Raw genomic sequence first — 56,958 nt, forward strand, 5'->3', positions numbered from 1 at the left:
CCTGACATTGATACAGAACATGCACGCACAAAAGCTGCCTCTGTTCGGTGCCTGCTTTGGCCATCAGGCCATCGCGCTGGCGCTTGGCGGCCAGGTGGCGCAAAACCCCGATGGCTGGGTACATGGGCTCATCCGGAATCATATGCAGACCCGCCCCGCCTGGGCACGAAAGCTTCCCGCAGATTTTGCCCTCTACGGCTCTCACAGCGAATATGTCGCCCGGCTGCCCGACGATGCAATTGAAACCGCAAAAAGCAGAGGGCTGAATGCAGGGTTTTGCATAGGCAACCATATCTGGACCAGCCAACACCACCCCGAGATGAGCCATGATTTCATCACCGCCCTGACCGAAGAAATGCGCCCCAGCCTTGGCACCGCCGCCTACGCCCAGGCCAAGGACAGCCTGCGCCAACAGGCAGATCAGGGGCTCTTCGCACAGAGCCTGGCCCAGTTTTTTGACGAAGCTGTTTGACCAGATCGGCCGCGCGGCGACCCACGCCACGGCCCCGGCAGATTTCATCTTACCCTAAATACCTCCGCCGGAGGCCTAGAAACGGCGCAACGCGCCTACGTGACTGCCGCCTAGCCAAGCGCCGCCAATAGATCCATCACCGTGACCTGATCAAACTGCACATGCTCTGCCATCTTGGCCCGCGCCGCACTGCGGTCATGGGCAAATATCAGCTCGGCAATCTCGCGATGTTCGCGGGCAGATTGCGCAATCGACCCCGGATACTGATAGCGCGCCCGATAATAGGCCATCAGCTTGCGCGCATTGGTCTTGATCATCTCCAACAGAAACGGATTGCCCGCCCCCATGGCCACTGCCGCATGAAACTGCAGGTTCAGCTGGTAATAGCCATTGGGATCGCCATCGCCCTTTCTGTCCGCATGGGTTTCACAGGCCCGCACTGCCTGTTCCAGCGCCCGGGCCTGATCGGGGGGCATGCGCCGCGCAGCCAGCCCTGCCGCCTGGCCCTCCAGGCTTGCGTGCACTTCAAGGATCGCCAGAAACTCTTCCAGTGTCGGCTTGAACAGCACCGCCCCCTTGCGCGGCTGGCGCCGGATCAGACCCGCCGCTTCCAGCTGGATCAGGGCTTCGCGGATTGGGGTACGAGACACGTTATGACGCGCGGCCAGCCCCGCCTCATCCAGCAGGTCGCCAGGATTAAGCGCCCCTGCATCGATATCCTCAAGGATCGCGTTCAATAGCCCTTCGGTCTGCCCTGCCACTGCCCAGCATCCTGTCTTGTCTGTTGCCAAATTCGCCCGCACATTAAGGCCCCGCACCGACCATGGCAACAAAGCACCCGGAGGGGCAACGTTGCCTGTCATATCGGGCGTCTTTAGCTGCTGCGATGCGGAACCGGGCCACGAATGTTCCGGGTCAACTCGGGCGCGACCTCGTCGGCCTCATACACCCCAAGCAAGATCCCCTTTGCCGCAGACTGTCCGCGCCCGGCTTCGATCTGATCATCGGAAATGGTGGTGCGCTGCGACATACGCAGTCCCCAATGCCGCAAGCGATCATACATCAGTGAGATGACATCATCGTGCTGCGGGCTTTGCCCCAAATCGACCAGTTCATCGGGGTCTTCCTGCAGATCAAACAACATCGGCGGCAGCCCGCCTTCGGCATGCATGAATTTCCAGCGCGCATCGGTCACCATGAACAGCCGGGCATCTTTCGGCTGCAACCCAAGCTTGGCACAGAGCGGCATGGTGGAATAGTCGAACTCTGCCACCGCATGGTCACGCCAGTCCGGCTCGGCCCCATGCAGCCAGGGCACCAGCGAATGCCCCTCCAGGATATGCCCCAACGGTGCCCCACCGGCAAAATCGAGAAAGGTTGGCGCAAGATCAATGGCTTCAACCAGGGCGTCACAGGTACTGCCCCGCGTCACATCGGCGGCGGCACGCGGATCATAGACAATCAGCGGCACCTTGATCGAAGGCTCGTGGAAAAGGTTCTTTTCGCCCAGCCAGTGATCGCCCAGATAATCGCCGTGATCCGACGTAATCACCACCATGGTGTCACGCATCCGTCCGGTTTCTTCCAGATAGGCAAACAGCCTGCCCATTTGATCATCCGCCTGTTTGATCAGCCCCATATAGGCTGGGATCACCTTCCGGCGCACCTCTTCGCGGCTGAAACTTTTGCCGATCGGATTGTTCATCATACCAGAAAAAACCGGATGTGCCCCCTCGCGCTCGGCCTCAGAGCGCACGGCCGGCAGCACATCCTCGGGGCCATACATGTCATGATAGGGGGCGGGAACAATATAGGGCCAATGCGGTTTGATATAGCTCAGATGCGCGCACCAGGGCCCGGTCCCGTTGGCGCGCTGGTCTTCCATGAACTCTATCGCCTTGCTGGTCAGCCAGGGCGTTTCGCTATCCTCTTCGGCAATATTTGCCGGCTTGTCGGCATTGACCATGAACCACCCCGAGGCAAGCTCATCCCCCGCCGCGCCCGGCGTGATGCCGGCATTGGCAAAATCATTCCAGGGGTTGTCGCCGGGATAGCCCCGCTGTTTCAGATATTCGTTATAGGGGCTGCGCTTGGGGTCATAAAATCCCGCCACCCCCTCTGCCCAGAGCCCATCATCGCGCACATAGGGGTCAAACCCGCATTCGCTTTGCCGTACCCCGATCACGCTGTCCGGTGCCAGGCCCAGCCGTTCCATTCCCACGGCATCCGCCACCATATGGGTCTTGCCGATCAGGCTGCAGCTCATGCCGATGTTGCGCAGATGGTCCCCCATGGTCCATTCGCCAACCTTCAGGGGGTAGGAATTGAACTGCACTCCGTGGCTGGACGGATAGCGCCCGGTATAGCTCGACATGCGCGAAGACCCGCAGGTGGGCGATTGCACATAGGCGCGGGTAAAGCGCACGCCCTTGGCCGCCATGGCGTCAATATGCGGGGTCTGCAGATGCGGATGGCCTGCGCAGCTCAGGTAGTCAAACCGCAGCTGGTCAAACATAATATAGAGAATGTTCATCGCGGGCCTCCTCTTGCCTATGTCACAACTATTGAACAGGTGAAGCAAAAAGGCGAGGCCAAAACAAAAATCATATGCCCCTATTCCGCCGCCGGATTGCCCGCGCGATTGTCTCAGTTCTGTGTGATGTCCCGCGCGGGTTTACGGCCCCTCGCCGGTGATATCCGGCTGGATTTCAACCAAGAGATCCCCGGCCTTGACCTGACCGCCAACCGCACAGGCAATCTGGGTCACGGTGCCCGCGACATCCGCCAGAATTTCGTGCTGCATCTTCATTGCCTCCAGCACCGCCAAGGATTGCCCTAAGACGACCACATCCCCCGCCGCGACATGCAGCGCGCGCAGATTGCCCGGCATTGGCGCCTGATGCGCCCCGCCGCCTGCCGCCGCTTGGGCCGACCTGCCCGCGCGCAGCCGCGTCACCTGCAACAGGCGATCCCCCGTGGCCAGAAACAAATCCTGCCCGATCAGCTGGTGGCATCGAAGATCAACCAAATTGCCATCCACGCGCAGGGGCGCGTTGTGCCCGGTATCGCCCTGCACAAAATGCCCGGTGCCGCCCAGATTGATTTCAATGCCCGTGCCGCTTTGGCGCAGCAAAGCCAGCACCGGGGCGCTGCCAGTCCCTGCCACCTCTAGCAGCATGCGCATCTGCAAGCCGCCCAGATCGCGCCCCTGGCTGGACCAGCCTATCAGCTCGGTCGGCGTCTGGGTCTGCTCGGCCCGTCGCGCCCGTTCGGTCTGATAGATAAGCGCAGCCGCCAGCGCCAGATCCGCACTGAGGTTTTGCACTGGCGGCAGCGGGTCGAAATGATCCACAATAAAGCCCGTTGTCGCCCTGCCGCCGACGAAGGCCTCATGCGACAGCACCGCAAGCAGGAAATCACGATTGCAGGCAGGCCCGAACAGCACCGTCTGGCGCAGGGCAGCCACCAACCGCTGCAACGCCTGATCCCGCGTCGCACCATGGGCGACCACCTTGGCCAGCATAGGGTCATAAAAGGCGCTGACCTCTTGCCCCGCGCGGATCCCGGAATCCACCCGGATCCCCGGCCCCACCGGCGGTTGCCAGTCACGAACCCGCCCGGATTGCGGCAAGAACCCCTGCGCCGGATCTTCAGCATAAAGCCGCACCTCGATGGCATGGCCGTTCAGGGTAATCTCGTCTTGCTGCAAGCCCAGAGCCTGCCCCCTGGCCACGCTGACCTGCAGCGCCACCAGATCCAGCCCGGTGATCATTTCCGTAACCGGATGTTCCACCTGCAGGCGAGTGTTCATTTCAAGAAAGTAGAAATCACCACTGTCATCCAGCAAGAATTCAACCGTCCCCGCCCCCAGATAGCCAATGGCCCGTGCCGCCGCGACGGCGGCTGCCCCCATCTTTGCACGCAGTGCAGGTGTCACCACCGGACAGGGGGCCTCTTCGACTACCTTCTGGTGGCGGCGCTGCACGGAACAGTCCCGCTCTGCCAGGTGGATGGTATGGCCGGTGGCATCGGCAAAGATCTGCACCTCTACATGGCGCGGCCGCAGCAGGGCCTTTTCCAGGATCATCTCATCCGAGCCAAATCCAGACAGGGCCTCGCTTTTGGCCAGTTCCAGCGCTGCGGCAAACTCAGCGGGGTCTCGCACCAGACGCATGCCCCGACCGCCGCCCCCGGCTGCTGCCTTGATCATCACCGGATAGCCAATCGCCACCGCCTCTGCCTGCAGCCGACCCAGCGACTGGTCCGCCCCCTCATAGCCCGGCAGGCAGGGGACCTCGGCCTTGGCCATCTGCCGCTTGGCTTCTGCCTTGTTGCCCATCAGTGCAATGGCAGTGGCGCTGGGGCCAATAAAGACCAACCCGGCCTTGCAGCAGGCGGCGGCGAAATCGGCATTTTCCGACAGGAACCCATAACCGGGATGCAGCGCCTCTGCACCGCTGTCCTGCGCAGCCTGCAGGATTTTGCCCATATCGAGATAGCTATCCGCCACCGGCCCAGCGCCAATGCAGATCGCCCGATCGGCAAACGCCACATGCGGGGCATCGGCATCGGCCTCGGTATAGATTGCAATGCAGGTCAGCCCCAGCTGGCGCGCGGTCCGCATGATGCGCAGGGCAATTTCCCCCCGGTTGGCCACCAGGATTGATGTGAAATCTGTCATAACTGCGCCCCCCTCAGGCCCGCCCAACGCCAAAGGCATTGGGGTTCAGATCACGGCGGCGCGCCTCTTGGCAGGTGGCCAGACAAAAGCCGATGACCGCCCGACTGTCGCGTGGGTCGATCATCCCCATATCCAGCATCCGCCCCGAAGTGAAAAACGCATCCGACTGGCCATCAAAATGGGCGGTGATACCCGCGCGCTGCTTGGCCAGGCGGGCTTCATCCACCGCGACGCCTTTGCGCTCGGCGGTGCGGCGCGCCACCTGTTCCATGGTCAGCGCCGCCTGCGCCCCCCCCATCACGCCCGTCATGGCATTGGGCCAGGTAAACAGAAAATCGGCACCAAAGGCATGGCCGCACATACCGTAGTTGCCCGCGCCAAAGCTGGCCCCGGTATAGAGCGAAATCTTGGGCACTCGCAGGTTGGTCACCGCCTGGATCATCTTGGCGCCATGTTTAATCATGCCCCCGCGCTCATAGGCGCTGCCCACCATATAGCCGGTGGTATTGCCCAGGAAAATTACTGGCGTGCCCGCCTGATCCATCAGTTGCAGAAAATGCGTTGCCTTGGTGGCACCATCCGGGTCAATCGGGCCATTGTTGCCCAGAATGCCCACTGGCTGCCCCATTATATGCGCCTGCAGGCAGACCAGCGCCGCGCCGTAGCCGGGCTTGAAATCCCGCAACACAGACCCATCCACCAGCCGCGCCGCCAGTTCACGCATGTCATAGGGTTTGCGGTAGTCCGCCGGGATGGCCCCGGCCAGCTCTTCGCTGTCATATTGGGGCGGATCATAGGCGACGGCGGGCGCAGCGCAGTTTTGCCAGCCCAGACCCGCCACCACATCGCGGGCAATTTCCAGCCCATGGGCATCATCTTCGGCCAGGTATTCCACCAGGCCCGTGACCTCTGCATGCATCTCGGCACCGCCCAGTTCGACGTCACTGGCCACTTCACCCGTTGCCGCCTGTACCAGGGCCGCCCCTGCCAGCATCGCCATGCCGTTGCCCTTCACCCCGATCACATAGTCCGATAGCCCCGGCTGATAGGCACCACCAGCGGTTGAGGCACCATGCAGCACCGTGATAACCGGATTGCCCGCCGCCGACAGCCGCGCCAGACCGGCAAACATGCCCCCGCCATGCGCCCAGAGTTCAACCGTGTAGCGCATCAGATCGGCCCCGGCGCTTTCGACCAGATGCACAAAGGGCAGCTTTTGCTTCAGCGCGATATCTATCGCCCCCAGCGCCTTGTCCACCGACTTTCCCGTCATCGCCCCGGCATTGATGCCCGCATCATCAACAAAAACCAGACAGCGCACCCCAGAGACATAGCCTATCCCCAGTATGATAGAGGCACCGGGGATCGAGCTCTCTGGATCGGGGTCATCCACCAGATAAGAGGCCATATTGTAGAGTTCGACAAAGGGCAGACCCGGATCCAGCAGCGCCGCCAGGCGTTCACGCGGCGACAGCTGGCCGCGTTTGTCAAAGACCGGGCGGCGTTCCTCTGATTTGGCAGCGGCGCGGGCCTCAAGGGCGCGCATCCGGTCAACCAGTGCCAGCATCTCGGCGCGGTTGCGGGTAAAGCTGTCACTGGAGGGGTTGATCTTGCTGTGAAACGCCGTCATCGAAGGGTCCTTATTGCATAAGCCAGAGCAGAGCGGCGAGCCGCAGGCAGGGCCTGTTGCACCAGGCGATAGTCAAACACCATCAGCCCTGCCCCCGCAGTCGTTCCAGAAGATCAGCATCCACCAAAACCGGGGCAGCAAGCAAGAGCTGGGCATAGCCCTTGGCCTGCGGGTCATTGCGCAGCGACGAGGTCCCGCCACCACCCAGCGCCCCATGCAGCACTATGTTCATCGCAAAGCACTCCGGCAGGTAGAAGCGTTCAATCGCGGCCTGCTCTGCCGCGTCGCTCTCTTGTAAAAAGTGGCCAAAAACCCGCCGCAGATGCGCAGGCGTCAGCGCCGCCCAGATCCAGGGCATCAGGCCGGGGTCGCGGGCCAGCACACCGATATTGGCGATATCGCCCTTGTCGCCACTGCGCGCCCAGGCCAGATCAATCAGTGGCACCTCGCACAGCCGGTCGGCCTGTGGGGTCACAGGGGGGGATGGTCGAGCCGGGGCAACAACCGCCGGGCCGGGCTGGGCAACATAGTCAATTGCGCCAAAGTCATCCGACACCCGCACAGCGACCTGATCCTTGGGCGTCAGGTAGGAAAACAATGCCAGCACCGGCGTCGGTTTTGGCCGCGCCCCGGCAAAGCCGCTCAGCCCCGGAGGCGTCGCCAGGCCCAGCCCGGTGGCCTCTTTCAGGAACAGGGCAACGGCGCGGGCATCTGGGTGGCGCACGGCGATCTTGGCCACGACCTCGCGCTGCGGGCCTGCCTGACGCATCGCGCCAAACTGGCTCTCCGCGCCCAGCAGCTCGACGCTGACATCGGTGAAATCCGGCGCTTGCATCCGGCGCAGCGCCGCGCGACAGCGCCGAAGCACGGTGTCGGCAAAGTGGCGCGCCTTCTCCTCGGCCTCCAACCCGTAGAAGCTGAAGACATGCCCCGTACGAAAGCCATCCGCATAGGTCAGACAGGTCTTGTAGCTCGCCGGAACGCCAGTGCCGCGCGCCCCTGCCACCCGCAAGCGGTCCGGCGCAATCTGCGTCAGGCGCACCTGCGAAAAATCGCAGGCCACATCCGGCAAGAGATAGGCCTGCGGATCGCCGATCTCATATAGCAGCTGCTCTCCCACCGTGGCGCGCGACACCAGACCGCCGGTGCCTGCAGGTTTGGTCACATCAAAACTGCCATCGGGGCCTATCTCGGCAATCGGATAGCCAATGTTCTCCAGATCCTGCGCCACCGCGCGCCAATCGGTGAAATTGCCGCCAGTGGCCTGGGGGCCACATTCCAGAATATGGCCCGCCAGACTGCCGCCCGCCAGGGCATCCAGATCCTGCGGCCCCCAGCCAAAGTGGTGTATCGCCGCGCCCAACGTCACAGCGCTGTCAACGCAGCGGCCCGTGATGACGATATCCGCCCCCCGGTCCAGCGCCTGCGCAATGGGAAAGCCCCCCAGATAGGCATTGATACTGGCAATCTGCCCCAAAGGCGGCATCGGAGCGCCAGAAAACATATCGCCCGGAGCGCGGGCGGCGACCTTGTCGCGCTGCGCCATCAGGTCATCGCCGGTGATCACCGCTACCCGCAGGGCCTGCCCCTGCGTCTTGATCTCAGCCCGCAGCGCTGCCGCGCAGGCCTCTGGGTTCACGCCGCCCGCGTTAGAAATGATCCGTAGTCCCTGCCGGGCGATCTCGGTCAGGTTTGGCGCCATGGCCGACGTGATGAAATCCGTGGCATAGCCCGCCGTCGCATCCCGCGACCGGGCCCGCGCCAAGATCGCCATGGTGATCTCGGCCAGGTAATCATAGACGATAAAGTCCAGCCCGCCAGCCGCCAGCAATTGCGGTGTCGCCAGGCTGGCATCACCCCAGAAACCACTGGCTCCGCCAATGCGCAATTGCTGTGACATCTGCGCCTCTCTCCCATCCTGTCTCGCTCCGGCCAAAAACAGACCGATCGTTCTGTTTACCGTGGTGCAGACAGCGCCCAACGCGCAAGGAAAAATCCAAAAGTCTGCTCAGGACGTTAAGTCACAAGCCCAGACATGTTACAGAGTTATCAAATATAGCATCTTAATGTTACGTTTTACTTGCCTCGAATCGGCGATAGGCTTAACACCGACCCAACGGTCGGCTTATTCAGCCAACAGATCAGGAGACGCGCTCACCATGGATGCATTCATCTGCGATGCCACCCGCACCCCCATTGGCCGCTACGGCGGCGCCCTATCCCAGGTTCGCACCGATGATTTGGCGGCCGCGCCAATCGCCGCGCTGGCCGCCCGCAATCCGCAGGTCGATTGGGCCAGCATCGATGATGTGATCTTTGGCGATGCCAACCAGGCTGGCGAAAGCAATCGCAATGTGGCCCGTATGGCCGCCCTGCTGGCCGGCCTGCCCGTGGATGTGCCCGGCACCACAATCAACCGGCTCTGCGCCTCTGGCATGGATGCGGTTGGCATGGCCTCCCGTGGGATCCGCGCAGGCGATTATGACATGGCCATCGCAGGCGGGGTCGAAAGCATGAGCCGGGCGCCCTTTGTCATGCCCAAGGCCACATCCGCCTTTACCCGCGCCAATGCCGTTTATGACACCACTATCGGCTGGCGCTTTGTGAACAAGAAAATGCAGGCGCTGTATGGCACCGACTCGATGCCACAGACCGCAGATAATGTCGCCGCCGATTATGGCATCAACCGCGCCGACCAGGATGCCTTTGCCGCCCGCAGCCAGGCCCGTTGGGCCGCCGCGCATGCCGCAGGTGTCTTTGGCGATGAGATCACGCCTGTATCTGTGCCCCAGCGCAAGGGCGAGGCGCTGATCGTCGACACCGATGAACACCCCCGCCCCGGCACAGACGCTGACAAACTCGCCAAGCTGAAGGGCGTCAATGGCCCTGATCTGACAGTGACTGCCGGCAATGCCTCGGGCGTCAATGATGGTGCCGCCGCTATCTTGATGGCGAACGAGGCCGCCGCCGCCAAGAACGGGCTGAAGCCCATGGCCCGCATCGTCGGCATGGCCGCCGCCGGGGTTGAACCCCGTATCATGGGCATCGGCCCGGTGCCCGCCACCCGCAAGGTCCTGGCCCGCACTGGCCTGACCATCGAACAGATGGATGTGATAGAATTGAACGAGGCCTTTGCGAGTCAAGGCCTGGCGACCCTTCGGGAACTTGGAATTGCCGATGACGCCCCCCATGTTAACCCCAATGGTGGCGCCATCGCCCTTGGCCATCCGCTCGGCATGTCCGGTGCCCGTCTGGTGCTGACCGCCGCCTATCAGTTGCAACGCACCGGCGGGCGCTACGCGCTCTGCACCATGTGCGTTGGTGTCGGTCAGGGCACCGCCCTGATCCTGGAACGCGTCTAAGCCAGTAACCCCAACCGGGAGGAGCAAGTCATGTATGCACAGATGGTCAAATCCGAAGCCTCAACGGATGATCCGGAAAAGCTGGCCGCCTTTCAGGCCCGCATTGATGCCGGCGAAAAGATCGAGCCCAAGGACTGGATGCCTGCGGGCTATCGCAAGACCCTGATCCGCCAGATCGGTCAGCACGCCCATTCGGAAATTGTCGGCCAGCTGCCCGAAGGCAACTGGATCACCCGCGCGCCGACACTGGAACGCAAGGCGATCCTGCTGGCCAAGGTGCAGGACGAGGCTGGCCACGGTCTCTATCTCTATTGTGCCGCAGAAACGCTGGGCGTATCGCGCGATGAGCTGACCGAGATGCTGCTGGATGGGCGGATGAAATACTCCTCCATCTTCAACTATCCAACCCTGAACTGGGCCGATATGGGCGCGGTGGGCTGGTTGGTGGATGGCGCGGCCATTTTGAACCAGGTGCCGCTGCAACGGACCTCCTTTGGTCCCTATTCGCGCGCCATGATCCGGGTCTGCAAAGAAGAGAGCTTCCATGCGCGCCAGGGCTTTGATGTGATCCGCAAGATGGCCAATGGCACACCCGCGCAAAAGAAAATGGCACAGGACGCGCTCAACCGGCTGTGGTTCCCGGCTCTGATGATGTTTGGGCCGTCAGATGCCGATTCCGTGCACTCGACCCAGTCGATGGCCTGGAAGATCAAGATGAACACCAATGACGAGCTGCGCCAGAAATTCGTCGACCAGACAGTGCCGCAGATCGAATTCTTGGGGCTCGATCTGCCAGACGCTGGCATCAAATGGAACGAAGAGCGCGGTCACTATGACTATTCCGATCCCGATTGGGACGAATTCTTTGATGTGATCCAGGGCAATGGCCCCTGCAACACCGACCGGCTCGCAGCGCGCAACAAAGCCTGGCAAGACGGCCAGTGGGTGCGCGATGGCTTGCTGGCCCATGCCCGCAAGACGGCCGCCCGCAAGGTCGCCGCCGAGTAAACAACCGCCTCCCTGCCCCTCGCGCAGGACCGCACAGCCAGGAGAACTGAGCTATGAAAAACGAATGGCCCCTCTGGGAAGTCTTCATCCGTGGCCAGCATGGTCTAAGCCACCGTCACGTCGGCAGCCTGCATGCGCCGGATGCGGAAATGGCGATCAAGAATGCCCGCGATGTCTATACCCGCCGCAATGAGGGCGTGTCGATCTGGGTGGTCGAAGCCAACCATATCGCCGCCTCTTCGCCCAGCGACAAGGGTCCGCTGTATGAACCTTCCGAGAGCAAGGTCTACCGTCACCCCACGTTCTTTGACATCCCCGATGAAGTGGGGGCAATGTAATGGCCGCGACGCTTACGCAAGATGAGGCCCTGTTCCAGTTCCTGCTGCGCATGGGCGACAACACCCTGATCCTGGGGCACCGGGTCAGCGAATGGTGCGGCCATGCGCCGGTGCTGGAAGAAGATATTGCCCTGGCCAATACCGCACTGGATCTGATTGGTCAGACCCAGATGTGGCTGGGCCTCGCCGGAGAGGTGCAGGGCGCAGGCAAATCCGCTGACGATCTGGCGTTTCTGCGTGATGTCTGGGATTTTCGCAATGTGCTGCTGGTCGAGGTTCCAAACGAGGATTTTGGCCGCACCCTGATGCGCCAGTTCCTGTTTGATGCCTGGCATTCGATCCAGCTGGGCCATCTGATGAAATCTTCAGATCCGCGCATCGCCGCCATTGCCGCAAAGACCTCGAAAGAGGTGGCCTACCACCTGGAGCGCTCTGCCGATACGGTTGTGGGACTGGGCGACGGTACCGAGGAAAGCCATGGTTTCATGCAGGCGGCTCTGGACTACCTCTGGCCCTATGTCGGCGAAATGTTCACATCAGACGCTGTCGATGCGGCCATGGTCGACGCGGGCATCGCACCGGATCCGGCCGCCTTGCGCAGCGATTATGACGCGCTGATCCTGCGGGTTCTGGGGGATGCAACGCTGACCGTTCCCGACAGCCGCTTCGCCCATAAGGGGGGGCGCACCGGCGCCATGCATACCGAACACCTGGGGCATCTGTTGACCCATATGCAATGGCTGCAACGCGCCTATCCCGGCGCCAGCTGGTAGATCGAAAGTGAACGCATAGGGCAGCGCATGTCCGCGGGCGGAAGCAAATCGCCCGCCGTTTTGCCGGGGGCAAACCTCCGGCTTGGCAGGGGTGGACGGGTGCTGCCCGACCTATCGGTCGGGTGGGCATATCCAAGGATGGATCGCATGAATCAAGTCTTCGAAAAACCAAGCACAGACCAGATCTGGGAATGGCTCGACGCGGTGCCAGACCCGGAAATCCCGGTGATCAGCCTGGTCGATCTGGGCATCATTCGCGGCGTTGAATGGCAAGACGACACGCTTGTGGTCTCTGTCACGCCGACCTATTCCGGCTGCCCGGCAACGGCGATCATCAATCTTGATATCGAAACCGCGCTGCGGGACCGAGGGATCGACAAGATCCAGCTGAAAACCCAGATTTCACCCGCCTGGACCACCGACTGGATGTCCCAGAAGGGCCGCGCCAAGCTGGAAGACTATGGCATTGCGCCGCCCCAGGCGGCGGGTGGCCCGGAACGCTGCCCCAATTGCCAAAGCAAGAATGTCACCCGTGTGAGCCAGTTCGGCTCTACCCCCTGTAAGGCACACTGGCGTTGCCAGGACTGTCTTGAACCCTTTGATTATTTCAAGTGCATCTGAGGAGAGCTCCATGGCGCGCTTCCACCAACTCGACGTTACCGATGTCCGCAAAACTATCCGCGATGCGGTTGTCGTCTCGCTGAAACCCAGCGCAGACGCCGAAGGCGACTTTGATTTCACCCAAGGCCAGTACCTGACCTTTCGTCGCGATTTTGACGGCGAAGAACTGCGACGCAGCTATTCGATCTGTGCAGGCAAAGACGACGGCATCCTGCAGGTTGGCATCAAACGGGTGGATGGCGGAGCCTTTTCGACCTGGGCCAATACCGAACTGAAGCCAGGCGACAAGATCGAAGCCATGCCGCCCATGGGCAGTTTCTTTACGCCGCTGGATGCGGCAAGCCATAAAAACTATCTTGGCTTTGCTGGTGGGTCTGGTGTCACCCCGGTGCTGTCGATCCTGAAAACCACCCTCGCAGCCGAGCCAAACGCATCCTTCACGCTGGTCTACGCCAACCGGGGCGTCAATACGATCATGTTCCGCGAAGAGCTGGAAGATCTGAAAAACCTGTATATGGGGCGGTTCAACGTCATCCATATTCTGGAATCCGACGCCCAGGACATTGATCTGTTCACCGGCTTGGTCACGCAGGAAAAATGCGCGCAGCTGTTTGAGAACTGGATTGACATCAAATCGGTCGACACCGCCTTCATTTGTGGCCCCGAGCCCATGATGCTCGGCATCGCCGCTGCCCTGCGCGACGCCGGGCTGGAGGAAGCGCAGATCAAGTTTGAGCTGTTTGCCAGCGCCCAGCCAGGGCGGGCCAAACGCAAGGCCAACGGCGGCACTGCAGCCAGCCGCGACAATCAGACAAGCGCCGCCATCACCCTGGATGGCGCCACCCAGACCGTGCAGATGGGCAAGGACACAACGCTGCTGGATGCGGCGCTGGAAAACGCCATGGACGCGCCCTACGCCTGCAAGGCCGGGGTCTGCTCCACCTGTCGCTGCAAGGTGATCGAGGGCGAGGTAGAGATGGTCGCCAACCATGCGCTTGAAGATTACGAGGTCGAGAAGGGCTATGTCCTGTCCTGCCAGGCCTTTCCAGTGACCGATAAGGTTGTTGTCGATTACGATCAATAACGCGTTCAATAGGGAGGGAGACCCAATGGCCGAAGACATGAGCATCGAAAGCTACCTGGCCCAGGGCGGCATGCTGAGCAATCCTGCCAATGTGCCGCCGCGCTACCGTGCGGCGCTGTTGAAACTGATGGCAACCTTCGTGGACAGCGAACTGGCCGGCGCGGCGGGTTTCGCCGAGGTGATAAACCAGGGCCCCGGCATCAAGGCGCGCATTGCAGCCGCCAAAATCGTGATGGAAAAGAGCGGTAATGCCGACCGGGTGCTGGCCATCATGGGAACCTTTGGCGCCGATACCAAACGCTATGCCGATCATCACCCCTGGACCGCCCGGCTGGCGCGCAGCGCCGATATCGGCCAGCGTCGCTCGGATCATGATATGCGGCTGGCGGTCTTCAACTACCCGCTGCAGGGCTGGGACGATGCGGTGGTGATGAACCTGTTGATGGGGCGCGCCGTCACACTGCAACTGGCTGAGTTTTCGCTGATCTCCTATCAGCCCCTGGCCGAAGCCTTTCGCGCTGTAGCCCCGGTCGAAGCCCATCATGCCGATCTCGCCGAAAAGGGGCTGGCCTGGCGGATCAAGACCAACGGCCCAGCCGGGCTACAAGACAGTATCGACTATTGGTGGCCACGGGTCGCCGCCAGTTTTGGCACCGAAGACTCTGCCGCCTTTGAAGGCCTGCAAGCCCTTGGCCTGCGCCGCACCCCCAATGAGGTGCTCAAGACCCGCTGGCAGGCAGAAGCCGGTGCTCTGGTGACACAGCTGGGCCTCACACCGCCCGCCGCATAGCGGTGCCATAGCTCTGGCCCGCCTGCCCCTTGATGGCCCCTTCAACGGGGCAGAGATATGGCAGGCGGGGCGGAAAAAAGGTCTGGCCCTCTGACCTTCTAATGCCTAGTTTTGCAGCACATACTGACGGGGGAAAGACCATGGCCATAAGCAAAACCATTCGCACCTATTTTCAGGGAAGCTGGCATGACGGCGATCTGGCGGTGCTCAAGGCGGCGGATCACGCCATGTGGCTGGGCTCCTCCGTGTTTGACGGGGCGCGCCTTTTTGAGGGCATGACCCCGGATCTGGATCTGCACTGCGCCCGGACCAATGCCTCGGCCGAGGCCCTGATGATGACACCCACCATTCAGACCAGCGATATGGTCGAAATCGCGCTGGAAGGCCTGAAAGGGTTTGCCCCCGGCGCGGCGGTCTATATTCGCCCGATGTACTGGGCCACAAATGGCGATGCCACGCTGATCGCTCCGGCAGCAGACAGCACCGAATTTGCGCTCTGCCTGGAAGAAATCCCCATGGCCCCGGCAGAGGCGAGCGCAACCCTGACCCGCACCCAGTTCCGCAGACCGCTGCTGGAAAACGCCGTGGTCAACGCCAAGGCCGGCTGCCTCTATCCCAACAATGCCCGGATGTTGCGCGAAGCCCGCAACAAGGGTTTCAGCAATGCGCTGGCCCTGGATACCATGGGCAATGTGGCGGAAACAGCCACTGCCAACATCTTTATGGTGCGCGATGGTGAGGTCTTTACCCCGATCGCAAATGGCACTTTTCTGGCCGGGATCACCCGCGCACGCCATATCGCCAACCTGCGGGCAGACGGCGTCACCGTGCATGAAACCGTGCTTGGCTATCAGGATTTTGAAGACGCGGATGAAGTCTTCATGTCTGGCAATATGAGCAAGGTAACCCCCGTGACCGCCTTTGACAGCTGCAGCTATCCGGTGGGGCCAGTGGCAAAACGCACCCGTGCGCTGTACTGGGACTGGGCCGCCAGCAATAGCTGACAGGGGGCGCGACAGGCTTCTGTGTCATGGCTATTGTTGCGCAGCCCCGATTGCGGCATGATCCCTGCCAGATCAACCAGAGGCTAAACATGCGCAAATTCCTTGTTGTACTTGATGACAGCCGTGAATGTCTGAATGCCATGCGCTTTGCCGCCATGCGCGCAGCAAAGACCGGCGGAGGTGTCGCCATCCTGTCCGTCATCCCACCGGATGAGTTCAATCACTGGATTGGCGTCGGAGAAGTCATGCGTGAAGAGGCGCGGGAACGCATTCACGCCCATTTTGAAGTCTTCGCCAAATGGATGCGGGATCGGCAGGGGGTAGACCCTGAACTGATCATCCGCGAAGGCGAAGCCGTGCCTGAAATCATGGCCCAGATCGAAGCCGATACCGAAATTGGCGTGCTGGTTCTGGGGGCGGGGAACGACCGCAAAGGCCCCGGCCCGCTGGTTACCCAGCTCAGCAAATCCTCGGGCAGCCTACAGGTGCCAATCACCATCGTGCCCGGCGATCTGTCGAAAGACCGCCTGGATGCCATCACCTAAGCGCCGCAACCACTGGTCGCGGCCTTGGCCTGGGCGGGCTGTGACATGCTGGCGGGCGTAGGGGAAAAAGCACTTGCCAGGCGGCGCCTACAAACTTAGAATAATTCTAAACCTTGACTTGATGCCCCTCGGGGCGCATATCGACCAGATAATTCTTGGAGGCCCCAATGTTTATTCAGACCGAATCCACGCCCAATCCGGCGACGCTGAAATTCCTGCCGGGTCAGACCGTTCTGGACGCAGGAACCGCTGATTTCCCCAGCGCCGACACCGCCGGCAGCTCGCCGCTGGCGACGCGCATCTTTGCTGTCTCGGGCGTGAACGGCGTCTTCTTTGGCAATGATTTTGTCACTGTAACCAAAGCGGATACCGTGGAGTGGGACCATATCAAACCCGCCATCCTGGGCGCCATCATGGAGCACTATCAATCCGGCCAACCCATTGTGGATGCAGGCGGCGAACAGGCCTCTGGCCATGCAGAACACAGCGGTGAGAACGGCGAAATCGTCGACCAGATCAAAGAATTGCTGGACAGCCGCGTGCGCCCTGCCGTGGCCCAGGATGGCGGGGATATCACCTTCCACGGCTTTGATCGCGGTGTTGTTTACCTGCATATGCAGGGGGCCTGCGCGGGCTGCCCTTCGTCGACCTTGACGCTGAAAATGGGCATCGAAAACCTGTTGCGCCACTATATTCCCGAAGTCACCGAAGTGCGCCCCGTCGCCGTTTGACCTGTCGCCGTTTGACCTGGTGTCGCCTGATCGGGCCATCGGGAGATCAGGCACTGCCGAACAGCTGCGGACCACTGGCGCGCAACCTGAAAGGAAAATCGGATGGGCCCCAAGCCCCTGATTCTTGGCTTTGACACCTCGGCCGCGCATTGCGCGGCCGCTTTGCTGCAAGGTGATGTGGTGCTGGCAGAACGTTTTGAAGCCCACACACGCGGCCAGGCAGAACGGTTGATGCCGCTGATCGAAGAGATCCTAACCGAGACGGGCCAGAGCTGGTCCGACCTGGATGCCATCGGGGTTGGGGTCGGACCTGGAAACTTCACTGGCATCCGCATTGCAGTTTCTGCCGCCCGTGGTCTTGCTCTGGGGCTGGAGGTGCCTGCAATTGGCGTCTCGGGGTTTGACGCCCGTGCGCGTAGCGGCAGCCTGGCAGCGGTGCCCGCGCCCCGTGGCCAGGTCTACGCCCAACTGCCCGGCGAGAATGCGCCGCGTCTGATGCCCGAGACAGAGGCCGAAGACGCCGCCCGCAGCGCCGGGCTGAGCTTCGCGCCTGAGGCTTCTCCCGCAGGCTTGGCGCAGCAGATCGCAAAACAGGCCTGCCGCCGCTATCTGGCACATCTAGAGACCGATACCCTGACCGAGATCGCCCCCCCTGCACCGCTGTATCTGCGCGCCGCCGATGCGGCCCCGGCCCGCGATGTGCCACCGCAATTGATTGATGGCTGATCCGCTGACCCCACAGCAGATGGCGCAGATCCATGCTGCCGCCTTCACCCAATCGCGCCCTTGGTCGCAAGCGGAATTCACCGCCCTGCTGGACAGCCCGCTGGTGCTGGCCTGTGGTGATGCCCGCGCCTTTGCCCTGGTGCGGCTTGTCGCGGATGAAGCCGAGCTGCTGACCCTTGCCACCCACCCGGCGCATCAACGCCAGGGGCTGGGCCGCGCCGTGATGCAAACCTGGCAGGCCCAGGCCAAGCTGCGCGGCGCAACAGAGAGCTTCCTGGAAGTGGCCGCCGACAATGCCCCGGCGCTCTCGCTGTACGAAAGCGAGGGATTCGCCGTCTGCGGCCGACGCCGGGGTTATTATCCGCGCAGAAATGGCACTTCGGTCGACGCGATCGTGATGCAAAGAGGGTTACGTTAGGCAAGCCGCACGGATTTCGCACCGATTGGTCAAAAAGCGGTTGACCCCCTACCTGCGCAAAGGGCTAAATTGCCACACCTTTTTATAACACACCCTGTGGGGCCAATCAGGTCTGCTCTGGCGGACCGCAACGGGCCACCGTGCGGAATAACAAACCGGGAGTACCTTTATGACGCTGATGAAATCCCTGATGGGCGCAGCTGCGACGCTGGCTCTGACTGCGGGCGCTGCCCTGGCCGAACCTGCGCTGATCTTTGATCTGGGCGGCAAGTTCGACAAGAGCTTTAACGAAGCGGCCTTTGGCGGTGCTCAGCGGTGGGCCGAGGAAACCGGCGGCTCGTTCCGCGAAATTGAACTCCAGTCCGAAGCCCAGCGGGAACAAGCGCTGCGCCGCTTTGCAGAGGCTGGTGCCAACCCCATCGTCACCATGGGCTTTGGCATGGCCGATCCGCTCAGCTCGGTTGCGCCGGACTATCCTGACACCAAATTCGTCGTGATCGACGTAACCTGGCTGGATGTCCCCAATATCCGTCAGGTTGGCTTTGCCGAACACGAAGGCTCTTATCTGGTTGGCATGATGGCGGCGATGGCCTCCAAGACCGACACGGTTGGCTTTGTTGGCGGCATGGATGTGCCCCTGATCCGCCACTTTGGCTGTGGCTACGCCCAGGGCGTCAAGGCGGTGAACCCCGATGCAAAGATCATTGCCAACATGACCGGCACCACACCTGCCGCCTGGAATGACCCGGTCAAAGGCTCTGAACTGACCAAGGCGCAGATCAGCCAGGGCGCTGATGTGATCTATGCCGCCGCTGGCGGGACTGGCGTTGGCGTGCTGCAAACTGCTGCGGACGAAAACATCCTGTCGATCGGCGTCGACAGCAACCAGAACCACCTGCACCCAGGCAAGGTCCTGACTTCGATGCTGAAACGCGTCGACGTCGCCGTCTATGATGCGATGATCGCAGGCGAAGCCGTCGAGACTGGTGTCTTCTCCATGGGTCTGGCCGACGATGGCGTCGGCTATGCGCTGGATGAATATAACGCAGACCTGATCACCGATGAAATGAAGGCCGCCGTTGACGCCGCGCGCCAGAAGATCATCGACGGCGAGATTGAAGTTGTCTCTTACTATGCCGACAACAGCTGCCCTGCGCTGAAGTTCTAAGCAAAGACCCCAGGCCATGACAATGTGTCTTCATACCTTGTTTTCGGCCTGGGGTCCCCCATCGCCTGATGCGCCTGCCATCCAGTGGCAGGCGGCAATTGGGTTCAACATCAATTCCTCTGATCGAAACGCGCCGATGCCCAAGCCGGGGCAGCTGGCTGTGTCTTTGGCCATGGATCCCGCCAATGCGGCGCGACATCCTGCATCCAAACGATGCCCCATGATCGGATTTTCACGCATGGGAGAGCCCGATTGACTGCCCCCGCCATCGAACTCAAAGGGATTTCAAAATCCTTTGGCCCGGTTCAAGCAAACAAAGATATCTCCATCCGCGTCGCCCCCGGTACCATCCACGGTATAATCGGGGAGAATGGCGCTGGAAAATCCACCCTGATGAGCATCCTCTACGGCTTTTACAAAGCCGATAAGGGGGAGATCTGGATCAACGGCAACCGCACCGAAATCCCCGACAGCCAGGCCGCTATCGCAGCGGGCATCGGCATGGTATTTCAGCACTTCAAGCTGGTGGAAAACTTCACCGTGCTGGAAAACATTGTGCTAGGTGCCGAAGACGGCGGCTTGTTGATGCCATCGCTGTCCAAGGCCCGCAAGATCCTCAAAGAGCTTGCCGCCGAATATGAACTGCATGTCGACCCGGACAAGCGCATTGATGAAATCGGCGTGGGCATGCAGCAGCGGGTAGAGATCCTCAAGGCGCTGTATCGTCAGGCCGACATCCTGATCCTGGATGAGCCAACCGGGGTGCTGACCCCGCCCGAGGCCGACCAGCTGTTTCGCATTCTGGACCGGCTGCGGGCCGAGGGCAAAACCATCATCCTGATCACCCACAAGCTGCGCGAAATCATGGATGCCACCGACACCGTTTCCGTCATGCGGCGTGGTCAGATGACTGCCACGGTTAAAACAGCCGAGACCAGCCCAGAACATCTGGCCGAGCTGATGGTAGGCCGCAAGGTGTTGCTGCGGGTTGATAAAGTACCTGCCAAACCCGGCAAACCGATCCTGGAAATCGAACAGCTACGCGTGGTGGACGAGGCTGGCGTCGAGCGCCTCAAGGGGATCGACCTGACCCTGCGCGCCGGGGAAATCATGGGCATCGCAGGGGTCGCAGGCAATGGCCAGTCGGAACTGCTAGAGGTGCTGGGCGGTATGCGCAGCGGCGAAGGTGCGATCCGGCTCAACGGGGTGGATCTGCCGCTGCAGGGGGCCGGATCTGATGCCCGTGCCCGCCGCGCCGCGCATGTGGCACATGTGCCGGAAGATCGGCAAAGCGAGGGGCTGATCATGGGCTTTCATGCCTGGGAAAACGTCGCCTTTGGCTACCACCACGCGCCGGAATACCAAAAAGGGCTATTGATGAACAACGCCGCCCTGCGCGCCGATACCGAGGCGAAGATGGCCAAGTTTGACGTCCGCCCCCCGGATCCCTGGCTTGACGCCAAGAGCTTTTCTGGCGGCAACCAGCAGAAAATCGTGGTCGCCCGCGAGATTGAGCGCAACCCGGATCTGCTGCTGATTGGTCAGCCCACCCGTGGCGTCGACATTGGTGCCATTGAATTCATTCACAAACAAATCGTCGCGCTGCGCGATCAGGGCAAGGCGATCCTGCTGGTCTCGGTCGAGCTGGAAGAGATCCTGTCGCTGGCCGACCGCGTTGCGGTGATGTTTGATGGCAGGATCATGGGCGAACGTGCCGTCGACCAAACCGATGAGAAAGAGCTGGGCCTGATGATGGCCGGTGTCGCGGGGGAGGCGGCGTAAATGGAAAAAATGCCTAAATGGGCCGATGTCGTGCTTATCCCCTTGATCAGCCTGCTGCTGGCTGCCGGCCTTTCGGCGCTGGTGATCCTTGCGATTGGCGAAGACCCTGCTGCGGCGGTCAAGCTCATGGTTGATGGGGCGCTTGGCTCCAGCTATGGCTGGGGCTACACGCTGTATTACGCCACCAACTTCATGTTCACGGGCTTGGCGGTTGCAGTTGCAGCCCATGCCGGATTGTTCAATATCGGCGGCGAAGGTCAGGCCATGCTTGGTGGGTTGGGCGTCGCGCTGATCTGCCTGTTCATTCCCTGGCCGCACTGGACGCTGGCGCTGCTGTTTGCCACCCTGGGTGCAGGCCTGTTTGGTGCTGCCTGGGCGGCCATCCCGGCCTATCTGCAAGCCAAACGCGGCAGTCACATCGTCATCACCACCATCATGTTCAACTTCATCGCCGCTGCGGTACTGAACTATGTGCTGGTAAACGTGCTGAAGCCCCCCAGTTCGATGGATCCGGCCTCGGCCCGGTTCAGTGATACGATACATCTGCCCACGCTGCATGAATTGCTGACGCCGCTTGGCATTGCCTTTTCAAAATCGGCCCCTGCCAATGTCAGCCTGCTGGTGGCCATTGCCGCCTGCCTGGCGGTCTGGCTGCTGATCTGGCGCACCCCGCTGGGGTTTGAAATCCGCGCCTTTGGCAAATCCGAGGCAGGCGCCCGCTACGCCGGGATTTCACCAGTGAAAATCACCATCATCACCATGATGATCTCGGGCGCATTGGCCGGAATGATGGCAATCAATAACGTCATGGGCGAGGCCGAGCGCCTGGTGCTCAACGCGACAGAAGGCGCCGGCTTCATCGGCATCGCCGTCGCCTTGATGGGGCGCAACCACCCCTTTGGCGTCTTTCTGGCCGCGATCCTGTTTGGCTTTCTCTATCAGGGCGGCGCTGAACTGGCACTCTGGACCAATATCCCGCGCGAACTGATCGTGGTGATCCAGGCGCTTGTCATCCTGTTCACCGGGGCGTTGGACAATATGGTGCGCATCCCGCTTGAACGGATCTTCCTGGCCCTGCGCAAGGAGAGCAACTGATGGATTTCATCACTCTGATTCAGGTGCTGGACAGCACCGTCCGCCTGGCCACGCCGCTGTTGCTGGCCTGTCTTGCCGGGCTCTATTCGGAACGGGCCGGTATTTTTGATATTGGCCTGGAAGGCAAGATGTTGATGGCGGCGTTCTTCTCTGCGGCTGTTGCTGCGGTGACTGGCAATGTCTGGCTGGGCCTTCTGGCCGGGATCGCCGCATCAATGCTGCTTTCGGCGCTGCATGGGCTTGCCTCGATCACCTTTCGTGGAAATCAGCTGATTTCCGGCGTGGCCATCAACTTTCTTGCCGCAGGTTTGACCGTGTTGATCGCGCAGGATTGGTTCAAACAGGGCGGGCGCACGCCCTCGCTGCTGACCGAGGGTCGCTTTGGCCCCCTCACCTTTCCCTTTGCCGACAGTCTGCGCGATGTGCCGATATTTGGCCCGATCTATTCCGAACTGCTCTCGGGGCATTCCATCCTGGTCTATCTGGCATTTCTGGCAGTGCCCGCAACTTGGTGGATCCTCTACCGGACCCGCTTTGGCCTGCGCCTGCGCGCGGTGGGGGAAAACCCGGCTGCGGTGGATACCGCTGGCGTTTCCGTCATTGGACTGCGCTTTGCCGCCGTTGCCATCTGTGGCCTGCTCTGCGGTATTGCCGGCGCCTATCTGGCCACCGCGCTGCAGGCGGGCTTTGTCAAAGATATGACTGCCGGGCGCGGTTTTATCGCCCTGGCGGCGCTGATCTTTGCCAAATGGCGGCCCTGGCAGGCGATGGGGGCCTGTCTGCTGTTTGGTCTGCTGCAGGCCGTGGCCCTACGGTTCCAGAATATCGAACTGGGCTCTGTGACCATCCCGGTGCAGGTGATGGACGCCCTGCCCTATATCCTGACCGTGGTGATTCTGGCGGGGTTTGTCGGCAAGGCAATCCCACCGCGATCTGGTGGCGAACCCTATGTGAAAGAGCGCTAAGCCGCCCTGTCTGATACAATTTGCAAGGCCCGCACCACCCCTGGTTGCGGGCCTTTTATTTACCCTGCCGATCGCCCCTTCCCCAATGCGTGCAGAGTCGGGGATAGGTCCAGTTTCCTTTTTAAAATCAGTCCTGCCTGCTGCAAAGCGGCATCCTCAGTTGATTTTTTTGTGGCCCTGCGCTCTAACCTATGTATGCAAGTCTATCTTCCCATCGCCGAAGTTTCGGGCAACGCCTTCCTCCTGCTCAGCGCTGGCGGCATCGTGGGCATTCTTTCCGGCATGTTTGGCGTGGGTGGCGGCTTTTTGTTGACCCCCATATTGTTTTTCATCGGCATCCCGCCTGCGGTTGCCGTCGCTACGGGTGCCAACCAGATCGTTGCGTCTTCTTTTTCTGGTGTGCTGGCGCATTTCCGAAGGCGAACGGTTGATGTCAAGATGGGCATGGTTCTGCAGGCGGGCGGCCTGGTCGGCGCCGCTGTCGGGGTATTGGTGTTCAACTATCTCAAGAGCCTCGGCCAGGTCGACCTATTGGTCACCCTCTTCTATGTCGTCTTCCTTGGGATTGTTGGCAGCCTCATGTTCATTGAGAGCCTCAATGCCATTTTCAAATCCCGACGTGCCGGCGGTGCCAAGACCCTGCGGCGTCAACGCGGCTGGGTACATGCCCTGCCCTTCAAGATGCGGTTTCGCACCTCCGGCCTCTATATTTCAGTTATTCCGCCAATTCTGGTTGGTCTTCTGGTTGGCATCCTGACCGCCATCATGGGGGTGGGCGGTGGCTTCATCATGGTGCCCGCCATGATCTACATTCTGGGGATGCCAACAAAGGTGGTTGTCGGCACCTCGCTGTTTCAGATCATTCTTGTCACTGCCTTCACCACAATGCTGCACGCCACGACCAATCAGACCGTCGATATCGTGCTGGCAGTACTGCTGCTGATCGGCGGCGTCGTCGGGGCACAGATTGGCACCCGCATTGGCGTCTATCTCAAGGCCGAACAGCTGCGCATTCTCTTGGCGCTGATGGTCATCTTCGTCTGCGTCAAACTGGGGCTCGACCTATTGCTCATGCCGGATGAACTCTACACGCTTGGCGCCGCCGGGGAGCATTGACCATGATTTCCCGCACTCTCTTGCCTGCGCTGTTTGCCCTGCTCACCCTGGCCACAGCCGGCTATGCCACCCAGGAAGAGGTGGTTCTTGGCCTCAGCCAGGACCGGGTTGCCATCACTGCCAATTTTGACGGCTCTGAAATCTTGATCTTTGGTGCCATCAAACGCGAAACCAAAATCCCCGACGGCCCGCCCCTGCAGGTTATCGTGGCGGTCTCTGGCCCGACCTCGCCGGTCACTGTGCGCCGCAAGGCCAAACGCATGGGGATCTGGGTCAATACCGACAGCGTCCTCGTCGATTCAGCTCCGAGCTTCTATGCCATCGCCACCAGCGCCCCCTTCCGTGAAACGATCACAGATACCGAAGATCTGCGCTATAGGGTCTCTATTGCCCGCGCCATCCGGTCTGTGGGGGCCGCGATGAATATCCGCGACGCCCAGAATTTTGCCAGGGCTGTGGTGCGCATCCGCGAAAAAGAGGGGCTGTATTCCCTGCGTGAAAACACTGTGGCGGTGGATCAGCAAACCCTGTTTCGCACCGCCATTGAAATGCCCGCCGATGTGACCGAGGGACTCTATAGCGCCCGCATCCTCCTGACCCGCGCCGGAGAGGTGATCTCCAGCTTTGAGACCGACATCGATGTGCGCAAGGTCGGACTGGAGCGGTTTCTCTACGGCATGTCGCGCGAACAGCCCTTCCTCTATGGGCTGATGTCGCTGGCCATTGCCATTGTGGCAGGCTGGGGCGCCTCTGCCGCCTTCCGGCTTCTGCGCAACAGCTAGGGGCTGGGGCTCTGGCCCAGTTGCTGGCCTCACTTGTTTGCCGCCGGGTCAAGGGCCGCCTCTGGCGGCCGCGCCTTGGCGCGGTTCACCCTTGAGGCGGCGGCAAATCCACAGATCCTGAAGATGGTCGTGATGCGGCAGACTGCCGCGTCACGACCTCTCAGCAGCACCTGTCTTTTGCGCCGCGCAAGCGCGGCGCCCGGCCCAACGGGCTGACATGCCCGACAGGGCTTTGCAGCTGGGCGGGAGAGCCCTCGGGCCCAAGGCAGGTGCCTAAGGGCGCGTGGCTCAGCCGCGACCGATATAGGGCATTTTGGTGGCCATCACTGTCATGAACTGCACATTGGCCTCTGGTGGCAGCTCTGCCATGTGCAGCACCGAACGGGCGGCGTCTTCCACCGCAAAGCTCTGCATCGGGCTACCTTGCGGATCGGTCACCGCCTGGCGGGCGCTTAGATCTTCAACCATGGGGGTGCGGGCATTGCCGATGTCAATCTGGCCACAGGCAATATCAAAGGCGCGCCCATCCAGGGACAGGCTCCGGGTGAGGCCGGTAATGGCGGATTTTGTCGCCGCATAGGGCGCCGAATTGGGCCGGGGCACCTGGGCGGCAATGGATCCATTGTTGATGATCCGCCCGCCCTGGGGCGACTGCCGCCGCATCTGGCGAAAGGCCGCCCGGGCTGCCAGAAACATGCCGTTAAGGTTCACATTGACGCTGGCATACCAATCTTCCAGCGCGATTTCATCAATGGTGCCAGCCGGGGTAAAGATCCCGGCATTGTTGAACAAGACATCCAGACGCCCGGTCTGCATGACAAAGTGATTGACCGCATGATCCACCGCCGTGGCATCGGTTACATCCGCCGAGAGCACCGTCGCGTTGATATGCCCCAAGGCCACCTCTTCCAGCGCTGATTGACGGCGCGCCAATAACCCCACATGCCAGCCCTTGCTCAGGCATAGCTCTGCCACCGCCCGCCCAATGCCAGAACTGGCCCCAGTGATCAGAATGGACTTTGCCGATATCTCTTGGCTCATAGTGGTGCCTCTTCTTGCATTTCCAGGGTCAAGGCAGCAGCCGGGGCGGCCTTCAGATCATCGACCCGCAGCGGGCCTGTTGGCTTGGACAGGCGGTTGCGCACCACCCAGATCAGGCGTTCCTGCGCTCGCGTGATCGCCACATAGGCCAGACGTTTCCACAGCGGCTGCCCCGCCTCAACCCGGCCCATGCGCGCTGCGGCGTAGATATCCGGTGCAAAGACCTGGGTGGTATCCCACTGAGAACCCTGGGCCTTGTGGATGGTCACCGCCGCCCCATGCAAAAAGGTGGCGCCCATACGGGCCGCATAGGGAATAAAGGGCTCTTCCTCGTCCGGCATTTCAATCTTGACGATCGAAGCGGCGGAAACCTGCGGATCCTCGGCCCCCATCACATGCAGGCGTGAAAACCCCGGCTTGCGCCCCGGCCCAAGATAGACCACCTGCGCCCCCTTGATCAGGCCGCGCGCCTCCAGGTCAAGCCGCTTTTTGCGATGCTTCAGGGGCAATTCAAGACCATCACAGATCAAGGGTTCCCCTTCGGCCAGGGCATCGGCGGGGGCACCATGCACGGCGCGAAAGGCATTGATCAGGCGAATACGGGTGGCATTGCGCCAAACCAGCACCGGGCTGCGCGCCATCAGGTCCACCTCGACCCGGCTGCCCCAGACCACCCGGTCATCACGGGCTGCGGTCTCTTCGATCATGCGCTCGAAATCTTCAAAGCTCAGCGCCGGGTCCGCCAGAGCATGGGCCAGATCCAGAATCGGGTTATCCGCCTCTTGGCGGTGCACCCGATGCAACACCAACTGGCGGGCGGGTGGCAGGGTTTCAAACACCATAGAGCCAGATTGATTGACCGGTGCCAGCTGCGCCGGATCCCCAAAGAGCACCAGATTTGGAAAGATCTCTTTCAGATCTTCAAACTGGCGATCATCCAGCATCGAGGCCTCATCGACAAAACCGATATCAAGCGGATCTTCGCGGCGCTTCCAGCCAGTGATGAAATCAGACCCACGCAGCCCCGCCACTGCCAGGGCACCGGGAATGGATTTATTGGTTGCATAAAAGGCCGCGGCGCGGGCCAGGGCCTCTTCGCTCAGCCCTTCGATTTCTGGCTTTTCGCCATTGCCCGCCAGCCATTCGGCAACCCGTTCATATTCGGGATCATAGACCGGCGTATAAAGGATGCGGTGAATGGTGGTGGCTGGCACCCCGCGCAGGCGCAGCACGCTTGCCGCCTTGTTGGTGGGGGCCAGAATCGCCAGACTGCGGCGACCTGTCTTTTTACGACTTTCGTATTCGCCAGAGACCACCTCGACCCCTGCGCCTTCCAGCGTTTTATACAATTCCGCCAGCAAAAGCGTCTTGCCCGACCCGGCCTTGCCAATCACCGCCATGACCCCTGCCTCGCCCATGGGGGGCTGCAGCAAACCATCCTCAAGATCGACCCCCGCCTGACGCAACAGGGCGGCGACACTGTCAAAGGCAGAGGCCTGATCATCGGAGAATTTTACGGTCAAATCTGTCATGGCGCGACCCTATAACGCCGGGGTCGGCTGCGCCAGCGCAACCGACCCGCAGGCCCCCGATCTTCGCAGCTTGTCAGCCGGCGTGGCGCAGCTGCAAGGGGTTGACCGTAGAACCAAGGGACAGATCAAACCACCGCTGCGAGAGCTGCGGCGAGACCCCTGCCCGCTGCGCCACCCGGTGATAGGCCTGCACATTGTATTCCCACAACCCCAGGCTGATACGGTCGCGCCCGGCCCCCATAGAGTTGATGATTTCCGGACTGAAACCAAGACTGCGATAGATCCGTACCATGCGGCGATCGAACACCCCGGCAAAATGCGGAATGGCCAGGTTGCGCATGATTTCCAACCCCGCCAGCGTCAGCGCCCCAGCAACCGAGCCACTGGCGTCGCGCGACAGGCAAAATCGGGTACATTCCCAGATCAGCGGGCTTGAAATCGGATTGCCGCCGGTAAGTTCTGGAAAGACGTCATTGACCATGACCGGCCCGGTTGTCGGCAAAAACCGCATAGAGCCACCATGGCTGCCATCCGGCATTTCCCAGATAACATAAAGCGGGTTGAGCGCATCGTACTGGTCACGTTCTTCGCCATTGTAATCGACCTGAACGTCCCAGCCCAGCCGGGTTTGAAACTGATCTGCCCGGTCAACAAACATCGCATGTGCCAGTTTGGCATGGGCGTTCAAGTCATCGGCATAGATATAACGAAGCATAGCATTTGTCCCCTTTTGCTAGAAATGCAAGGGGAGTCTACGCGCGCCAAGCGAGTCCCCCCAAGCCACAAGAGAGGTCCGACAGGGCTTCAAGCGCGCAAGCGGTTGAAATCAGGCGTTAGATAATGACCATGCCACAGCTCACCGCGCGCGCAATTGCATGGGTTGTGTTCAATGCCCCCAGCTTAAAGCGCGCACTTTCGATATAGACCCGCAGCGTATGCTCGGAAATCGACAGGGTCTGGGCCACCTGCGCCCGGCTATAACCAATTCCCAGCAGGGTCAGCGCGTCCAATTCGCGCGGCGACAGCGGCTGGGCTTTCTCCGGTGCACGGTCCGGTTCAAACTCCAGCGCCTTGCGGTTCAGGAAATGCCCGATCAATATCAGATCTCGGCTGTGCTGTTCGGTAAACTTATCCCAATGAGCACCATCGCTGTGGTGACTAACCGAGAACAGCGCAAACTGGCCATTGGGGCCACGAATGGGAATCGAATAGCCCTGATTGCCCACCCCGTGTTCCATTGCATCCTTGAAAAATTCGCGGACCGGTTTGGGCGACCAGTCAAGACGACGCCAATCCACCGGGTGAAACCGCTGGTAGCAACCCGTCACAACCGGATCTATGCGCGTGTAGTTCTTCTCCTGATACAGCTGCGTCCACTCTGGCGGGTAGGTGCCAAAATAATAATGGTCCCCGGCGCTGTCGACCCAGTGATACATGGCATGGTCAATCGCAAAAACGGAACAGATTCTATCGATGATCGCCTGCAGCCCAGGCAGGGCTGTGGTTGCCTCCAGTGCCTCGAGTATTTCGTCCAATTCCGTGTTGGTCGCCATCGGTCTAAATGCCCATCATTTGAAAACGGCAGGGCGGTGAAACACACGCCAAATGCCAGGGCAAAGCAAAAGCCGCCCATTCCTGACGTTTTTGCTGCACTAAAAGGGACCAGGTCAACGGAATCCTGCGCGGCCGCTGGTTTTTATACCTGCCCTGCCTCTAAACGATGCCAAGGCGCCGCACTCCCCCGCATAGCAGGAAAGGCGGCGCCCGGTTTCAACCACAGGCCAGATGTTGGCGGCAGGCCAGATCTATCGCGTGGACAGGCCCAACCAGGGTTTCAGCCCTATTTGCCGACCTCCAGCACATCCTCCAACGTGCGCAGCCCGGTCTTGGGTGCCTGAACCAGAACCGACATATTGCCGGGCTTATGTTCATTCCGCAGCATCTTCATATGTGCGCCAGGCAGATCAGCCCAGGCAAAGACTTCGGACATACAAGGATCCAACCGGCGTTCAACCATCAGTTTGTTGGCGGCAGCGGCCTGTTTCAAATGGGCAAAGTGCGAGCCCTGAAGGCGTTTCTGATGCATCCACATATAGCGGACATCAAAGGTCAGGTTGAAGCCGGACGTCCCGGCGCAGATCACCACCATGCCGCCCTTTTTGCACACGAAGGTCGAAACCGGGAAAGTCGCCTCGCCGGGGTGTTCAAACACCATATCGACATTGTTGCCCTTGCCTGTGATGTCCCAGATGGCGGCGCCAAATTTGCGCGCCTCTTTGAACCAGGCGGCATATTCCGGGGTGTTCACGGTGGGCATTTGCCCCCAGCATTTGAAATCCTTGCGGTTCAGCACGCCCTTGGCGCCCAGCCCCATCACGAAATCACGCTTGCTTTCATCTGAAATCACCCCGATGGCATTGGCACCAGCCGTATTGATCAACTGGATCGCATAAGAACCAAGCCCCCCCGAAGCGCCCCAGACCAGCACGTTCTGGCCCGGCTTCAAATCATGGGGTTCATGACCGAACAACATCCGGTAGGCAGTTGCCAGCGTCAGGGTGTAGCAGGCGCTTTCTTCCCAGGTCAGATGCTTGGGCCGCGGCATCAGCTGCTGCGCCTGGACGCGGGTGAACTGCGAAAACGACCCATCCGGTGTTTCATAGCCCCAAATCCGTTGGCTGGGCGAATACATCGGATCGCCACCATTGCATTCTTCGTCGTCGCCATCGTCCTGATTGCAGTGGATCACCACCTCATCGCCGACTTTCCAGCGTTTGACCTTGTCACCAACCGCCCAGACGATGCCCGCCGCATCCGATCCGGCAATGTGATAGGGGGCCTTGTGACCATCAAACGGAGAAATCGGCTTACCCAGCGCGGCCCAGACACCATTGTAGTTAACCCCAGCGGCCATCACCAGAACCAGCACATCATGGCTGTCGATCTCTGGCACCTCCACCACCTCTTGCAACATGGCGCTATCGGGTTCGCCGTGGCGCTCTTTGCGGATGGCCCAAGCGTACATCGACTTGGGGACATATCCCATGGGCGGCATTTCACCGAGCTCATAAAGATCTTTCTCAGGAGCCTCGTAAGACAGCGGTCCGGTCTGTGTGTCCAAAGCCATGGTGGCCTCCATTTCCAAGGGTCATTGCTGCGATGCAGAATCGCGGCTGCTACCTGATGGATAAAAATTGCCAAGCAACATTGCAACCCCATTTGGCTCAATATTGTAATTTTATGACTTTGCGGATGCAGAAACACCCCTTGCACTCGCAGCATCCCGGCCCTCTCCCAGGCCCAATGGCGCCTGGGGGACCAGATGCGCGATAGAATTCGCATAGTAGACCAGCAACTCGCGTTTGGCCCGTACCGGCACCAACTGCCCCTTTTCGCGCACCACCAAGCCACGCATCAGCAGAATGCGGATCGCCTCTTGTCCGGCGGAATCCAGGCTCAGGCTGTGATGCTGTGCGCTGACCGGCGCCATCTGACTTTCCAGTTGTTTCATATGATGTGTCAGCAACTCCGCGCTCATGGCACCGTGGCGCAGCAACAGCCAGGCCGCCATCGGGACCGGCAGCACCGGCACGGCTGCACCAATGCGCGACAACAGCTCCTGCGCCAGCAAAGGGGTGAGGCCGCCCTCCTCTGCCTGCGGCCCTGCCGGTCCCGCCGCAGGATTATCACTGGGGTCCCCGGCCTGGGTGCTCTTGGCAAAGTCACGCAGGCTCAGCGGGCGACCAAAGACCACCGCCGCATGGCCAAAACGGTGGTAGCGCCCGGTAACCCACAGCCAGAACTGACGCAGGATCCGCGCCATGACCACCCCTATCCGAGCCTTGAAACGGCGCTCTCCGGCGCGGGCAGCCGACGTTAGGATGCGATCTTCAAGCACCCAATCATAGTTCAGCGCCACAGGCACAAAGACCACATCCCGCCCCTGCGGGTCCCGCGCCCCGGCCTCGACAATATACTTCAACAGCCCCAGTCGCGGCGGCGCCAGGGCACCATCCAGGCTCAGCCCGCCTTCGGGAAATATCGCCTGCGTCGCCCCGCCCTGGGTCGCCAGGCGAATATAGGTGGCAAGCACCCGGCGATACAGATCGTCGCGCGACTTGCGGCGGATAAAATAGGCCCCCATCGCCCGGATCAGCCGCGACAGAGGCCAAACCCGTGCCCATTCCCCCACCGCATAAGACAGCGCCGAACGCCGCGCCGCCAGATAGGTCACCAGCACGTAATCCATGTTGGAACGGTGGTTCATCACAAAGATCAGCGTCGCATCAGGATCCAGCTGCTGCAATGCCGCCTTATCCTGATAGCCCAGCCTCACCCGGTAAATCGCATTGGACAGCCAGCGCGCAGCCCCGATGGCCAGGCCAAAATAGGCAAAAGCGGAAAAAGAGGGAACAATTTCGCGGGCATATCGGCGCGCCTGTTCAAAGGCCACATTGTCGGGAATGCCGTGATCCGAGGCATGGCGCGCGACGGCCTGTGCCACCTCGGGATCATAGATCAGCCGCTGGATCATATCGTAACGCCTGGTCAGCTTGAACGGTTCGATTGGTCGTTGCAACCGCCTGTTGATCCGCGTCACCGCACGTTCAAAGCGACGACGAAAGAACCAGCGGACCGATGGAAACAGAAAATGAGAGGCAAAGGTGACCGCCGCAAAAAGCAGGATCAGCACCAATAGCCAAAGCGGGAGTTCAACACTACGCGTCATGCACCAAGCCTATAGCAATTACAGCGGGGGTAAACGCCCGCCTCCCAAAGACGCAACAGCCAATGATACCAATTACACAATTATGCGATTCTATGGCTCGAATAAGGGCACAGAGTCATGGGAAGAAGACATTCTCGGTCGCGATATACTGCGCCCTGGCCAGTCGGTTCGCATCGGTTTTGGCGATGGCACCGACTATTGCAAATTTGACTTTCGGGCCGTTTTTGATGACGACGACGTTCTGGTCGCCAAGGACATAAATGTGTGCAAGATCGGCACCTATACCTACAGCTGAACGCACAACCAGCCGCCGCTGGTGCCCGTTGCAATGTGATCTAAAGCGCGCCCCTGCCTATCGCAGCGGTGCGCTTTTTTGGGCTTGGGACCATTTCGCCGCAACGCAGCGAATTGACAAGGGTTGAAAATTGCAGTTTAGATCTGTTGAGCGAAACATAATTACCAAAGCAAACCCGCGAGGCGCCCCATGTCGCAGATGCAGAATGACCGCAAAACCGATCGCCCCTGGCTGATCCGAACCTATGCTGGCCACTCCACTGCCGAGGCCTCGAATGCGCTCTACCGGGCGAATCTGGCCAAAGGGCAGACCGGTCTGTCGGTCGCCTTCGATCTGCCGACCCAGACAGGATACGACAGTGACCATGTTCTGGCCCGTGGCGAAGTGGGCAAGGTGGGCGTTCCCGTTGGGCATCTGGGCGATATGCGCAGCCTGTTTGACCAGATACCGCTCGACCAGATGAATACCTCAATGACCATCAATGCCACCGCGCCCTGGCTGCTCTCTCTCTATATTGCTGCCGCCGAAGAACAGGGCGCAGATATTTCCAAGCTACAAGGCACGGTGCAAAACGATCTGATCAAGGAATATCTGAGCCGCGGCACCTATATCTGCCCGCCTGCGCCCAGCCTCAAGATGATCGCGGATGTGGCCGAATACTGCTATACGCATGTGCCAAAGTGGAACCCGATGAACGTCTGTTCCTATCACCTGCAAGAGGCCGGTGCGACGCCAGAACAGGAGCTGGCCTTTGCCCTGGCTACAGCGCAGGCGGTGCTGGATGAATTGCAGCCCCGGATCGCGCCAGAGGATTTCCCGGCCATGGTTGGGCGGATTTCATTCTTTGTGAATGCCGGCATCCGCTTTGTTACCGAGATGTGCAAAATGCGCGCCTTTGTCGATCTGTGGGATGAAATCTGCCGGGATCGATATGGCGTTGAAAACCCCAAGTTCCGCCGCTTCCGTTATGGGGTGCAGGTGAATTCACTGGGGCTGACGGAACAGCAGCCCGAAAACAATGTCTATCGCATCCTGATTGAAATGCTGGCGGTGACCCTGTCGAAAAAGGCCCGTGCCCGCGCCGTGCAGTTGCCCGCCTGGAACGAAGCCCTGGGCCTGCCCCGCCCCTGGGATCAGCAATGGTCGATGCGGATGCAGCAGATCCTGGCCTATGAAACCGACCTCCTGGAATATGAAGACCTGTTTGAAGGCAACCCGGCCGTCGACAGAAAGGTCCAGACGCTGAAAGACGACGCCCGTGCCGAGCTTGCCAACCTACAGTCTATGGGTGGGGCGGTCGCTTCTATCGACTATATGAAATCGCGGCTGGTCGATTCCAACGCCGAACGGCTGAATCGGATCGAGCGCAATGAAACCGTGGTGGTTGGGGTAAACAGCTGGACAGAAGGTGAGCCATCGCCGCTGCAAACTGAAGACGGCGGCATCATGGTGGTGGACCCTGCGGTTGAACAGGAACAGATCACGCGGTTGAACGCCTGGCGGCAGGCCCGTGACGCGGATGCCGTTGCAACCGCCCTCGCCGATCTGCGCGCTGCCGCGCGCGCAGGCGACAATATCATGCCCGCGTCGATTGCGGCGGCAAAGGCCGGTGTCACCACGGGCGAATGGGCAGAGGAAATGCGCCGGGTTCACGGCACCTATCGCGGCCCCACCGGGGTTTCCGGCTCGCCTTCAAACAAGACCGAAGGTCTGGATGACCTCCGCGAGGCGGTCAACGCGGCGTCGGATCAACTCGGCCGTAGGTTGAAATTCGTGGTTGGCAAGCCCGGTCTTGACGGCCATTCCAACGGCGCCGAGCAAATTGCCTTTCGCGCCCGCGACTGTGGCATGGACATCACCTATAATGGCATCCGCATGACCCCTGAAGAGCTGGTTGCCCAAGCCCAAGATGATGGTGCCCATGTGGTCGGGCTGTCGATCCTATCCGGCAGCCACATGCCACTGGTGGAAGAACTGATGCAGCGCATGCGCGAGGCAAACCTTGGACATATTCCCGTCGTGGTTGGCGGCATCATCCCCGACGATGACGCCGAAAAGCTGAACCAGATGGGCGTATCGCGCGTTTACACCCCCAAGGATTTTGAACTGAACACAATCATGGCGGATATTGTCGAACTATCGCACCCCTCAAAGACGGCGTAATTCTGCTCTTTTTGCAAATACGGCTAATTTATTTGAATATTACTCTGGCAATTGCAGTTATGCTTAGCATTAAAGAGTGCCGGACAAAGAAATATGTCTGGCGTGCCAATCTGGAGTATCAAAATGAGCCCTGACCTTTCAAAAATGTCTCGCAAAGAATTGCTTGAGCTTAGAAAGGGCATTGATTCTGCCCTGAAAGACGCAGAGCAACGCGAGCGAAAAGAAGCCATTAAGGCAGCCGAAGACGCGGCAGCCAAGTATGGTTTTTCACTTGATGAAATCACCGGCCCCAATCGGGCCAGTGGCAAGAAGCAAAAAGCCGCTGCAAAATATCGCAACCCGCACAACCCAGACGAAACCTGGAGCGGCCGGGGTCGTAAACCTCATTGGGTGCATTCCGCTATCTCCTCTGGTATGGATATCTCCGACCTGGAAATCTGAATCCGGACTGGAGAAAACAATGACCATTCATATCGGCGCCCAAAAGGGTGATATCGCTGAAACGGTTCTTATGCCGGGCGATCCCTATCGCGCCAAATGGGCCGCAGAGACCTTTCTGCAAGAGGCCAAGCTGGTAAATGAAACCCGCGGAATGCTGGGTTACACAGGCAGTTGGAATGGCCATCGCGTCACAATCCAAGGGAGTGGCATGGGAATGCCCTCTCTTTCCATTTATGCTAATGAATTGATCCGCGATTTTGGGGCCAAAACGCTTATTCGTATTGGATCCTGTGGTGGCATGCAGCCGCAGGTGAAACTGCGCGATGTCATTCTGGCAATGACTGCCACCACCGTTGGATCCCCTTCGCAGAGTATTTTCAAGGAATTGAATTTTGCGCCAGTGGCGGATTGGTCGCTATTGCACGCGGCGGCACAGGCCGCGCAATCGCGCAGTATCGGCACCCATGTGGGCGGTATCTATTCGTCTGATACCTTTTATGATGAACGCGCCGACCTGAACGAACAAATGGTCCGACACGGCATCCTTGGCGTCGAGATGGAAGCGGCTGAACTCTATACGCTGGCGGCACGCTATCAATGCCGCGCCTTGGCGGTGCTAACGGTTTCCGACCACCTGGGCACCGGTGAAGCACTGCCTGCCGATCAGCGCGAACGCAGTTTTGGCGATATGGTCGAAATCGCGCTGGAAGCCGCCTTCGCCTAACCGACCTTGACAGAGGCGCCCCACGCGGGCCCAGTATTGGACAGAATAAAGGCGGCCCGCTTCAAGGCCGCCTTTTGCATAGATTGCCCTGAATTACCTTCCGTGGCTTTGATCATAGCCATTGCGCGCCGGGCTTTGCCAGCCATCCAGCGCGCCACCCTGGGGCGCAAAGACCTCTACCAGCAGCGGGTAACAGGCGGCAGTATCGCTGGAATGCTGCTCCGCGCAGTCACCGCCTGGGCAGGCGCTCAGCGCCCCCAGCAGCGGAATTTCGGCAAAGAACTCAAGATAATCACCGGGGCGCACCGGGCTTTGCTTCATGAAGTACTGGCCGGTGTCACGGGTAAATCCGGTGCACATGAAAACATTCAGCACATCATGCACATAGGGTTCTGCCTCAGCCAGGCTTAGGCCTGTATGATCGGCCAGGGCGCGGGTCAGGTTCGAATGGCAACAGTGATGGTACTGGCTGCCCGCCAATAGATTGCCGGTATAGGGATCACAGCGGGTGCCAATGACATCATGCACCGAGCCGCCATAGGCATCGATGCCATACCAGCCCAGCGTGTCCTCAACGATGGTGGCCATCGGGCGAAGATTGGGCAGGCTGGTCCACATCCGCTCTCCGGTGGTGAGATGGGTGCCATGCAGCGCCCGGGTCTTGCCAGAATAAAACCGCTCTGCGAGGTCGGCACTGTTCCACAGGTTCAAATCGCCAACCTGCGCCCCCTCTACCGAAGAGATGCGAAAGAACTGGCCTGCCGGGACCTCGAAACACGCCGCATCACGCGGGGGAACCAGCACCTCGGCCACCTTTGCCGCGCCCGCCCGCGCCTGCCGATACAGCGCCAAATCTGGCTGCGGCAGGCTGTCATTTGGATAGCAAATCACCGGCTTGACGGCGCGGCGCGCCGCCGCATCGGCGGGGCCCTGTCGGGAAGTATCAGCCATGGGGAAACCTCTTCTCTGTTTGCCCACAACTTGGCCCTGTTCCGGTGCGCACTGCAAGCCGGATAAGGCAGGTCCACAGCATTTTGACACCACGATTGCGACTGGAAAATGATCTCGCCGAGCGCCAGAGCGTATTCACCCTGCGTATTCCAGGGGTGCAAAACCGGTGCCGCCTTTTGCGCAACAGGCCTTAATCGCGCGCACGGCGGCAGTGACGCGGGGTATCAAGACCGGGCTGAACGGCACCGCAATGGCCACATACCCACTGCCCCTTGCTGCGCTGTTGCCGCCAACGGCAGGCCCGCGTAAGGCTGGTGGTCATGCGGCGATAGATAAAGTAGCAAAACACGCCGGTTATCAGAAGCAGGATCAAAATAGGCATAGCGCCCCATAGCGCGCCCAGGCAGTTTGCTCAAACAAAAACCCCCGCACCGAGGGAGGACGCGAGGGTTTTGAAACAGTGTCTACCTGCAATCAGGCAGCGTCGTAATAGGGCACAAAACCATTGGCGGGCTGATCAGTCTTTGCCTCGGGCAGCGGCTCTGGCGTGTAATAGGCCCAGGCCTGATCCAAGGCGTCCAGCAGGGCGCGGGCTTTGGCGGTTTCGCGGATCTCTGGCAGGTAGTCTACGGTCTTCATCATCTCGGTCCTGAGTTGTTAAACCTCTCCCTGCGGTCACTATACGCCCAGACAGCAGGCGCTGCACCGGCCAATCTTGCAAACACGCCATGCACTGTTTGCAGGGCCGATCTGGCCGCAATGAACACAAAACCCCCGGACAGGCGGGCTGTCCGGGGGCTGATTTCAAAACCTATAAAGGCAGCTCCATGGCACCGGATCAAACGGCGCGATCAACCATCATATGCTTGATATGGGCAATTGCTGCGGCTGGGTTCAGCCCCTTGGGGCAGGTCTTGGTGCAGTTCATGATGGTATGGCAGCGATACAGCTTGAAAGGGTCTTCCAGCTGGTCCAGACGCTCTGGCGTGGCCTCATCACGGCTGTCGATGATCCAGCGATAGGCATGCAGCAACGCAGCTGGCCCAAGGTATTTGTCGCCGTTCCACCAGTAGCTGGGGCAAGAGGTCGAGCAGCTGGCGCACATCACGCATTCATACAGCCCGTCGAGCTTCTTACGGTCCTCGATCGACTGACGCCATTCCTTGGCGGGTGCATTGGTTTTGGTTTCCAGCCAGGGCATGATGGACGCATGCTGAGCATAGAAATGCGTCAGATCCGGGATCAGATCCTTGACCACCGGCATATGCGGCAGCGGGTAGATTTTCACGTCGCCCTTGACCTCATCCAGCCCGTAGATACAGGCCAGCGTGTTGATACCATCGACGTTCATCGCGCAGGAACCACAGATGCCTTCGCGGCAGGAGCGGCGGAAGGTCAGGGTTGGATCAATCTCGTTCTTGATCTTGATCAGCGCGTCCAGGATCATCGGACCACATTTGTCCATATCCAGGAAATAGGTATCCACCTGCGGGTTCTTGCCGTCGTCCGGGTTCCAGCGATAGATCTTGAACTTGCGCACATTGGTCGCGCCGTCGGGCTTGGGCCACGTCTTCCCCGTGGTGATCTTGGAATTTTTCGGAAGTGCGAATTCGACCATAGATCGTTCTCCTTGCTTAGCTGCCTGCCACACCAAGGGCCAGGGCCCCAGGCTGACAGGAGATCAGATGGACCGGCTGAGCCCAGAGGCCCCTCCGAAACTTAAATAGTGCCGCAGCCGCAACAGATGTTTGGCGCGAGACGCAGAGGCAGGCAATCATAGGCCCTCCCCCTGCGGCAATGGCTGGTGCTGGGCGACGTTTTTGAGATAGGCGGCATCCTCGGGGAACAGCGCCTCCAGTTCCTCTAGCAGGGCCGCATCGCGGGCGGCCATATGCAGCATGGCCTGAAATTCCGCATCGCTGCGCATCTGCTGCCAGCGCCGATCAGTCTGCAACTCAGCCGCCGAACTGGCTTGTTTTTGAAACGACGAGCCGCCACCGTAGTGCTGCACCTCGCCCAGACTGTTGTCATGCTGCCCCAGGCCCAGGTCCTGCAGGAACTGCGCCCGGTAGTCTGCACTGCGCATCCAGCGATCATAGCAGATCGCCACCAGCCCCAGATCCTGTGCCTGCCGGACCAGTCCCAACAGCCGAATATAGCTGTCGATGGTGCGCAACACGATGCCGTTGCGACGCACCAGAGTGTAGCCGTCATTGGCCTGCATCTTTTTCAGCAAAGAGGCGGACCAATTCAGAAAGCTACGATAGATCAGCACATTATGGCTAAACAGGGCCTCATCAAAACGGCCAGACGCCTGCCGGTTGATATCAAATTCAGCCGGGCTGGTGTCCTCATACGAGACCAGGAACAGTGCGCCATCGCCAGCATCCTGCGTGACCGAGGCCATGTTACGATTGGCCTTGTGCTGCGGCGCATGGGCACCATTCACCGCAACCCCGCGCGAGTTTTGCAACGGGTCAGTGCCAGGTTTGCAGTTGTTCAGAAACACCGAACGCCGATTTGGCGCATTGCGCTGCAGCCAGGACAGGATGGCGTGATTACCCGACCGCCGCATGCCAAAGACCCGCAGGCTCAGCCCTGGGGTGAACCCCAGCGCCTGCCATTCCTGTGGCAAAGCCTGCGCGTGAGAGATGGCCATCAACAGCCCCCTTCCCGCCCGAAAGAGGCAACGCCCCCCGTGCTTTGCATCACGCAGCCCAACTCAGTACCCCTCTACCAAAGAGGAACGGATGGTTGACCCATCCGAGAGGTAAGCCAATGCACGCCGCTGTTCATCCAGGGTGAGGGTTTCCCACAGGGTCGCATCCCCAGGCATCAACGCATAATCTGATGGCAGGGGCACCGAAGAGACCTCAGACTCGGCACAGGCCGACAGCAGCAGGGCCGCAAGGCCCAGTGCCAGTAGTTTGATATCCCGGTGCCCTGCCATATCAGAAAGTCCGCGCTTTGGGCGCGATCTTGGCCAGGCTGATACCACCTTCGTCTTCGGTGGTAAGCCGATCCAGGATCACCGGGCGATAGGTCAGGTCAACCTTTTCACCCTCAACCCGGCTGACCGTATGCACGCGCCAGTTTTCATCATCCCGCGTGCTGTAGTCTTCATGCGCGTGGGCACCACGGCTTTCGCGGCGGGCTTCGGCACCATGGATCGTCGCCAGGGCGTTAGGCATCAGGTTTGCCAGTTCCAGCGTTTCCATCAGATCCGAGTTCCAGACCAGCGAGCGGTCGGTGACTTTGAGGTCATCCATCTTGCCCGCGATCACGGTCATCTTCTCGACGCCTTCTTTCAGCGACTTATCTGTGCGGAACACTGCCGCATCGGACTGCATGGTGCGCTGCATTTCCAGACGCAGATCCGCAGTGGCAATGCCGCCATTGGCGTTGCGCAGCCCATCAAAGCGATCAAAGGCCTTATCGACCGAGGCCTGGTTCAGCGTCGGATTTGGCGCTTCCGCGTCAACGGTTTTACCGGCCCGGATAGCAGCAGCCCGACCAAAGACAACAAGGTCGATCAGCGAGTTGGAGCCCAGACGGTTGGCGCCATGCACCGAGGCACAGCCTGCTTCGCCCACGGCCATCAGGCCAGGCACAACGGCGGTTGGATTGTCGGCGGTTGGGTTCAGCACTTCACCCCAGTAGTTGGTCGGAATGCCGCCCATGTTGTAATGCACCGTTGGCAGAACCGGGATCGGTTCCTTGGTGACGTCAACACCGGCAAAGATCTTGGCGCTTTCCGAAATACCCGGCAGGCGTTCGGCCAGGGCCTCGGGTGGCAGGTGGCTGAGGTTCAGGTGAATGTGATCACCATGTTCGCCGACGCCGCGGCCTTCGCGAATTTCCATGGTCATCGAACGTGACACGTAATCGCGTGGGGCCAGGTCTTTGTACTGGGGCGCGTAGCGCTCCATGAACCGTTCGCCTTCAGAGTTGGTCAGATAGCCGCCTTCGCCGCGCGCACCCTCGGTGATCAGACAGCCAGAGCCGTAGATGCCGGTGGGGTGGAACTGGACAAATTCCATATCCTGCAGCGCCAGACCGGCCCGCGCCACCATACCGCCACCGTCACCGGTGCAGGTATGGGCCGAAGTGGCCGAGAAGAAGGCACGGCCATAGCCGCCAGTGGCCAGCACAACCATCTTGGCGTTGAAGACATGCATGGTGCCATCGTCCAGCTTCCAGCAGACAACACCCTGGCATTCGCCCTCATCCGACATGATCAGGTCGATGGCAAAATATTCGATGTAGAATTCAGCGTTGTTCTTCAGCGACTGACCATAAAGCGTGTGCAAAATGGCGTGGCCGGTGCGGTCGGCGGCGGCACAGGTCCGCTGCACCGGGGGGCCTTCGCCAAATTCGGTGGTATGGCCACCAAAGGGGCGCTGATAGATCTTGCCTTCTTCGGTGCGCGAGAACGGCACGCCGTAATGCTCCAGTTCATACACCGCCTTGGGCGCTTCACGGGCGAGGTATTCCATCGCATCCGTGTCGCCCAGCCAGTCAGAGCCCTTGACGGTGTCATACATGTGCCACTGCCAGTTGTCAGGACCCATGTTCGACAGCGAGGCAGCAATGCCGCCCTGTGCCGCAACCGTATGGGACCGGGTTGGGAAAACCTTGGTCACACAGGCGGTGCGCAGCCCCTGTTCCGCCATGCCAAGCGTTGCGCGCAGACCGGCCCCGCCGGCACCCACGACCACGACGTCATAGTCATGCGTCTCGTATTCGTATGCAGCCATATTTATTGTCCCTTACAGCGCGATCTTGCCCAGGGCGAACAGCCCGGTGGCGATTGTGGCATAGCTCAGGCCGATCACAAACATGATCAGCGCCTTGCGCATAGAGCCCTGCGCATAGTCTTCGATCATCATCTGCGCGCCCTTGTTAAAGTGCATCACACCAGCATAAAGCGTGAGCCCCGTCAGAATGGCTGGAAAGGGCCGCGCAAATGTCGCCAGCACCTCTTCCTGCGTGCCACCAATGGCAGAGCCAACGACATAGAGAAAGGTGGGGACCAAAAAGGCCAGCGCCACGGCGCTTACCTGCATGTACCAGTGATGCTGGGTTCCGGTGCCAGCGGCCCCTTTGCCCTCGGCGCGTTTACGAGCGGTCAAATAACGCATGTTTGCCTCCTTAAACCACAAGCACGGTAATAATGGTGAGGATGACGGAACCGATCATCATGCCCCAACCCAGTTTTTCGGCGGTCTCGATGTCCAGCCCGTGACCGGCATCAAAATAGAGATGACGCAGACCGGCAAGAAAGTGATACCAGACGCCCAGTGTCGACAGCACCAGCACGATATCGCCAAACCAAGAGGTCATCACCCCGTTGGCAGTGGCAAAGTAGGCAGGCGAGGTCGCCGCCGCGAGGAGCCACCAGACAATCAACATCACAGAGATGATAAGCGCATTGCCCGTGATCCGGGTGAGGATCGAGGACATAGAGGTCATCTGCGGGCGATAGATCGACAAATGTGGCGAAAGCGGGCGATTGCCCCGATTTACATCGGCCATGTTGGCTCCTTTCCAGTTAGCTGAAGCCGTTTTAGCGGTTTTTTACGTCCTGTCACGCAAACAGCGGGTAAATTTCTGCGGTAATTTGACCAGATTTGCAAAAAAACGCATTTCGTGATCACAGGCTGCTGCCCAGTGATCACAAAACTGTCTTACTAAAATTATTTTGCAGAATCAGCCCCCCTTTGTGCGATTTTCTGCAAACCCACCTCAGTTGGCCAATTCTCAGCCCCCTGCGCCGATCCCTGCGTGCCGCCTGACGCGGGTTCCGACGCAGGCGACATACCGCGTTGGTGCCCGGCTGTTTTGCGCGCGATTTCACGTACCAGCTTGCGGCGGATTTTGTCCGGATAATCGGCAAATCGGTGCGCTGTTTCGACAAAGGCTCCCTCGCCCCGGATTACATGTTCGTAGAAATATGCGGTCAGGTCCGGCGCGCTTTGCTCGATTGCGATGGCGTTGACGGTGATCCCCGCCGCGCGCAACATCGGCTTCAGGGTTGCCGGTTCCACCCCCTCGTTTGACGGCCCATCGCCAGACAGGTCAATCACCCGTCGGCTGCAATCCGGTGCCTGGGAAAACTGGTTCAGCCCCAACAACAGCGCCTCGCCCAACGCGGTGGAAAAGTTGCGCCAGGGGCGCGGTGCCGCCTCAATCGCCTGGGCCAGGGCTTCGACATCGTCAAAACTGCCAATCGTGGTCCAGGGAATAGAAACTTCCTGCCGCGCCCGCCCGGACCACTGGATCAGGCTCACCTGCGCTTTGGCGATCACCAGCGCCTCGGACACCACGCCGTCGCGCAGCCCAGCCGCAAGACCATCCATCTGGATGCGATATTCAGTGGCATCCACCGAGCCGGACACATCCACAGCCAGCACCAGCGCCAAATCGCAGGCCTGCGCCGGTAACGGCAGCAACGCCGCCACCGCCAGAAACAGGCGGGCTGACAACAGATGGGCAGTGATCCTCATGCCAGCAAGCCTAGGATGTCCTGCCCGCTGCGTCATCCCCGCAGCGGGCAGGACACAGCGTTTTGAAGATAGCCGTTATTTCGGCATCAAGGCCCAGTAATCCAGATCCAGCAGCACCTCGGGCAGGTATTTGCCATCATTGCCCTTCAGCACAAAGGGATCACCGCCCGAGGTGGCGACCAGCCGCAAGCGAATGGCGCCAACGCCGGGGGCATCGGTATCGGCCTTGTCCAGCACCTCGGACCAGGCCCGGATGGTGGTGCCGGACAGGCAGGGATTGGCATGGGCACCGCCATTCAGCCCCACGATCATCTGCGCATTGGCCAGCCCATTGAAGGACAGGGCCCGCGCCATGGAAATTACATGCCCGCCATAGATCAGCCGGGTGCCATCGGGCCGCGCCGTGGTGTCGAAATGTACCTTAGCAGTGTTCTGCCACAGGCGGGTAGCCAGCATATGCTCGGCCTCTTCAATGGTGACACCATCCACGTGGTTGATGGTCTCGCCCACTTCATAGTCGCCCCAGCGGTGGGCTTCGCCCGCCTGGGTATAATCGTAACCGGTGAAGTCCAGTCCCGCAGGCAATACCAGTTGATCGGCAGGAATGACCTTGGCCAGATCCGGGATCACCGTGTCCGGCGCGGGCGCGTCGAGGTTGTGTTTGCGCACCATCACCCAGCGCACATATTCCATCACCACCTCGTCGCGCTGGTTCAGGCCACGCGTGCGCACATAGACAACGCCGGATTTGCCGTTTGAGTTCTGCTTGACGCCGATCACCTCACTTGTCGCGCGCAGGGTGTCGCCCTCGTAAACCGGCAACAGCCAGCGCCCCTCGGCGTAGCCCAGATTGGCCACCGCGTTCAGCGAAATATCAGGTACCGTCTTGCCAAAGACGATGTGAAAGGCCGCCAGATCGTCCAGTGGTGCCTTGGGCAGACCAGAGCGGCGGGCAAATTCATCAGAAGAATATAGCGCATGGCGCGCCGGATAGAGCGCGTGATACAGCGCCCGTTCTCCGCCCGAGACGGTGCGCGGCACCGCATGGGCGATCACATCGCCCAAGGCATAGTCTTCAAAAAATCGGCCCGGATTTGTTTTTGCCGCTCTGGTCTTGGTCATCAGTGTTCTCCCAGTTTTGTCTCGGGGGTGTAGGTGCCGTCCACCTCTTTCACCACTGACTGACCGCAGCGCATGATGCCTTTGACAGGGTCAAAGGTCTGGGTGGGGCTGCCATAGAGCGCCCAGCCCTTGTTCAGCGCATCGGTCACTTTGTGACAAAAGGCAGAGGTGTCGTCTTCACTCAAAAAACGGTAGAGTTTCATATCTCAGCCCCCCGGAAAGGGGGAGGGGCCGACCATCCCGTGCACATAGCCTATCACCGCCAGCAGCACGACAGAGGCCACCAAGAACATCGCATCCTTGGCAATGCTGCCTTTGGGATTGGGGGTCCAGTTGGGTTCTGCCCGGTTGATCACAACCATTTCAGCCAGCGCCCAGGCCAGCAGGCCACCAAACAGCACAAAGGACGCCGGATCCCAGTTTACCAGCAGGTGGGCAACCGCCCAGAGCGCAAAGCCGGTCAGCATAGGGTGACGCATCTTGTAGAAGATCGCGCCCTTGCTGGGGCCAGGGCTGGTAAAATACAGCGCAATCAGCATCAGCAGATTGTTGATATGCTGCAAAAACGGCGGGAACAGCGCCAGATCGTAGCTCTCGGCGGAACGATAGCCCAGAACCATCAGCACAATGCTGATCACCAGAGCAACGGCGACAAGACCCTTGCCCTTGTTGCCCATTGGTTCACGGATGCCGGGGGCCAGGCGCTTGAACAGATGCGCCGCCCACCACAGCAGGATGCCTAGGACCAGAAGTGTCATGTCAGTCTCCTAATAGATGTTAACTTGGTTAACACCTAGGCGGAAAACGCAGCGATTGCATCCGCTTTTGCAAGAATTTCTCGTGCCGTCGCAACATGCAGATTTTCGACGATCTTACCGTCAACCACCGCGACCCCCTGCCCCGAGGCCTCGACCGCGTCGAAGGCTTCGATTTGGCGGCGGGCCAGATCAATTTCATCCGCACTGGGGGCAAAGGCATCATTGGCAACGTCAACCTGGGCCGGGTGGATCAGTGTCTTGCCATCAAAGCCCATATCGCGCCCCTGGGTACATTCGGCAAACAGGCCGTCGTTGTCCTTGAATGCATTGTAGACGCCATCGACAATCACCAGCCCCTCGGCCTTGGCCGCCAGCAGGCACAGGCCAAGCCCCGCCATCATCGGCAAGCGATCAGGGCGGAACCGGGTCTGCAGCTCTTTGGCCAGATCATTGGTTCCCATGACCATGCCCTGCAATTTTGGGTGGGCGGCGATCGCGGCGGCGTTCAACATGCCGCGCGGCGTCTCCATCATGGCCCAAAGCGGTTTATCCCCGGTCAGCGCCGCCAACGCATCCAGATCCGCCGGGCTAGAGACCTTGGGCAGCAGGACCGCATCGCAGTCCATCGCGGCAGCGGCGCGGGCGTCAGCCTCGCCCCAGGGCGTGTCAAACCCGTTGATCCGCACGATCTTCATCCGGGCGCCATAGCCGCCTTCCCGCAGCGCCGCACTCAGCGTGTCGCGCGCATTGTCCTTTTCCTCAACCGAGACTGCATCCTCAAGATCAAAGATCACCGCATCCACCGGCAAGGTTTTGGCCTTTTCCAGTGCGCGCGGCTTGGAACCGGGAATGTAGAGTACCGAACGATAAGGGCGAATGCGCGGGTCCATCAGAAAATCTCCAGGTTATTTTGTTGCGCAAACGGCTATAGATTCGGATCATTACTTTCAAGTGCGATCACGCCGCATTGCAGAAAAAGCGCAAATGCCGCTAGGTAACACGCCTGCGCGTAACAATAAAATTTTACCCCTTAGTCTTCGACAGGACTGGCACGGCGGATTAACCATTTCTCAAAATGTCCTTGGCAAACTTTTCTTATCGCAACGACCTTCAGGTCGGGGATCTCATCCGGTTCAAAACCTTATTTTCAAAGGCCAGAGCCACTCCAAGATCATCCCCCGCGTGGGCAGAAAGCCCGCTTTAGTAGAGACTGGGCCAAAGGCCCGCATAACGATTACGTCAATGGAAAACGGCCCCAGATCTGATGGGTACGCAGAGAGGTCAAGTGACCCCTCTCTCTCGGCTCGGGCATTCCGCATAGGGTAAAACCCAAGGAGAAGACGATGTTGAAAACTGTACTTGGCCTGTCCGTGCTGGGCTTTACCTTTGGCCTGATGACCGCCGCCCCCGTTGCCGCCCAGAGCCGCAACTGTGCCCCCCGCAAGGTTGTTGTTGAACGCCTGGCAGAAAAATATGGCGAAAGCCGTCAGGCCATCGGTATTGGTCAGCAGGGCATGGTCATGGAAACCTTTGCCTCGGCCGAAAGCGGCAGCTGGACAATCACCGTCACCCTGCCAACCGGCATGACCTGCCTGATGGCGTCAGGCCAGTCCTTTGAGGCCCTGGCAGAAGCTATCCCAACGGTTGACAACGACGCCTGACACCGCGCCACGTTCGCCCCGACAAGGCCAGAGACGCCGACCTCTGGCCTGCCATTCGCGCAGAAACGGCGCCTGCCTGTCACAGGGTGGGCGCTTTGCGTTCTTACGCCACGACAGCAGCTGCCTGCGCCATGCCTGCGGTCAGGCCCCCAAAATCCTCGCAAAAGCGACACTCTGGCAGGGAAATGCGAAAAACATTCCTGCCCGATGCTGTAACGCCAATCCGCAAAACCGCCTTATTTGCAAGCCTTTCAGCCCCCGTTCCACCCCAGCACTGCCCCGCGCGCGCGCCATGCCGCAGCGCAGAAGCCTTGCGCGAGCGCGCCTGAGGGCGTAGGCATCCCCCAAATTTCAACCGGACCGGAGAGAAATCCCCATGGCCAGACCCAAGATCGCGCTTATCGGCGCAGGCAACATCGGCGGCACGCTCGCCCATCTCGCAGCCATCAAAGAGCTTGGCGACGTCGTTCTTTTTGACATCGCTGACGGCCTTCCCCAAGGCAAAGCGCTCGACATCGCCCAATCCGGCCCTGTTGAGAAAATCGACGCAGCCATGTCTGGCTCCAGCGATTATTCCGCCATCGCGGGTGCCGATGTCTGCATCGTCACCGCTGGTGTGGCCCGCAAACCCGGCATGAGCCGGGATGACCTGCTGGGCATCAACCTGAAAGTGATGAAATCCGTTGGTGAAGGCATCGCAGCCCACGCGCCAAACGCATTCGTCATCTGCATCACCAACCCGCTGGACGCGATGGTCTGGGCGCTGCAGAAATTCTCTGGCCTGCCCACCAACAAGGTCTGCGGCATGGCCGGCGTTCTGGATTCCGCACGCTTCCGCCACTTCCTGGCCGAAGAGTTCAACGTTTCCATGCGCGACGTCACCGCCTTTGTGCTGGGCGGCCACGGCGACACCATGGTGCCTTCGGTGCGTTATTCCACCGTTGGCGGCATCCCCCTGCCTGATCTGATCGACATGGGCTGGACGACCCAGGAAAAACTGGACGCAATGGTTCAGCGCACCCGTGATGGCGGCGCCGAAATCGTTGGCCTGCTGAAAACCGGCTCTGCCTTCTATGCGCCTGCTGCCTCGGCAATTGAAATGGCCGAAGCCTACCTGAAAGACCAAAAGCGCGTTCTGCCCTGCGCCGCCTATTGTGACGGCGACCTTGGCGTCAAGGACATGTATGTCGGCGTGCCTACTGTGATCGGTGCCGGCGGTATCGAACGCGTCGTCAACATCAAGCTCAACAAAAGCGAGCAAGAAATGTTCGACACTTCGGTCAAAGCGGTTCAAGGCCTGGTTGACGCCTGCAAAGGCATCGACGGCTCGCTCGCCTAAGTCGAACAACAGGGCTGATCTGTTCCACCAGACAGGTCAGCGCAACAAGATCCCGATGCACGCTCCGACCTGGGGCGTGCATTTTTTCGTGCCGCCTGTTTCACCATTACCTACGATCTGCCCCAGGCAAACCTGCGGACCTCGATGGGACCGCAGGGACCGCCGCCAGCCAGTGTCGCACGGCATTTGCCGATATGGCACTTTGTCGCCTTTTTCCAATCATCACGAATCAAACAAATTGAGCTATCGAATGTTTGTGATCACACGCTGGAAAGCCGTGATCACAAAACCGGAAAATCTTCATCATTTCCCCGCGCGCCTTCAAAAAAGCCTTTAAAGATTTGCCATATGACGGCGTTATGACAAAGATAATTGAAGCCAGACGGGACAGTTTCTCATGAACATCCACGAATATCAGGCCAAGGCCCTTCTTCGCAGCTACGGAGCGCCGGTTTCCGACGGGCGCATCGTCCTGAAGGCCGACGAAGCCAAATCCGCCGCAGGGGAGCTTGACGGCCCGCTGTGGGTGGTCAAGGCACAGATCCATGCCGGCGGTCGCGGCAAAGGCACCTTCAAAGAAGCAGGCGCCGGCGAAAAGGGCGGTGTCCGCCTGACCAAATCGGTAGAAGAAGCCGCCGAGGAAGCCAAGAAAATGCTGGGCCGCACCCTGGTCACGCATCAGACCGGCCCTGCGGGCAAACAGGTCAACCGCATCTACATCGAAGCCGGTTCGGGCATTCAAACCGAATTGTACCTGGCGCTGCTGGTTGATCGCCAGACCTCGCGCATCTCTTTTGTCTGCTCTACCGAGGGCGGCATGGACATCGAAGAGGTTGCCGCAGCGACCCCTGAAAAAATCCTGTCGTTCAGCGTTGATCCGGCCACCGGCTATCAGGCTTTCCACGGCCGCCGCATCGCCTTCTCGCTGGGTCTTGAGGGCGCGCAGATCAAGCAGTGCGTCAAACTGATGGGCCAGCTGTATCAAGCCTTTGTCGACAAAGACATGGAGATGCTGGAAATCAACCCGCTGATCGTGTCTGACACCGGTGATCTGAAAGTGCTCGACGCCAAGGTGAGCTTTGATGGCAACGCCATGTACCGCCACGCCGATGTGGCCGAACTGCGCGACACCACCGAAGAAGACTCCAAAGAGCTGGAAGCGTCGAAATACGACCTGAACTACATCGCGCTCGACGGTGAGATCGGCTGCATGGTGAACGGCGCCGGTCTGGCGATGGCCACCATGGATATCATCAAGCTGTATGGTGCTGAGCCTGCAAACTTCCTCGACGTAGGCGGCGGTGCCACCAAGGAGAAAGTCACCGAGGCCTTCAAGATCATCACCTCCGACCCACAGGTCAAAGGCATCCTGGTCAACATCTTTGGCGGCATCATGCGCTGTGACGTCATCGCCGAGGGCGTAGTTGCCGCGGTGAAGGAAGTCGGCCTGAAGGTTCCGCTGGTTGTCCGTCTGGAAGGCACCAATGTGGAAGCCGGCAAGGAGATCATCAACACCTCTGGTCTTGACGTGATCGCCGCCGACAACCTCTCTGATGGCGCCGAGAAGATCGTGAAAGCGGTGAAGGGCTGAGTTGATCGTGGCCACTAAAGCTGACCCAGTAAACACTTACTTGGCAGGTCGCTTGGCTCAACGCCACGCGACCGATCTAGTAGCCTATTCTGGGTTTGAGTGGCCGAAGGGCTTTATTGGTGAAGACAATCCCGTAACGGAAAGGCTGCATGAAGCTGCTCTCTCTTTTGCTGTCAACGCAAGACGCTATTTGGAGCACACAGGTGATCGCCCAACAATTTCTGAAACACGCTATGCAAATGATAGCGGCGATGAAACTGTTGAAAACCGTCTGTATGAAACATTGCACGGATTGATACACTCTCGCTTTCTGCGCATCCAATACTCGCCCCTGACCAAGTCCAACTATAACGGTATCGAAGGTGTCGCACCTGTTTATTTCATCTACGAAACCGATCGCTACCCAGAAAAGAAATCCTCAATTTTCGGCATGGCTTGGAGCTTTCTCACTATGCCGAAACAGGACACAAATTCTTAGTTTAGGAGACTCCTCACATGGCAGTCCTTATCGACGAAAACACCAAGGTCATCTGTCAGGGCTTCACCGGCTCGCAGGGCACCTTTCACTCTGAACAGGCCATCGCCTATGGCACCAAAATGGTCGGCGGTGTGACCCCAGGCAAAGGCGGCCAGAGCCACCTGAACCTGCCGGTCTTTAACTCCGTGCACGAAGCCAAGCACGTGACCGAGGCCAATGCCTCGGTGATCTACGTGCCGCCCCCCTTTGCCGCCGATTCAATCCTCGAGGCGATCGACGCCGAGATGGAACTGATCGTCTGCATCACCGAAGGCATCCCGGTGCTGGACATGATGCGGGTGCAGCGCGCGCTGGAAGGCTCCAAATCGCGCCTCATTGGTCCGAACTGCCCCGGCGTCATCACCCCCGACGCCTGCAAGATCGGCATCATGCCCGGTCACATCCACAAACGTGGCTCTGTTGGGGTTGTATCGCGCTCCGGTACCCTGACCTATGAGGCCGTGAAACAAACTTCGGATATTGGTCTTGGCCAGTCTTCGGCTGTTGGCATCGGTGGCGACCCGATCAAAGGCACCGAGCACATCGACGTGCTGGACCTGTTCCTGGATGATGATGAGACCCAGTCGATCATCATGATTGGTGAAATTGGTGGTTCTGCCGAAGAGGAAGCCGCTGAATTCCTCGCCGAGCAGAAGAAAAAAGGCCGCTGGAAGCCCGTCGCTGGTTTCATCGCTGGCCGTACAGCCCCTCCCGGCCGCCGCATGGGTCACGCGGGCGCAATCGTTGCCGGTGGCAAAGGTGGTGCCGAAGATAAGATCGAAGCCATGCGCTCTGCTGGCATCGTCGTTGCCGAAAGCCCCGCGGGCCTCGGCGAAGCGGTGCTGAAAGCGATCAAAGGCTAAGGATCCTTTGGGGCGGCTTTGGTCGCCCCATACTCTCTACCCGGATATGGCAGGTCACATGACACAGGATTTCCGATACCCGAGCCAGGCCGCAACAGGCACCGCAAGTGATTGCGTTGATTGCCTTTGCCCCGCCTTGCGCGCCGTAAGTATTGCGAAACACATCTGCAATATACCCGTCCGCGAACCCCTTTCGCACGACATCGCTTGTCCCTTTTGATTTTCAGTCTCTGATCCTCTGCAGTGAGCACATCCATGACCGATAACTCTCCCAACGACCTGTTCCACGCCTCCTCCTTTATGCAGGGGCACAATGCCGAGTATCTTGAGCAGCTCTATGCGCAATATGCCAAAGACCCAAATGCGGTGGATGCCGCCTGGGCAGAGTTCTTCCGCCAGATGGGCGATGCAGAACCTGATGTAACGGCCGAGGCGGCTGGCCCCTCTTGGGCGCGCCCCGACTGGCCACCGGCCCCCAACGATGACCTGACAGCGGCGCTGACAGGTGAATGGCCCGCCCCCGCCGAGGCCAAGGCCGCAGGTAAAAAGATCGTGGAAAAGGCCGCCAAAGTCGGCGTCGAGGTCTCGGACGAGCAGGTGCAGCGCGCCGTGCTGGATTCGATCCGCGCCCTGATGCTGATCCGCGCCTACCGGATCCGGGGCCACCTGGCCGCCGATCTGGACCCGCTGGCGATGCGCAGCGACGCCCCCCACCCCGAACTGGACCCGCAAAGCTATGGCTTCATGGCAGCGGATATGGATCGCCCGATCTTCATCGACAATGTTCTGGGGCTGCAGGTTGCCTCGATGCGCCAGATCGTTGACATCGTCAAACGCACCTACTGCGGCACCTTTGCCCTGCAATACATGCATATTTCTGACCCGGCACAATCCGCCTGGCTGAAAGAACGCATCGAGGGCTACGACAAGGAAATCACCTTCACCCGCGAGGGCCGCAAGGCGATCCTCAACAAGATGGTTGAGGCCGAGGGTTTTGAAAAATTCCTGCATGTGAAATACATGGGCACCAAGCGGTTCGGCCTGGATGGCGGCGAGAGCCTGATCCCAGCGATGGAGCAGATCATCAAACGCGGTGGTAACCTTGGTGTCGAAGAAATCGTCATCGGCATGCCGCACCGGGGCCGTCTGTCGGTTCTGGCCAATGTGATGCAAAAACCCTACCGCGCTATCTTCAACGAGTTCCAGGGCGGTAGCTTCAAACCCGAAGATGTCGATGGCTCGGGCGATGTGAAATATCACCTCGGGGCCTCGTCCGACCGTGAGTTTGACGGCAATACCGTGCACCTCAGCCTGACCGCGAACCCCTCTCACCTGGAGGCGGTGAACCCGGTTGTTCTGGGCAAGGTCCGCGCCAAGCAGGACCAAAAGAACGACGATGCACGCACCAAGGTGCTGCCGATCCTGCTGCACGGCGATGCGGCCTTTGCCGGCCAGGGCGTTGTCGCGGAATGTTTTGCGCTGTCTGGCCTCAAGGGTCACAAGACCGGCGGCACCATGCATATCGTGGTGAACAACCAGATCGGTTTCACCACCGCGCCGCATTTCTCGCGCTCCTCCCCCTATCCCACCGACAACGCACTGGTGGTTGAGGCCCCGATCTTCCACGTCAACGGCGACGACCCGGAAGCCGTGGTCCATGCCGCGAAGGTGGCCACCGAGTTCCGCCAGAAATTTGGCAAGGACGTGGTGCTGGATATCTTCTGCTATCGCCGCTTTGGTCACAACGAGGGCGACGAGCCCATGTTCACCAACCCGCTGATGTACAAGAAGATCAAGGGCCACAAGACCACGCTCAGCCTCTATACTGAACGTCTGGTCAAGGATGGGCTGATCCCCGAGGGCGAGATCGAGGATATGAAGGCCTCTTTCCAGGCGCATCTGAACGAAGAGTTCGAGATCGGCAAGGACTACAAACCCAACAAGGCCGACTGGCTGGATGGGCGCTGGTCGCACCTGGATAAACAAGACGACAACTATCAGCGTGGCCGCACCGATATTCCACCGGAAACCATGGCCGAAATCGGCAAGAGCCTGGCCTCGGTCCCCGAGGGCTTTCCGATGCATAAAACCGTGGGACGCTTTCTTGCGGCCCGTGGCAAGATGTTTGAAACCGGGGCCGGCATTGACTGGGCCACTGGCGAAGCACTGGCCTTTGGCTCTTTGCTGACCGAAGGCTACCCGGTGCGCCTGTCCGGTCAGGATGCCACCCGTGGCACCTTTTCGCAGCGTCATTCAGGCATCATCAACCAGGACACCGAAGAGCGCTATTTCCCGCTCAACCACATCCGTGAAGGCCAGTCGCAATACGATGTGATCGACTCCGCCCTGTCGGAATATGCTGTCTTGGGTTTTGAATATGGCTATTCGCTGGCAGAACCCAACGCGCTGACCCTGTGGGAAGCCCAGTTTGGCGATTTTGCCAATGGCGCCCAGATCATGTTCGACCAGTTCATCTCGTCAGGCGAAAGCAAATGGCTGCGGATGTCCGGCCTGGTCTGCCTGATGCCACATGGCTTTGAAGGCCAGGGGCCGGAACATTCATCGGCCCGTCTGGAACGGTTCCTGCAGATGTGCGGTCAGGACAACTGGATTGTTGCCAATTGCACCACACCGGCAAACTACTTCCACATCCTGCGCCGCCAACTGCATCGCTCCTTCCGCAAGCCGCTGATGCTGATGACGCCTAAATCGCTGCTGCGTCACAAGCTGGCCGTCAGCAAGGCAGAGGAATTCACCACCGGTTCCAGCTTCCACCGGGTGCTGTGGGATGATGCCCAGCACGGCAATTCCGAGACCAAGCTGGTCAAGGATGACAAGATCAAGCGCGTGGTCATGTGTTCAGGCAAGGTCTACTATGACCTGCTGGAAGAACGCGATGCCCGTGGCATTGACGACGTCTATCTGATGCGCATCGAGCAGTTCTACCCCTTCCCGGCGATCTCGCTGGTCAAGGAACTGGAACGGTTCAAAGGTGCCGAAATGGTCTGGTGCCAGGAAGAGCCCAAAAACCAGGGTGCCTGGACATTTATCGAGCCCAATATCGAATGGGTGCTGAGCCGGATCAAGGCCAAGCACACCCGGCCCGCTTACGTCGGCCGTGCCACATCGGCGTCGCCCGCAACCGGCCTCGCCAGCCAACATAAAGCCCAACAAGCTGCGCTCGTGAACGACGCGCTGAGCATCTGAGGAAGACAGACATGACAACCGAAGTTCGCGTGCCCACCCTGGGCGAATCCGTTACCGAAGCCACCGTGGCCACCTGGTTCAAGAAACCCGGCGACACCGTGGCGCAGGATGAAATGCTCTGTGAGCTGGAAACCGACAAGGTCACCGTCGAAGTGCCCGCGCCGGCTGCCGGCGTATTGGCGGATATCGTCGCCAGTGAAGGAGAGACCGTCGGCGTCGCCGCGCTGCTGGCCAATATCAGCGCCGCCGGTGCCGCCGCAGCTCCCAAAGCCGCCGCCCCTGCCCCCGCAGCAGAGGCAGAAGCCGCCCCCGCCGCCAGCGGCGGAGGCAGCACAGATGTCATGGTGCCAACTCTTGGCGAATCGGTGACCGAGGCAACTGTTTCGGTCTGGTTCAAAAAGGTCGGTGACACCGTGGCGCAGGACGAAATGCTCTGCGAACTGGAAACCGACAAGGTCTCTGTCGAGGTCCCCGCCCCCGCCGCCGGGGTGCTGTCGGAAATCATCGCCGGTGAGGGCGCAACAGTAGAAGCCAACGCCAAACTCGGCGTGATCGCGGGATCAGCCGCAGCAGCGGCACCAACCGCCGCCCCTGCGGCGCAGGCGGCACCCGCCGCTGCCGGAAAAGACATCGCCAATGCGCCATCGGCGGAAAAGGCCATGGCCGAAGCCGGGCTCTCTGCCGCCAATGTTGCAGGCACCGGCCGCGATGGTCGTATCATGAAGGACGATGTCGCCCGCGCGGTTGCCGCCGCGGCGTCCGCACCTGCACCAGCCGCCCCGGCAGCGGCCCCGACACCGCGCGCTCCTGTGGCCGCTGATGATGCCGCGCGCGAAGAACGGGTGAAAATGACCCGCCTGCGCCAGACCATCGCCAAACGCCTGAAGGAAAGCCAGAACACCGCTGCCATGCTAACCACCTATAACGAGGTGGACATGACCGAGGTGATGGCCCTGCGCAGCCAGTACAAAGACCAGTTCGAGAAAAAGCACGGCGTGCGCCTGGGGTTCATGTCCTTCTTCACCAAGGCCTGCTGCCACGCGCTGAAGGAAGTGCCCGAAGTCAACGCCGAGATCGACGGCACCGATGTGGTCTACAAGAACTTTGTCCACATGGGCGTCGCCGCCGGCACCCCAACCGGCCTGGTTGTTCCAGTCATCCGTGACGCCGACAGCATGAGCTTTGCCGAAATCGAAAAAGCCATCTCTGCCAAAGGTAAACTGGCGCGTGACGGCAAGCTCTCCATGGCAGACATGCAGGGTGGCACCTTCACGCTGTCCAACGGCGGCGTCTACGGCTCGCTGATGTCCTCGCCGATCCTGAACCCGCCACAGTCCGGTATCTTGGGCATGCACAAGATCCAGGACCGCCCCATGGCGATCAATGGCAAGGTAGAGATCCGGCCGATGATGTATCTGGCGCTCAGCTACGATCACCGCATCGTCGACGGCAAAGGCGCCGTGACCTTCCTGGTCCGCGTCAAGGAAGCCCTCGAGGATCCCCGCCGCCTGCTGATGGATCTGTAAGATGGACCATAGGGCGGGCAGCGAAGACGCAATTGCCGCAATTCTGCTCGCCCTATGGCAACGTGGCTTTCAGGCTGGTGATTTCAAATTTGAAGACACCGGCTTGAAGCCAGAGAATGTGCCATACTACGATGTCAGCTTTCAATGGCTCATAGATGAAGGGCTTGTGCGCTTGGCCAACAAACAGAGGTTCTGGTCTGACAGCATGGGGGCGAAAGACCCGGTTTTGACGGCAAAAGGCATAGCAGTGCTCAACAAGCCATCCCCCCTTCCTGAACAATCAATCGCACAACGCCTGAAATCCGTTCTGCAGGACGCGGAGCAAACCGGATACCGGGCCGCAGTCGCTGAAATCGTCGGTTTGACCGCAGAACATGCTAGCACGTATTTTGACAGGTCTGGATCACATGACCACTGAACTCACCATCCTCGCCCTCGCCGCCCTATTGCAAGTCCTGCAGTTCTGCGCCTATTCCATCACGGCCAACCGGCAGGTCAGCCCCAAGGTTGCCCTCGGCCCACGCGACACACCCGTACAGCTTACCGGGCTCGCAGGCCGCTTCAAACGCGCGATGGAAAACCACTACGAAGGCTTGGCCCTCTTCACCATCGCCTGCCTCGTTGTCACCCTTGGTGAGCAATCCACGCCCATTACACAGACCTGCGCCTGGATCTACCTAGGGGCCCGCATCGCCTATGTCCCTGCCTATGCCCTGGGGCTCTCACCCTGGCGCTCGGTGATCTGGTTTATCGGCCTTCTGGCCACCACCACCATGCTCATCGCCGCCCTAATCTAGGCTTTCATCTTTCCACAAATACCTCGGGGGAGGCCCGCATGGGCCGGGGGCAGCGCCCCCTTCCCGTCCAACCACAAAGGACCCTAATACATGGCAAGCTATGA

The 56,958-nt window shown here is 60.1% G+C and carries 58 protein-coding genes (2 of these 58 running past the window's edge); 34 read left to right on the plus strand and 24 right to left on the minus strand.

Annotated features, from left to right (window positions below; genetic code table 11):
- Positions 1-472, plus strand: partial view of a type 1 glutamine amidotransferase gene (locus tag P2081_RS12380; protein ID WP_278923182.1) — the 3' portion only. Its footprint begins 233 nt before the window's first position; only the last 472 of its 705 coding nucleotides appear in the window; its start codon lies beyond the left edge, outside the window; the stop codon is at positions 470-472.
- 110 nt (positions 473-582) lie between these two features.
- Here P2081_RS12380 and P2081_RS12385 read toward each other — a convergent pair whose 3' ends face one another.
- The 5 genes from P2081_RS12385 to P2081_RS12405 all read right to left on the minus strand — a co-directional run bounded on the left by P2081_RS12385 (position 583) and on the right by P2081_RS12405 (position 8,683).
- Positions 583-1,233: a GntR family transcriptional regulator gene (locus tag P2081_RS12385; protein WP_278923183.1), complete on the minus strand. Its 651-nt coding sequence runs from the start codon at positions 1,231-1,233 to the stop codon at positions 583-585.
- Between the two features lie 113 nt (positions 1,234-1,346).
- Positions 1,347-3,005 carry a sulfatase-like hydrolase/transferase gene (locus tag P2081_RS12390; RefSeq protein ID WP_278923184.1) on the minus strand — a complete coding sequence of 553 codons (1,659 nt, stop codon included), beginning with the start codon at positions 3,003-3,005 and terminating at the stop codon, positions 1,347-1,349.
- Between the two features lie 141 nt (positions 3,006-3,146).
- Positions 3,147-5,153, minus strand: a complete 2,007-nt coding sequence (locus P2081_RS12395; RefSeq protein ID WP_278923185.1) for an acetyl/propionyl/methylcrotonyl-CoA carboxylase subunit alpha — start codon at positions 5,151-5,153, stop codon at positions 3,147-3,149.
- A gap of 13 nt (positions 5,154-5,166) precedes the next feature.
- Positions 5,167-6,783 (minus strand): acyl-CoA carboxylase subunit beta, encoded by a 1,617-nt coding sequence (locus P2081_RS12400; protein ID WP_278923186.1) that lies wholly within the window; start codon positions 6,781-6,783, stop codon positions 5,167-5,169.
- 82 nt (positions 6,784-6,865) lie between these two features.
- Positions 6,866-8,683, minus strand: a complete 1,818-nt coding sequence (locus P2081_RS12405; protein ID WP_278923187.1) for an acyclic terpene utilization AtuA family protein — start codon at positions 8,681-8,683, stop codon at positions 6,866-6,868.
- Positions 8,684-8,942: 259 nt separating this feature from the next.
- On the opposite strand from P2081_RS12405, the gene pcaF reads away from it, so the two are divergent.
- From pcaF to P2081_RS12500, 19 genes are all read left to right on the plus strand, one after another.
- Entirely contained in the window at positions 8,943-10,145 is a 1,203-nt protein-coding gene (pcaF, locus tag P2081_RS12410) for a 3-oxoadipyl-CoA thiolase (protein WP_278923188.1), read from the plus strand.
- 30 nt (positions 10,146-10,175) lie between these two features.
- Positions 10,176-11,153, plus strand: coding sequence for a 1,2-phenylacetyl-CoA epoxidase subunit PaaA (gene paaA, locus P2081_RS12415; RefSeq protein ID WP_278923189.1), 978 nt, complete (start codon positions 10,176-10,178; stop codon positions 11,151-11,153).
- A gap of 53 nt (positions 11,154-11,206) precedes the next feature.
- Positions 11,207-11,491: a 1,2-phenylacetyl-CoA epoxidase subunit PaaB gene (gene paaB, locus P2081_RS12420; RefSeq protein ID WP_278923190.1), complete on the plus strand. Its 285-nt coding sequence runs from the start codon at positions 11,207-11,209 to the stop codon at positions 11,489-11,491.
- A complete protein-coding gene (gene paaC, locus P2081_RS12425) occupies positions 11,491-12,264 on the plus strand; it encodes a 1,2-phenylacetyl-CoA epoxidase subunit PaaC (protein ID WP_278923191.1) in 774 nt (257 codons plus the stop codon). Before paaB ends, paaC begins: the two co-directional genes overlap by 1 nt.
- A 147-nt stretch (positions 12,265-12,411) precedes the next feature.
- Positions 12,412-12,885: a 1,2-phenylacetyl-CoA epoxidase subunit PaaD gene (gene paaD / locus P2081_RS12430; RefSeq protein WP_278923192.1), complete on the plus strand. Its 474-nt coding sequence runs from the start codon at positions 12,412-12,414 to the stop codon at positions 12,883-12,885.
- A 10-nt stretch (positions 12,886-12,895) separates the two neighbouring features.
- Positions 12,896-13,969: a 2Fe-2S iron-sulfur cluster-binding protein gene (locus P2081_RS12435; RefSeq protein WP_278923193.1), complete on the plus strand. Its 1,074-nt coding sequence runs from the start codon at positions 12,896-12,898 to the stop codon at positions 13,967-13,969.
- Positions 13,970-13,994: 25 nt separating this feature from the next.
- Positions 13,995-14,759, plus strand: a complete 765-nt coding sequence (locus P2081_RS12440) for a Phenylacetic acid catabolic protein (RefSeq protein WP_278923194.1) — start codon at positions 13,995-13,997, stop codon at positions 14,757-14,759.
- 140 nt (positions 14,760-14,899) lie between these two features.
- Positions 14,900-15,763 (plus strand): branched-chain amino acid aminotransferase, encoded by an 864-nt coding sequence (locus P2081_RS12445; protein ID WP_278923195.1) that lies wholly within the window; start codon positions 14,900-14,902, stop codon positions 15,761-15,763.
- 89 nt (positions 15,764-15,852) lie between these two features.
- Positions 15,853-16,308 carry a universal stress protein gene (locus P2081_RS12450; RefSeq protein WP_278923196.1) on the plus strand — a complete coding sequence of 152 codons (456 nt, stop codon included), beginning with the start codon at positions 15,853-15,855 and terminating at the stop codon, positions 16,306-16,308.
- 167 nt (positions 16,309-16,475) lie between these two features.
- Positions 16,476-17,039, plus strand: coding sequence for a NifU family protein (locus P2081_RS12455; RefSeq protein WP_232403272.1), 564 nt, complete (start codon positions 16,476-16,478; stop codon positions 17,037-17,039).
- 102 nt (positions 17,040-17,141) lie between these two features.
- Complete coding sequence (gene tsaB / locus P2081_RS12460) at positions 17,142-17,765, plus strand: tRNA (adenosine(37)-N6)-threonylcarbamoyltransferase complex dimerization subunit type 1 TsaB (RefSeq protein ID WP_278923197.1); 624 nt, start codon at positions 17,142-17,144, stop codon at positions 17,763-17,765.
- The gene (gene rimI / locus P2081_RS12465) at positions 17,758-18,183 is read left to right on the plus strand and encodes a ribosomal protein S18-alanine N-acetyltransferase (RefSeq protein ID WP_278923198.1); all 426 of its coding nucleotides are present in this window, start codon (positions 17,758-17,760) and stop codon (positions 18,181-18,183) included. The genes tsaB and rimI overlap by 8 nt, the downstream gene beginning before the upstream one ends.
- Positions 18,184-18,352: 169 nt before the next feature.
- Positions 18,353-19,351, plus strand: coding sequence for a BMP family lipoprotein (locus P2081_RS12470; protein ID WP_278923199.1), 999 nt, complete (start codon positions 18,353-18,355; stop codon positions 19,349-19,351).
- Positions 19,352-19,367: 16 nt separating this feature from the next.
- Positions 19,368-19,607 carry a hypothetical protein gene (locus tag P2081_RS12475; RefSeq protein WP_278923200.1) on the plus strand — a complete coding sequence of 80 codons (240 nt, stop codon included), beginning with the start codon at positions 19,368-19,370 and terminating at the stop codon, positions 19,605-19,607.
- Entirely contained in the window at positions 19,604-21,133 is a 1,530-nt protein-coding gene (locus P2081_RS12480) for an ABC transporter ATP-binding protein (protein WP_278923201.1), read from the plus strand. Before P2081_RS12475 ends, P2081_RS12480 begins: the two co-directional genes overlap by 4 nt.
- The gene (locus P2081_RS12485) at positions 21,134-22,228 is read left to right on the plus strand and encodes an ABC transporter permease (RefSeq protein ID WP_278923202.1); all 1,095 of its coding nucleotides are present in this window, start codon (positions 21,134-21,136) and stop codon (positions 22,226-22,228) included.
- Complete coding sequence (locus tag P2081_RS12490) at positions 22,228-23,193, plus strand: ABC transporter permease (protein WP_278923203.1); 966 nt, start codon at positions 22,228-22,230, stop codon at positions 23,191-23,193. The genes P2081_RS12485 and P2081_RS12490 overlap by 1 nt, the downstream gene beginning before the upstream one ends.
- Before the next feature lie 195 nt (positions 23,194-23,388).
- Complete coding sequence (locus tag P2081_RS12495) at positions 23,389-24,309, plus strand: sulfite exporter TauE/SafE family protein (protein ID WP_278923204.1); 921 nt, start codon at positions 23,389-23,391, stop codon at positions 24,307-24,309.
- 2 nt (positions 24,310-24,311) lie between these two features.
- Entirely contained in the window at positions 24,312-25,091 is a 780-nt protein-coding gene (locus tag P2081_RS12500) for a TIGR02186 family protein (protein ID WP_278923205.1), read from the plus strand.
- Between the two features lie 288 nt (positions 25,092-25,379).
- Here the strand turns inward: P2081_RS12500 and P2081_RS12505 are convergent, their stop codons facing one another.
- The 6 genes from P2081_RS12505 to P2081_RS12530 form a co-directional block, all read right to left on the minus strand.
- Positions 25,380-26,132: an SDR family oxidoreductase gene (locus P2081_RS12505; protein WP_278923206.1), complete on the minus strand. Its 753-nt coding sequence runs from the start codon at positions 26,130-26,132 to the stop codon at positions 25,380-25,382.
- Positions 26,129-27,664 carry an ATP-dependent DNA helicase gene (locus tag P2081_RS12510; protein WP_278923207.1) on the minus strand — a complete coding sequence of 512 codons (1,536 nt, stop codon included), beginning with the start codon at positions 27,662-27,664 and terminating at the stop codon, positions 26,129-26,131. The genes P2081_RS12505 and P2081_RS12510 overlap by 4 nt, the downstream gene beginning before the upstream one ends.
- A 73-nt stretch (positions 27,665-27,737) precedes the next feature.
- Positions 27,738-28,379, minus strand: coding sequence for an acyl-homoserine-lactone synthase (locus P2081_RS12515; protein ID WP_278923208.1), 642 nt, complete (start codon positions 28,377-28,379; stop codon positions 27,738-27,740).
- Between the two features lie 118 nt (positions 28,380-28,497).
- Entirely contained in the window at positions 28,498-29,217 is a 720-nt protein-coding gene (locus tag P2081_RS12520; RefSeq protein WP_278923209.1) for a helix-turn-helix transcriptional regulator, read from the minus strand.
- A 287-nt stretch (positions 29,218-29,504) separates the two neighbouring features.
- Positions 29,505-30,791, minus strand: a complete 1,287-nt coding sequence (ccrA, locus tag P2081_RS12525; RefSeq protein WP_278923210.1) for a crotonyl-CoA carboxylase/reductase — start codon at positions 30,789-30,791, stop codon at positions 29,505-29,507.
- Between the two features lie 111 nt (positions 30,792-30,902).
- Complete coding sequence (locus P2081_RS12530; protein WP_278923211.1) at positions 30,903-32,393, minus strand: 1-acyl-sn-glycerol-3-phosphate acyltransferase; 1,491 nt, start codon at positions 32,391-32,393, stop codon at positions 30,903-30,905.
- Between P2081_RS12530 and P2081_RS12535 the strand changes: the two genes are divergently transcribed.
- The 4 genes from P2081_RS12535 to deoD all read left to right on the plus strand — a co-directional run bounded on the left by P2081_RS12535 (position 32,392) and on the right by deoD (position 36,016).
- Complete coding sequence (locus P2081_RS12535; RefSeq protein WP_278923212.1) at positions 32,392-32,688, plus strand: hypothetical protein; 297 nt, start codon at positions 32,392-32,394, stop codon at positions 32,686-32,688. The genes P2081_RS12530 and P2081_RS12535 overlap by 2 nt on opposite strands.
- Positions 32,689-32,877: 189 nt before the next feature.
- Positions 32,878-34,851, plus strand: a complete 1,974-nt coding sequence (locus tag P2081_RS12540) for a methylmalonyl-CoA mutase family protein (protein WP_438826536.1) — start codon at positions 32,878-32,880, stop codon at positions 34,849-34,851.
- A 123-nt stretch (positions 34,852-34,974) separates the two neighbouring features.
- A complete protein-coding gene (locus P2081_RS12545) occupies positions 34,975-35,292 on the plus strand; it encodes an H-NS histone family protein (RefSeq protein ID WP_278923213.1) in 318 nt (105 codons plus the stop codon).
- 19 nt (positions 35,293-35,311) lie between these two features.
- Complete coding sequence (gene deoD, locus P2081_RS12550; protein ID WP_278923214.1) at positions 35,312-36,016, plus strand: purine-nucleoside phosphorylase; 705 nt, start codon at positions 35,312-35,314, stop codon at positions 36,014-36,016.
- 93 nt (positions 36,017-36,109) lie between these two features.
- On the opposite strand, the gene P2081_RS12555 is transcribed toward deoD, so the two are convergent.
- The 13 genes from P2081_RS12555 to P2081_RS12615 all read right to left on the minus strand — a co-directional run bounded on the left by P2081_RS12555 (position 36,110) and on the right by P2081_RS12615 (position 46,243).
- Complete coding sequence (locus P2081_RS12555) at positions 36,110-36,967, minus strand: urea carboxylase-associated family protein (protein WP_278923215.1); 858 nt, start codon at positions 36,965-36,967, stop codon at positions 36,110-36,112.
- Positions 36,968-37,441: 474 nt separating this feature from the next.
- Positions 37,442-37,606, minus strand: a complete 165-nt coding sequence (locus P2081_RS12560) for a hypothetical protein (protein WP_278923216.1) — start codon at positions 37,604-37,606, stop codon at positions 37,442-37,444.
- A 199-nt stretch (positions 37,607-37,805) separates the two neighbouring features.
- On the minus strand, positions 37,806-38,585 hold the full coding sequence (locus P2081_RS12565) for a succinate dehydrogenase iron-sulfur subunit (protein ID WP_278923217.1): 780 nt from the start codon (positions 38,583-38,585) through the stop codon (positions 37,806-37,808).
- A 156-nt stretch (positions 38,586-38,741) separates the two neighbouring features.
- Positions 38,742-39,626 (minus strand): hypothetical protein, encoded by an 885-nt coding sequence (locus P2081_RS12570; RefSeq protein ID WP_278923218.1) that lies wholly within the window; start codon positions 39,624-39,626, stop codon positions 38,742-38,744.
- Positions 39,627-39,689: 63 nt separating this feature from the next.
- Positions 39,690-39,917, minus strand: a complete 228-nt coding sequence (locus tag P2081_RS12575) for a hypothetical protein (RefSeq protein WP_278923219.1) — start codon at positions 39,915-39,917, stop codon at positions 39,690-39,692.
- A gap of 1 nt (position 39,918) precedes the next feature.
- Positions 39,919-41,724, minus strand: coding sequence for a succinate dehydrogenase flavoprotein subunit (gene sdhA, locus P2081_RS12580; RefSeq protein ID WP_278923220.1), 1,806 nt, complete (start codon positions 41,722-41,724; stop codon positions 39,919-39,921).
- Positions 41,725-41,736: 12 nt separating this feature from the next.
- On the minus strand, positions 41,737-42,108 hold the full coding sequence (gene sdhD / locus P2081_RS12585) for a succinate dehydrogenase, hydrophobic membrane anchor protein (RefSeq protein WP_278923221.1): 372 nt from the start codon (positions 42,106-42,108) through the stop codon (positions 41,737-41,739).
- A 10-nt stretch (positions 42,109-42,118) separates the two neighbouring features.
- Positions 42,119-42,502, minus strand: coding sequence for a succinate dehydrogenase, cytochrome b556 subunit (sdhC, locus tag P2081_RS12590; RefSeq protein WP_278923222.1), 384 nt, complete (start codon positions 42,500-42,502; stop codon positions 42,119-42,121).
- Positions 42,503-42,663: 161 nt separating this feature from the next.
- The gene (locus P2081_RS12595; protein ID WP_278923223.1) at positions 42,664-43,473 is read right to left on the minus strand and encodes a DUF1194 domain-containing protein; all 810 of its coding nucleotides are present in this window, start codon (positions 43,471-43,473) and stop codon (positions 42,664-42,666) included.
- Positions 43,474-43,548: 75 nt separating this feature from the next.
- Positions 43,549-44,595 carry a MaoC family dehydratase gene (locus P2081_RS12600; RefSeq protein WP_278923224.1) on the minus strand — a complete coding sequence of 349 codons (1,047 nt, stop codon included), beginning with the start codon at positions 44,593-44,595 and terminating at the stop codon, positions 43,549-43,551.
- A complete protein-coding gene (locus P2081_RS12605) occupies positions 44,595-44,798 on the minus strand; it encodes a DUF1737 domain-containing protein (RefSeq protein ID WP_278923225.1) in 204 nt (67 codons plus the stop codon). The genes P2081_RS12600 and P2081_RS12605 overlap by 1 nt, the downstream gene beginning before the upstream one ends.
- Before the next feature lie 3 nt (positions 44,799-44,801).
- A complete protein-coding gene (locus P2081_RS12610; RefSeq protein ID WP_278923226.1) occupies positions 44,802-45,353 on the minus strand; it encodes an NnrU family protein in 552 nt (183 codons plus the stop codon).
- Positions 45,354-45,388: 35 nt separating this feature from the next.
- Positions 45,389-46,243 carry an HpcH/HpaI aldolase/citrate lyase family protein gene (locus tag P2081_RS12615; protein WP_278923227.1) on the minus strand — a complete coding sequence of 285 codons (855 nt, stop codon included), beginning with the start codon at positions 46,241-46,243 and terminating at the stop codon, positions 45,389-45,391.
- Between the two features lie 453 nt (positions 46,244-46,696).
- On the opposite strand from P2081_RS12615, the gene P2081_RS12620 reads away from it, so the two are divergent.
- From P2081_RS12620 to lpdA, 10 genes are all read left to right on the plus strand, one after another.
- Positions 46,697-47,014 carry a hypothetical protein gene (locus P2081_RS12620; protein WP_278923228.1) on the plus strand — a complete coding sequence of 106 codons (318 nt, stop codon included), beginning with the start codon at positions 46,697-46,699 and terminating at the stop codon, positions 47,012-47,014.
- Positions 47,015-47,390: 376 nt separating this feature from the next.
- Positions 47,391-48,353, plus strand: a complete 963-nt coding sequence (gene mdh / locus P2081_RS12625; RefSeq protein ID WP_278923229.1) for a malate dehydrogenase — start codon at positions 47,391-47,393, stop codon at positions 48,351-48,353.
- A 397-nt stretch (positions 48,354-48,750) separates the two neighbouring features.
- The gene (sucC, locus tag P2081_RS12630) at positions 48,751-49,944 is read left to right on the plus strand and encodes an ADP-forming succinate--CoA ligase subunit beta (protein ID WP_278923230.1); all 1,194 of its coding nucleotides are present in this window, start codon (positions 48,751-48,753) and stop codon (positions 49,942-49,944) included.
- A 7-nt stretch (positions 49,945-49,951) separates the two neighbouring features.
- On the plus strand, positions 49,952-50,422 hold the full coding sequence (locus tag P2081_RS12635) for a hypothetical protein (protein WP_278923231.1): 471 nt from the start codon (positions 49,952-49,954) through the stop codon (positions 50,420-50,422).
- A 17-nt stretch (positions 50,423-50,439) separates the two neighbouring features.
- On the plus strand, positions 50,440-51,324 hold the full coding sequence (sucD, locus tag P2081_RS12640) for a succinate--CoA ligase subunit alpha (protein WP_278923232.1): 885 nt from the start codon (positions 50,440-50,442) through the stop codon (positions 51,322-51,324).
- A 255-nt stretch (positions 51,325-51,579) separates the two neighbouring features.
- Positions 51,580-54,531 carry a 2-oxoglutarate dehydrogenase E1 component gene (locus P2081_RS12645; protein ID WP_278923233.1) on the plus strand — a complete coding sequence of 984 codons (2,952 nt, stop codon included), beginning with the start codon at positions 51,580-51,582 and terminating at the stop codon, positions 54,529-54,531.
- A gap of 11 nt (positions 54,532-54,542) precedes the next feature.
- Positions 54,543-56,057 (plus strand): 2-oxoglutarate dehydrogenase complex dihydrolipoyllysine-residue succinyltransferase, encoded by a 1,515-nt coding sequence (odhB, locus tag P2081_RS12650; RefSeq protein ID WP_278923234.1) that lies wholly within the window; start codon positions 54,543-54,545, stop codon positions 56,055-56,057.
- 1 nt (position 56,058) lies between these two features.
- Complete coding sequence (locus P2081_RS12655) at positions 56,059-56,475, plus strand: hypothetical protein (RefSeq protein ID WP_278923235.1); 417 nt, start codon at positions 56,059-56,061, stop codon at positions 56,473-56,475.
- A complete protein-coding gene (locus P2081_RS12660) occupies positions 56,465-56,854 on the plus strand; it encodes an MAPEG family protein (protein WP_278923236.1) in 390 nt (129 codons plus the stop codon). The genes P2081_RS12655 and P2081_RS12660 overlap by 11 nt, the downstream gene beginning before the upstream one ends.
- Before the next feature lie 90 nt (positions 56,855-56,944).
- A protein-coding gene (lpdA, locus tag P2081_RS12665; RefSeq protein WP_278923237.1) for a dihydrolipoyl dehydrogenase crosses the window boundary here: on the plus strand, positions 56,945-56,958 show its beginning. The gene runs 1,381 nt beyond the window's last position; the window shows 14 of its 1,395 coding nt (coding positions 1-14); it begins with the start codon at positions 56,945-56,947; its stop codon lies off the right edge, out of view.

Source organism: Pseudophaeobacter profundi, from assembly GCF_029697505.1.
Classification (GTDB): Bacteria; Pseudomonadota; Alphaproteobacteria; order Rhodobacterales; family Rhodobacteraceae; genus Pseudophaeobacter; species Pseudophaeobacter profundi.

Coding starts and splice junctions, on each gene's coding strand:
- P2081_RS12390 (WP_278923184.1), bottom strand. CDS start 3,005: ATGAACATTCTCTATATTATGTTTGACCAGCTGCGGTTTGACTACCTG.
- P2081_RS12395 (WP_278923185.1), bottom strand. CDS start 5,153: ATGACAGATTTCACATCAATCCTGGTGGCCAACCGGGGGGAAATTGCC.
- P2081_RS12400 (WP_278923186.1), bottom strand. CDS start 6,783: ATGACGGCGTTTCACAGCAAGATCAACCCCTCCAGTGACAGCTTTACC.
- P2081_RS12405 (WP_278923187.1), bottom strand. CDS start 8,683: ATGTCACAGCAATTGCGCATTGGCGGAGCCAGTGGTTTCTGGGGTGAT.
- pcaF (WP_278923188.1), top strand. CDS start 8,943: ATGGATGCATTCATCTGCGATGCCACCCGCACCCCCATTGGCCGCTAC.
- paaA (WP_278923189.1), top strand. CDS start 10,176: ATGTATGCACAGATGGTCAAATCCGAAGCCTCAACGGATGATCCGGAA.
- paaB (WP_278923190.1), top strand. CDS start 11,207: ATGAAAAACGAATGGCCCCTCTGGGAAGTCTTCATCCGTGGCCAGCAT.
- paaC (WP_278923191.1), top strand. CDS start 11,491: ATGGCCGCGACGCTTACGCAAGATGAGGCCCTGTTCCAGTTCCTGCTG.
- paaD (WP_278923192.1), top strand. CDS start 12,412: ATGAATCAAGTCTTCGAAAAACCAAGCACAGACCAGATCTGGGAATGG.
- P2081_RS12435 (WP_278923193.1), top strand. CDS start 12,896: ATGGCGCGCTTCCACCAACTCGACGTTACCGATGTCCGCAAAACTATC.
- P2081_RS12440 (WP_278923194.1), top strand. CDS start 13,995: ATGGCCGAAGACATGAGCATCGAAAGCTACCTGGCCCAGGGCGGCATG.
- P2081_RS12445 (WP_278923195.1), top strand. CDS start 14,900: ATGGCCATAAGCAAAACCATTCGCACCTATTTTCAGGGAAGCTGGCAT.
- P2081_RS12450 (WP_278923196.1), top strand. CDS start 15,853: ATGCGCAAATTCCTTGTTGTACTTGATGACAGCCGTGAATGTCTGAAT.
- P2081_RS12455 (WP_232403272.1), top strand. CDS start 16,476: ATGTTTATTCAGACCGAATCCACGCCCAATCCGGCGACGCTGAAATTC.
- tsaB (WP_278923197.1), top strand. CDS start 17,142: ATGGGCCCCAAGCCCCTGATTCTTGGCTTTGACACCTCGGCCGCGCAT.
- rimI (WP_278923198.1), top strand. CDS start 17,758: ATGGCTGATCCGCTGACCCCACAGCAGATGGCGCAGATCCATGCTGCC.
- P2081_RS12470 (WP_278923199.1), top strand. CDS start 18,353: ATGACGCTGATGAAATCCCTGATGGGCGCAGCTGCGACGCTGGCTCTG.
- P2081_RS12475 (WP_278923200.1), top strand. CDS start 19,368: ATGACAATGTGTCTTCATACCTTGTTTTCGGCCTGGGGTCCCCCATCG.
- P2081_RS12485 (WP_278923202.1), top strand. CDS start 21,134: ATGGAAAAAATGCCTAAATGGGCCGATGTCGTGCTTATCCCCTTGATC.
- P2081_RS12490 (WP_278923203.1), top strand. CDS start 22,228: ATGGATTTCATCACTCTGATTCAGGTGCTGGACAGCACCGTCCGCCTG.
- P2081_RS12495 (WP_278923204.1), top strand. CDS start 23,389: ATGCAAGTCTATCTTCCCATCGCCGAAGTTTCGGGCAACGCCTTCCTC.
- P2081_RS12500 (WP_278923205.1), top strand. CDS start 24,312: ATGATTTCCCGCACTCTCTTGCCTGCGCTGTTTGCCCTGCTCACCCTG.
- P2081_RS12505 (WP_278923206.1), bottom strand. CDS start 26,132: ATGAGCCAAGAGATATCGGCAAAGTCCATTCTGATCACTGGGGCCAGT.
- P2081_RS12510 (WP_278923207.1), bottom strand. CDS start 27,664: ATGACAGATTTGACCGTAAAATTCTCCGATGATCAGGCCTCTGCCTTT.
- P2081_RS12515 (WP_278923208.1), bottom strand. CDS start 28,379: ATGCTTCGTTATATCTATGCCGATGACTTGAACGCCCATGCCAAACTG.
- P2081_RS12520 (WP_278923209.1), bottom strand. CDS start 29,217: ATGGCGACCAACACGGAATTGGACGAAATACTCGAGGCACTGGAGGCA.
- ccrA (WP_278923210.1), bottom strand. CDS start 30,791: ATGGCTTTGGACACACAGACCGGACCGCTGTCTTACGAGGCTCCTGAG.
- P2081_RS12535 (WP_278923212.1), top strand. CDS start 32,392: ATGCACCAAGCCTATAGCAATTACAGCGGGGGTAAACGCCCGCCTCCC.
- P2081_RS12530 (WP_278923211.1), bottom strand. CDS start 32,393: ATGACGCGTAGTGTTGAACTCCCGCTTTGGCTATTGGTGCTGATCCTG.
- P2081_RS12540 (WP_438826536.1), top strand. CDS start 32,878: ATGTCGCAGATGCAGAATGACCGCAAAACCGATCGCCCCTGGCTGATC.
- P2081_RS12545 (WP_278923213.1), top strand. CDS start 34,975: ATGAGCCCTGACCTTTCAAAAATGTCTCGCAAAGAATTGCTTGAGCTT.
- deoD (WP_278923214.1), top strand. CDS start 35,312: ATGACCATTCATATCGGCGCCCAAAAGGGTGATATCGCTGAAACGGTT.
- P2081_RS12555 (WP_278923215.1), bottom strand. CDS start 36,967: ATGGCTGATACTTCCCGACAGGGCCCCGCCGATGCGGCGGCGCGCCGC.
- P2081_RS12560 (WP_278923216.1), bottom strand. CDS start 37,606: ATGAAGACCGTAGACTACCTGCCAGAGATCCGCGAAACCGCCAAAGCC.
- P2081_RS12565 (WP_278923217.1), bottom strand. CDS start 38,585: ATGGTCGAATTCGCACTTCCGAAAAATTCCAAGATCACCACGGGGAAG.
- P2081_RS12570 (WP_278923218.1), bottom strand. CDS start 39,626: ATGGCCATCTCTCACGCGCAGGCTTTGCCACAGGAATGGCAGGCGCTG.
- P2081_RS12575 (WP_278923219.1), bottom strand. CDS start 39,917: ATGGCAGGGCACCGGGATATCAAACTACTGGCACTGGGCCTTGCGGCC.
- sdhA (WP_278923220.1), bottom strand. CDS start 41,724: ATGGCTGCATACGAATACGAGACGCATGACTATGACGTCGTGGTCGTG.
- sdhD (WP_278923221.1), bottom strand. CDS start 42,108: ATGCGTTATTTGACCGCTCGTAAACGCGCCGAGGGCAAAGGGGCCGCT.
- sdhC (WP_278923222.1), bottom strand. CDS start 42,502: ATGGCCGATGTAAATCGGGGCAATCGCCCGCTTTCGCCACATTTGTCG.
- P2081_RS12595 (WP_278923223.1), bottom strand. CDS start 43,473: ATGAGGATCACTGCCCATCTGTTGTCAGCCCGCCTGTTTCTGGCGGTG.
- P2081_RS12600 (WP_278923224.1), bottom strand. CDS start 44,595: ATGACCAAGACCAGAGCGGCAAAAACAAATCCGGGCCGATTTTTTGAA.
- P2081_RS12605 (WP_278923225.1), bottom strand. CDS start 44,798: ATGAAACTCTACCGTTTTTTGAGTGAAGACGACACCTCTGCCTTTTGT.
- P2081_RS12610 (WP_278923226.1), bottom strand. CDS start 45,353: ATGACACTTCTGGTCCTAGGCATCCTGCTGTGGTGGGCGGCGCATCTG.
- P2081_RS12615 (WP_278923227.1), bottom strand. CDS start 46,243: ATGGACCCGCGCATTCGCCCTTATCGTTCGGTACTCTACATTCCCGGT.
- P2081_RS12620 (WP_278923228.1), top strand. CDS start 46,697: ATGTTGAAAACTGTACTTGGCCTGTCCGTGCTGGGCTTTACCTTTGGC.
- mdh (WP_278923229.1), top strand. CDS start 47,391: ATGGCCAGACCCAAGATCGCGCTTATCGGCGCAGGCAACATCGGCGGC.
- sucC (WP_278923230.1), top strand. CDS start 48,751: ATGAACATCCACGAATATCAGGCCAAGGCCCTTCTTCGCAGCTACGGA.
- sucD (WP_278923232.1), top strand. CDS start 50,440: ATGGCAGTCCTTATCGACGAAAACACCAAGGTCATCTGTCAGGGCTTC.
- P2081_RS12645 (WP_278923233.1), top strand. CDS start 51,580: ATGACCGATAACTCTCCCAACGACCTGTTCCACGCCTCCTCCTTTATG.
- odhB (WP_278923234.1), top strand. CDS start 54,543: ATGACAACCGAAGTTCGCGTGCCCACCCTGGGCGAATCCGTTACCGAA.
- P2081_RS12655 (WP_278923235.1), top strand. CDS start 56,059: ATGGACCATAGGGCGGGCAGCGAAGACGCAATTGCCGCAATTCTGCTC.
- P2081_RS12660 (WP_278923236.1), top strand. CDS start 56,465: ATGACCACTGAACTCACCATCCTCGCCCTCGCCGCCCTATTGCAAGTC.